Annotated in this window: 45 protein-coding genes (1 of these 45 running past the window's edge); 34 read left to right on the forward strand and 11 right to left on the reverse strand. The window is 74.3% G+C overall.

Annotated elements, in window-relative coordinates; translation table 11 throughout:
• Positions 1-265 precede the first annotated feature (265 nt).
• The 9 genes from ACIOFR_RS31700 to ACIOFR_RS31740 all read left to right on the forward strand — a co-directional run bounded on the left by ACIOFR_RS31700 (position 266) and on the right by ACIOFR_RS31740 (position 11824).
• Positions 266-1654 (forward strand): sensor histidine kinase, encoded by a 1389-nt coding sequence (locus tag ACIOFR_RS31700; RefSeq protein WP_401002681.1) that lies wholly within the window; start codon positions 266-268, stop codon positions 1652-1654.
• A complete protein-coding gene (locus ACIOFR_RS31705) occupies positions 1606-2262 on the forward strand; it encodes a response regulator (protein WP_401002682.1) in 657 nt (218 codons plus the stop codon). The genes ACIOFR_RS31700 and ACIOFR_RS31705 overlap by 49 nt, the downstream gene beginning before the upstream one ends.
• 189 nt (positions 2263-2451) lie before the next feature.
• Positions 2452-4164 (forward strand): DUF2637 domain-containing protein, encoded by a 1713-nt coding sequence (locus ACIOFR_RS31710; RefSeq protein ID WP_401002683.1) that lies wholly within the window; start codon positions 2452-2454, stop codon positions 4162-4164.
• A 129-nt stretch (positions 4165-4293) separates the two neighbouring features.
• A complete protein-coding gene (locus tag ACIOFR_RS31715) occupies positions 4294-5583 on the forward strand; it encodes a DUF6986 family protein (protein WP_401002684.1) in 1290 nt (429 codons plus the stop codon).
• A gap of 112 nt (positions 5584-5695) precedes the next feature.
• Positions 5696-6343: a YigZ family protein gene (locus ACIOFR_RS31720; RefSeq protein ID WP_401002685.1), complete on the forward strand. Its 648-nt coding sequence runs from the start codon at positions 5696-5698 to the stop codon at positions 6341-6343.
• A gap of 265 nt (positions 6344-6608) precedes the next feature.
• Positions 6609-8360 carry a hypothetical protein gene (locus ACIOFR_RS31725; RefSeq protein ID WP_401002686.1) on the forward strand — a complete coding sequence of 584 codons (1752 nt, stop codon included), beginning with the start codon at positions 6609-6611 and terminating at the stop codon, positions 8358-8360.
• 166 nt (positions 8361-8526) lie between these two features.
• Positions 8527-10182, forward strand: coding sequence for a restriction endonuclease (locus tag ACIOFR_RS31730; protein WP_401002687.1), 1656 nt, complete (start codon positions 8527-8529; stop codon positions 10180-10182).
• A gap of 55 nt (positions 10183-10237) precedes the next feature.
• Complete coding sequence (locus ACIOFR_RS31735; RefSeq protein ID WP_401002688.1) at positions 10238-10768, forward strand: DUF6278 family protein; 531 nt, start codon at positions 10238-10240, stop codon at positions 10766-10768.
• Between the two features lie 294 nt (positions 10769-11062).
• A complete protein-coding gene (locus ACIOFR_RS31740; RefSeq protein WP_401002689.1) occupies positions 11063-11824 on the forward strand; it encodes a ZIP family metal transporter in 762 nt (253 codons plus the stop codon).
• 43 nt (positions 11825-11867) lie between these two features.
• Here the strand turns inward: ACIOFR_RS31740 and ACIOFR_RS31745 are convergent, their stop codons facing one another.
• Entirely contained in the window at positions 11868-12773 is a 906-nt protein-coding gene (locus ACIOFR_RS31745) for a LysR substrate-binding domain-containing protein (RefSeq protein WP_401002690.1), read from the reverse strand.
• A 142-nt stretch (positions 12774-12915) separates the two neighbouring features.
• Here ACIOFR_RS31745 and ACIOFR_RS31750 point away from each other — a divergent pair, with 142 nt between their 5' ends.
• Positions 12916-13857, forward strand: coding sequence for an EamA family transporter (locus ACIOFR_RS31750; RefSeq protein ID WP_401002730.1), 942 nt, complete (start codon positions 12916-12918; stop codon positions 13855-13857).
• Here ACIOFR_RS31750 and ACIOFR_RS31755 read toward each other — a convergent pair.
• Positions 13748-14248, reverse strand: a complete 501-nt coding sequence (locus tag ACIOFR_RS31755; RefSeq protein WP_401002691.1) for a MarR family winged helix-turn-helix transcriptional regulator — start codon at positions 14246-14248, stop codon at positions 13748-13750. The two genes, ACIOFR_RS31750 and ACIOFR_RS31755, sit on opposite strands and share 110 nt — an antisense overlap.
• Positions 14249-14439: 191 nt before the next feature.
• On the opposite strand from ACIOFR_RS31755, the gene ACIOFR_RS31760 reads away from it, so the two are divergent.
• A complete protein-coding gene (locus ACIOFR_RS31760; RefSeq protein ID WP_401002692.1) occupies positions 14440-14781 on the forward strand; it encodes a DUF2218 domain-containing protein in 342 nt (113 codons plus the stop codon).
• On the opposite strand, the gene ACIOFR_RS31765 is transcribed toward ACIOFR_RS31760, so the two are convergent.
• Positions 14775-15485 (reverse strand): phosphatase PAP2 family protein, encoded by a 711-nt coding sequence (locus ACIOFR_RS31765; protein WP_401002693.1) that lies wholly within the window; start codon positions 15483-15485, stop codon positions 14775-14777. The two genes, ACIOFR_RS31760 and ACIOFR_RS31765, sit on opposite strands and share 7 nt — an antisense overlap.
• A 366-nt stretch (positions 15486-15851) precedes the next feature.
• Positions 15852-17192 carry a 4-aminobutyrate--2-oxoglutarate transaminase gene (gene gabT, locus ACIOFR_RS31770; RefSeq protein WP_401002694.1) on the reverse strand — a complete coding sequence of 447 codons (1341 nt, stop codon included), beginning with the start codon at positions 17190-17192 and terminating at the stop codon, positions 15852-15854.
• A gap of 243 nt (positions 17193-17435) precedes the next feature.
• Between gabT and ACIOFR_RS31775 the strand changes: the two genes are divergently transcribed.
• The 9 genes from ACIOFR_RS31775 to ACIOFR_RS31815 all read left to right on the forward strand — a co-directional run bounded on the left by ACIOFR_RS31775 (position 17436) and on the right by ACIOFR_RS31815 (position 28985).
• Positions 17436-19502 carry an ATP-binding protein gene (locus ACIOFR_RS31775; RefSeq protein WP_401002695.1) on the forward strand — a complete coding sequence of 689 codons (2067 nt, stop codon included), beginning with the start codon at positions 17436-17438 and terminating at the stop codon, positions 19500-19502.
• Positions 19503-19658: 156 nt separating this feature from the next.
• Positions 19659-21224: a PucR family transcriptional regulator gene (locus tag ACIOFR_RS31780; RefSeq protein ID WP_401002696.1), complete on the forward strand. Its 1566-nt coding sequence runs from the start codon at positions 19659-19661 to the stop codon at positions 21222-21224.
• 148 nt (positions 21225-21372) lie between these two features.
• The gene (locus tag ACIOFR_RS31785) at positions 21373-22815 is read left to right on the forward strand and encodes an aldehyde dehydrogenase family protein (RefSeq protein ID WP_401002697.1); all 1443 of its coding nucleotides are present in this window, start codon (positions 21373-21375) and stop codon (positions 22813-22815) included.
• 124 nt (positions 22816-22939) lie between these two features.
• A complete protein-coding gene (locus tag ACIOFR_RS31790) occupies positions 22940-23347 on the forward strand; it encodes a hypothetical protein (protein ID WP_401002698.1) in 408 nt (135 codons plus the stop codon).
• 67 nt (positions 23348-23414) lie between these two features.
• Positions 23415-24641 (forward strand): 1-deoxy-D-xylulose-5-phosphate reductoisomerase, encoded by a 1227-nt coding sequence (dxr, locus tag ACIOFR_RS31795; protein ID WP_401002699.1) that lies wholly within the window; start codon positions 23415-23417, stop codon positions 24639-24641.
• A gap of 58 nt (positions 24642-24699) precedes the next feature.
• Complete coding sequence (locus ACIOFR_RS31800) at positions 24700-26004, forward strand: M50 family metallopeptidase (RefSeq protein ID WP_401002700.1); 1305 nt, start codon at positions 24700-24702, stop codon at positions 26002-26004.
• 143 nt (positions 26005-26147) lie between these two features.
• Positions 26148-27308: a flavodoxin-dependent (E)-4-hydroxy-3-methylbut-2-enyl-diphosphate synthase gene (gene ispG, locus ACIOFR_RS31805; protein ID WP_401002701.1), complete on the forward strand. Its 1161-nt coding sequence runs from the start codon at positions 26148-26150 to the stop codon at positions 27306-27308.
• Between the two features lie 127 nt (positions 27309-27435).
• Positions 27436-28311 carry a GNAT family N-acetyltransferase gene (locus ACIOFR_RS31810; protein WP_401002731.1) on the forward strand — a complete coding sequence of 292 codons (876 nt, stop codon included), beginning with the start codon at positions 27436-27438 and terminating at the stop codon, positions 28309-28311.
• Between the two features lie 107 nt (positions 28312-28418).
• Complete coding sequence (locus tag ACIOFR_RS31815) at positions 28419-28985, forward strand: GNAT family N-acetyltransferase (protein ID WP_401002702.1); 567 nt, start codon at positions 28419-28421, stop codon at positions 28983-28985.
• On the opposite strand, the gene ACIOFR_RS31820 is transcribed toward ACIOFR_RS31815, so the two are convergent.
• Together ACIOFR_RS31820 and ACIOFR_RS31825 are read right to left on the reverse strand one after the other, a co-directional pair.
• A complete protein-coding gene (locus tag ACIOFR_RS31820) occupies positions 28958-29884 on the reverse strand; it encodes an aminoglycoside phosphotransferase family protein (protein ID WP_401002703.1) in 927 nt (308 codons plus the stop codon). The two genes, ACIOFR_RS31815 and ACIOFR_RS31820, sit on opposite strands and share 28 nt — an antisense overlap.
• Positions 29885-29981: 97 nt before the next feature.
• A complete protein-coding gene (locus ACIOFR_RS31825; RefSeq protein ID WP_401002704.1) occupies positions 29982-31106 on the reverse strand; it encodes a ferritin-like domain-containing protein in 1125 nt (374 codons plus the stop codon).
• A 240-nt stretch (positions 31107-31346) separates the two neighbouring features.
• On the opposite strand from ACIOFR_RS31825, the gene rimP reads away from it, so the two are divergent.
• The 10 genes from rimP to ACIOFR_RS31875 all read left to right on the forward strand — a co-directional run bounded on the left by rimP (position 31347) and on the right by ACIOFR_RS31875 (position 44698).
• On the forward strand, positions 31347-31934 hold the full coding sequence (gene rimP, locus ACIOFR_RS31830) for a ribosome maturation factor RimP (RefSeq protein WP_401002705.1): 588 nt from the start codon (positions 31347-31349) through the stop codon (positions 31932-31934).
• 51 nt (positions 31935-31985) lie between these two features.
• Entirely contained in the window at positions 31986-32984 is a 999-nt protein-coding gene (nusA, locus tag ACIOFR_RS31835; protein WP_401002706.1) for a transcription termination factor NusA, read from the forward strand.
• An 87-nt stretch (positions 32985-33071) separates the two neighbouring features.
• Entirely contained in the window at positions 33072-33365 is a 294-nt protein-coding gene (locus ACIOFR_RS31840; RefSeq protein ID WP_401002732.1) for a YlxR family protein, read from the forward strand.
• A 186-nt stretch (positions 33366-33551) separates the two neighbouring features.
• Positions 33552-36692, forward strand: coding sequence for a translation initiation factor IF-2 (gene infB / locus ACIOFR_RS31845; protein WP_401002707.1), 3141 nt, complete (start codon positions 33552-33554; stop codon positions 36690-36692).
• A gap of 135 nt (positions 36693-36827) precedes the next feature.
• Positions 36828-37124, forward strand: a complete 297-nt coding sequence (locus tag ACIOFR_RS31850; RefSeq protein WP_401002708.1) for a DUF503 domain-containing protein — start codon at positions 36828-36830, stop codon at positions 37122-37124.
• Between the two features lie 149 nt (positions 37125-37273).
• Positions 37274-37723 carry a 30S ribosome-binding factor RbfA gene (gene rbfA, locus ACIOFR_RS31855; protein ID WP_371497111.1) on the forward strand — a complete coding sequence of 150 codons (450 nt, stop codon included), beginning with the start codon at positions 37274-37276 and terminating at the stop codon, positions 37721-37723.
• A 2-nt stretch (positions 37724-37725) separates the two neighbouring features.
• The gene (locus tag ACIOFR_RS31860; RefSeq protein WP_401002709.1) at positions 37726-38817 is read left to right on the forward strand and encodes a bifunctional oligoribonuclease/PAP phosphatase NrnA; all 1092 of its coding nucleotides are present in this window, start codon (positions 37726-37728) and stop codon (positions 38815-38817) included.
• Between the two features lie 139 nt (positions 38818-38956).
• Entirely contained in the window at positions 38957-39862 is a 906-nt protein-coding gene (gene truB, locus ACIOFR_RS31865) for a tRNA pseudouridine(55) synthase TruB (RefSeq protein ID WP_401002710.1), read from the forward strand.
• Between the two features lie 351 nt (positions 39863-40213).
• Positions 40214-43675: a serine protease gene (locus ACIOFR_RS31870; RefSeq protein ID WP_401002711.1), complete on the forward strand. Its 3462-nt coding sequence runs from the start codon at positions 40214-40216 to the stop codon at positions 43673-43675.
• Positions 43676-43753: 78 nt separating this feature from the next.
• On the forward strand, positions 43754-44698 hold the full coding sequence (locus ACIOFR_RS31875; protein WP_401002712.1) for a bifunctional riboflavin kinase/FAD synthetase: 945 nt from the start codon (positions 43754-43756) through the stop codon (positions 44696-44698).
• A 73-nt stretch (positions 44699-44771) separates the two neighbouring features.
• On the opposite strand, the gene ACIOFR_RS31880 is transcribed toward ACIOFR_RS31875, so the two are convergent.
• The 3 genes from ACIOFR_RS31880 to eccE all read right to left on the reverse strand — a co-directional run bounded on the left by ACIOFR_RS31880 (position 44772) and on the right by eccE (position 49162).
• A complete protein-coding gene (locus ACIOFR_RS31880) occupies positions 44772-46907 on the reverse strand; it encodes an AAA family ATPase (protein WP_401002713.1) in 2136 nt (711 codons plus the stop codon).
• Positions 46908-47159: 252 nt separating this feature from the next.
• Positions 47160-47924: a hypothetical protein gene (locus tag ACIOFR_RS31885; RefSeq protein ID WP_401002714.1), complete on the reverse strand. Its 765-nt coding sequence runs from the start codon at positions 47922-47924 to the stop codon at positions 47160-47162.
• The gene (gene eccE / locus ACIOFR_RS31890) at positions 47924-49162 is read right to left on the reverse strand and encodes a type VII secretion protein EccE (protein WP_401002715.1); all 1239 of its coding nucleotides are present in this window, start codon (positions 49160-49162) and stop codon (positions 47924-47926) included. Before eccE ends, ACIOFR_RS31885 begins: the two co-directional genes overlap by 1 nt.
• A 377-nt stretch (positions 49163-49539) precedes the next feature.
• Between eccE and eccB the strand changes: the two genes are divergently transcribed.
• The 4 genes from eccB (at position 49540) to mycP (ending at position 53389) form a co-directional block, all read left to right on the forward strand.
• The gene (gene eccB / locus ACIOFR_RS31895; RefSeq protein WP_401002716.1) at positions 49540-51132 is read left to right on the forward strand and encodes a type VII secretion protein EccB; all 1593 of its coding nucleotides are present in this window, start codon (positions 49540-49542) and stop codon (positions 51130-51132) included.
• Positions 51133-51309: 177 nt separating this feature from the next.
• Positions 51310-51612 carry a WXG100 family type VII secretion target gene (locus ACIOFR_RS31900; protein WP_401002717.1) on the forward strand — a complete coding sequence of 101 codons (303 nt, stop codon included), beginning with the start codon at positions 51310-51312 and terminating at the stop codon, positions 51610-51612.
• Between the two features lie 81 nt (positions 51613-51693).
• The gene (locus tag ACIOFR_RS31905) at positions 51694-51987 is read left to right on the forward strand and encodes a WXG100 family type VII secretion target (protein ID WP_401002718.1); all 294 of its coding nucleotides are present in this window, start codon (positions 51694-51696) and stop codon (positions 51985-51987) included.
• 127 nt (positions 51988-52114) lie between these two features.
• Positions 52115-53389, forward strand: coding sequence for a type VII secretion-associated serine protease mycosin (mycP, locus tag ACIOFR_RS31910; RefSeq protein WP_401002719.1), 1275 nt, complete (start codon positions 52115-52117; stop codon positions 53387-53389).
• A gap of 74 nt (positions 53390-53463) precedes the next feature.
• Here the strand turns inward: mycP and ACIOFR_RS31915 are convergent, their stop codons facing one another.
• Positions 53464-54873 (reverse strand): APC family permease, encoded by a 1410-nt coding sequence (locus ACIOFR_RS31915; protein WP_401002720.1) that lies wholly within the window; start codon positions 54871-54873, stop codon positions 53464-53466.
• Between the two features lie 487 nt (positions 54874-55360).
• Positions 55361-57671, reverse strand: partial view of a type VII secretion protein EccCa gene (gene eccCa, locus ACIOFR_RS31920; protein ID WP_401002721.1) — the 3' portion only. Its footprint extends 1643 nt past the window's final position; 2311 of the gene's 3954 nt are visible here — the last part of the coding sequence; the start codon falls outside the window, past its right edge — the gene reads right to left on this strand; it ends in the stop codon at positions 55361-55363.

Below are 57671 nucleotides of genomic sequence, written 5' to 3' on the forward strand. Positions count from 1 at the left end.
CCTCCCGGGTCACCCGGGAGGGGCTTTTCGCGTTCCCGGACCTGATCCGGCCGCATCCGGCCGCATCCGGCGGGATCGGCGGGACCAGCAGGAGCAGCAGGAGCGGCCGGAGCAGCCACGAGGCCCGGGGGTGGTGCTAGGTCCACCCCGATCGTGGTGCGACCGCCAGTGCCGTCGGGGTCCGGTTGGCGCGAGACTGGCGGGGCCGGCGGTGCGGGGGTGCACCGCACGACGGCGTGGATCGCCTCAGTTCAGGAGTCATCAGGTGGCAGCAGTGGACAACCCGGCTGGTAGCGGCGCCGTGGCGCGCTCAGTGATCGAATCGCGGCTGCGTATCGGCGGGGACGCGTTGGGCCGGCTGGCCGTGCTGGTGCTCTCCGCGATGCCCGGCTTCCTGGTCCCGCTGCTCGGGTCGGTCCTGGTGGGGGTGGCCGCGGTGGGTGCCGTGGGCTCCACGGACCTCGGGGTGCTGGTGGGTTTCGTGCTGGCGGTCGCCGCCCTGCTCGCGCTGGCCGCCCAGTTCGTCCGGCGGCACGCGGACTGGACGCGGTCGCAGGTGGAGCGGTGGTACGGGGTGAGGATCTCCGCCGCCCGTCTCGCCAGGCCCGCGTTGGAGCTCGACGACCGGGGCCACTGGTGGACGGGGTACTCCTACCACCGCGCTCAGGGCATGGCGTCCCTGGTCCAGACCGTGCAGTGCGCCCTGCGGGATCCGGCGGTCCGCCGCGAGATGGGCTGGCTGCTGTTGAACCCGGCGGCGGTGCTGTGCCTCGCCGGCCCGGTGTTCGGGCTGCTGGTGGCCGGGCCGACCCTGGCCCTGGCTCCCCTCGGCGAGACCAGGGCGGCCAGGGTGGTGCTGCTCTCGACGGTCCTCGGGATCGCGATGGTGGCGCTGGCGGTCGTGCTGGCGCCGTACGCGGTCCGGGCCCACGCGGAGCTCGCCCGCCGGGTCCTGGAAGGGCGTGCCTCCAATGCCCAGCTCAGCCGCAGGGTCGCGGAGTTGACGGTCACCCGGGCCGACGCCGTGGACAACCAGGCGGCCGAGCTCCGCCGGATCGAGCGCGACCTGCACGACGGCGCCCAGGCGAGGCTGGTGGCGATCGGGCTGACCCTGGGCACCATCGAGCACCTGATGCAGACGGACGCCGATGCGGCCCGCGCCCTGCTCGCCGAGGCCCGGCAGTCCTCCGCGAAGGCGCTCCAGGAGCTGCGGGACCTGGTCCGCGGCATCCACCCGCCGGTCTTGGCGGAGCGCGGACTGGCGGATGCCGTACGGGAGCTGGCGCTGGACGCGGTGCTGCCGATCGAGGTGACGGTCGACCTGCCCGGCCGGGCGGACGCGCCGGTGGAGACGGCGCTGTACTTCTGCGTGAGCGAGTTGCTGGCGAACGCTGCCAAGCACTCGGGCGCCGGGCAGGTGTGGGTGGACATCCTGTACCGCGCAGGCCGGCTGCGGGTGACCGTCACCGACGACGGCCGGGGTGGCGCCGCCGCGGAGCGGGGGTCCGGGCTGCGCGGGGTCCAGCGCAGGTTGGGTACCTTCGACGGAGTTCTCCTGCTCGACAGCCCGTCGGGTGGCCCGACGACCATCACCATGGAGCTGCCGTGCGAGTTGTCCTCGCCGAGGATCTCTACCTTCTCCGCGAAGGCCTGACACGGCTGTTGGAGGCGCACGGGTTCACCATCGCGGCCGCGGTGGAGACCGGCCCGGACCTGTTGGCCGCGCTGCTGGAGCACCGGCCGGACGTCGCGGTGGTGGACGTCCGGCTCCCGCCCACGCTGACCGACGAGGGACTGCAGGCCGCGCTGGCGGCGCGCCGTCGGATCCCCGGGCTTCCGGTGCTGGTGCTCTCGCAGCACGTCCAGCAGCTGTACGCGCGGGAGTTGCTCGCGGACGGCTCCGGCGGGGTGGGCTACCTGCTGAAGGACCGGGTGTTCAACGCCGACCAGTTCATCGACGCAGTCCGTCGGGTGGCCGCCGGCGGCATGGCGATGGACCCGGACGTGATCGCCAAACTGCTGCGCAGCAGCGCCCGTTCGCAGCCGGTGCAGCGGCTCTCCCCGCGCGAGCGGGAGGTGCTGTCGCTGATGGCCGAGGGCTGCTCCAACTCGGCGGTGGCGGCCCGACTGCTCATCAGTGACGGAGCCGTGGCGAAGCACATTGCCAATATCTTCACCAAGTTGGAACTGGCCCCCGCGGAGGACGCCAATCGCCGTGTCCTGGCGGTTCTTGCGCACCTCAACGGGGTCGCCGAGGGCTAGCGGCGCCCCTGGGCTGGGGCCCGGGTGAAACGCGTGTACGAGTAGTATCCGGTGGGCCGAAACGGTCCGACGCGCAGTGATCCTGCGCCCGGCGGTGATCCTGCGTCTGACGAAGGTGTCCGACGGGAGCGGATCCGGCGGCAGACGGTCGCGTACGGCAGCAGCCGAGTCCCAGGGGTTGATCACCGAATGTCACGTCCATCCCTCACCCGTGCCCACCGGATCCTGCTCGGCCTGGTGGCCGTCGGCGCCTGCCTGATCTCGGGCATCGGCTTCGCGGGTTCCTACGCCGCGGTGCGTGAGCTGGCGCTGGAGAAGGGGTTCGGGACCTTCTCGTACGCCTTCCCGATCGGTGTGGACGCGGGCATCGTGGTGCTGCTCGCCCTGGACCTGGTGCTGACCTGGCTGCGGATCCCGTTCCCGCTGCTGCGGCAGACGGCTTGGCTGCTGACCGCCGCCACGATCGCCTTCAACGCCGCCGCCTCCTGGGGCGACTCGCTGGGCATGGCGATGCACGCCGTGATCCCGGTGCTGTTCGTGGTCGTGGTCGAGGCCTCCCGGCACGCCGTCGGCCGGATCGCGGCGATCACGGCGGACCGGCACATGGAGTCGGTCCGGCTGATGCGCTGGGTGCTGTCGCCGGTGCCGACGTTCCGGCTGTGGCGCCGGATGAAGCTCTGGGAGCTGCGGTCCTACGACGAGACCGTGCGGCTGGAGCAGAACCGGCTGGTCTACCGGGCGCAGCTGCGCTTCCGGTACGGGCGCGGTTGGCGGCGTTCGGCGCCGTTCCAGGCGCTGCTGCCGCTGAAGCTCGCCAAGTACGGCGTGCCGCTGGACCCGAGCATCCTGGACCGGATCGACGGTCCGCTGCACGCCGTCCAGGGCTCCCAGGCGGGCCGGTCGACGCTGACCACGGCGACCGTGCAGGAGGTGGCCGCGCTCCGGGGGGAGTCCCTCGTGCCGGGTGACGCCCGGCAGGCCGAGGTCCACGGCGACCAGGCCGAGCAGGACCAGGCCGCGGTGTCGGCGGTGTCCGCGGCGGTGGCCGTGCCGACGCTGGCGAAGCTCGCGGCCGTCCGGCTGCGGGACGCGCAGGACCCGCACGCGGACGAGCAGGCCGGCCGCCCGGCGGCGGAGGAGACCGAGCTCAACGTGTGGACCGCCCGGGCGGTGCGCGCGCACACCGAGCAGATGGAGGAGGCCGCCCGGACGGCGCGGGTGCCCGGTCACATGTCGCCGTGGTTCAAGCCGCCGCGGCCGACCCGTCCGTCCGAGGCGGAGGAGGCGGTGCCCGCCCGTCCGGTCCAGCAGCAGGCGGCCGCCCAGCCCCGGGTCGCCGACCAGCTCGGTCCGGAGGCCTGGCCGCAGGACCAGCGGGGGCTCGGCCGGCAGCCGGAGGCCCCGGGACGGCGGGCGCCTGTCGGCGTCGGCGTCGGCGCTCCGCGGGCGGCCGGCCCGGCGCAGGGGTCGGAGTCGGAGCCGATCCGGATCGGCCACCGCCCGGTGCGCCTCGACGGCGAGCTGCACACCGAGGCCGTCCCGGCGGCCGGGCCGGACGCGCTGCCGTTCGACGCCGCGGAGGCGCCGGGCGGCCGGGGCCGGGGTGAGGACCACCGCGAGGAGCGGTCCCAGGGCCGGGGTGCCGAGCGCGCGGAGCAGGACGAGCCGTGGGCCGGTCGCCGGCCAGCGGCCGAGCCGCTGGACCCGGACCTCTGCTTCGACGCGCTGCTCAGCTACATGGACGCCTACGGCAACCAGCCGGACCCGCAGCGCTTCGCCGAGTACCTGACCCGGGAGTGGAACGTGGTCGGGGCCCGGCCGGACGGTTCGGTGAGCCCCACCGAGGTCGGCCGGATCTGGCAGCACCTCCAGGACCGTTACGTCGCCACCGGCCGGGAGTGAGCCGGCTGGTCGGTCGCGGGGTGCGCCGGGCGGTCCGCCCATCGGGCGGCCATTGACGCCCGTGTCCACCGCCACTACCTTCACATCAACAAACTGTTGAATGCGCTGGCGCGCGGTGGAGGAGTCCGGATGTCGCAGGTCGTGGTGGACGGTAGCAACCCCGGGGGCCGGACGTCGTTCTCCGCCGCCGCCCTGGCCGCCGTGGACGCGCTGCTCGCGCCGGTCGACGCCGACCTGGCCCGGCGCTACCCCGGCGACTCCGGCACCCGCCAGCCCGTGCACACGGTCTACGTCCCGGCCGACGCGTTCGACGCCGGCACGGTGGCCGACTGGGGCCGTCGGGCACTGGAGGCCTTCGACACCCACGCGGCGACCCCCGCGCAGCTCGCCGGGGCCCTCGGCATTCCGGCCGACGACCTGATGGCGGACGTCCACGCCCGGGTCCGCGCCAAGCTGGAGCGCGAGCCGATCGAGGACCTGCGGATCGACTTCGAGGACGGCTACGGCCCGCGCCCCGACGGCGAGGAGGACGCCGCGGCCGTCCGGGCGGCCGAGCTGGTCGCCGCCGCCGTGGCCGGGGGCACCGCCCCGCCGTACATCGGCATCCGGATCAAGTGCATGGAGGCGGCAGTCCGCGGCCGCGGGATCCGGACGCTGGAGCTCTTCCTCTCCACCCTGCTGGCCTCGGGCGGGCTGCCCGAGGGCCTGGTGCTCACCCTCCCGAAGGTCACCTACGCGGAGCAGGTGACGGCGCTGGTGCGACTGCTGGAGGACTTCGAGCAGCGGGCCGGTCTGCCGGCGGGGCGGATCGGCTTCGAGATCCAGATCGAGACCACCCAGGCGATCCTGGGCCCCGACGGCCGGGCCACCGTGGCCCGGATGATCGAGGCCGCCGAGGGCCGGGCCACCGGCCTCCACTACGGCACCTTCGACTACAGCGCCTCCTGCGGGGTCAGCGCCGCCTACCAGAGCATGGACCACCCGGTCGCCGACCACGCGAAGGCCGTGATGCAGGTGGCCGCCGCCGGCACCGGCGTCCGGCTGTCGGACGGCTCGACCAACGTCGTGCCGACCGGCCCGACCGAGCAGGTGCACGCCGCCTGGAAACTCCACCACGACCTGGTCCGCCGTTCCCTGGCCCGGGCGTACTACCAGGGCTGGGACATGCACCCGGCCCACCTGCCGACCCGCTACGCGGCGGTCTACGCCTTCTACCGCGAGGGCCTCGCCGCCGCCGCGGCCCGGCTCGCCGCCTACGTGGCGAAGGCGGGCGGCGACGTGATGGACGAGCCGGCCACCGCCCGGGCGCTCAGCGGGTACGTGCTGCGCGGCCTGGACTGCGGCGCGGTCGACCTGGCCGAGGTCACCGCACTGACCGGCCTGGACCGCGCGCAGCTCGACGCGCTCGCCGGCCGCTGAGCGGACGCGCGAGGTCCGAGCGGGGCGCGGGCCCGCGTTAGGCTGGCCGGGTCCGGTCGACCCGTGTACCCGGCCGGCGCAGCCGCCACCCCGCTCTGGAGATCCCCGCACCATGTCGGAGCCCAGCCCGAAGCCGTACCTGACGATCCGGCGCTCCGTCAGCCACGAGACCGAGATCAAGAAGTCCCGCTTCATCTGCCATCTCGCCAGGGTCGCCGACGAGGACGAGGCGCAGGCCTTCGTCGCGGCCGTCCGCAAGCAGTACTGGGACGCCCGCCACAACTGCACCGCGTTCGTGGTCGGGGACGGCTCGCCCCGGGAGCGGTCCAACGACGACGGCGAGCCCGGCGGTACGGCGGGCGTGCCGATGCTGGAGGTGCTGCGGCGGCGCGGGGTGACCGACACCGTCGCGGTGGTGACGCGCTACTTCGGTGGGATCAAGCTCGGTGCGGGCGGACTGGTCCGGGCGTACGGGAACGCGGTGTCCGAGGCACTGGACGAGGCGGGGCTGCTGGAACGGCGGCCGGTGGCGCTGCTCGCCGTCACCGCCGGGCACACCCGCGCCGGTCGGTTGGAGAACGAGCTGCGCGCGGCCGGCTACGCGGTGCGCGATCTGACCTATCTGGCGGACGGGGTGCGGATTGAAGTCGGCGTCCCGGAGGACGCGGTGACGGGTTTTCACGCCTGGCTGGCGGAGGCCACCGGTGGAACGGCCCGGGCCGAGCCGGCCGGCCGCACCTTCGTGGAGGTCCCGGTCTGACCCGACCACGCCCGCCGCGCAGCAGGCAAGAGCTGCGACGCGGTAACACCCGAACGAATTAACCATGCCCGGCTGCGGAACTTCCGCTCCGGGCCTCTTCGTCTTCTACCACAAGGAGTGCGTACCGGCCCGGCCGGGGCGGCCCCACCGGGTCGCCGGGCGGGCGGGCGCGCACGGAACACGCGGAGCAGGACGGGCCGACCGGCCCGGCCGACCCAGATGGAGGAATTCAGGCCCCACCGCCGCACCATGGGAGGTACCTCGCATGACACCCGAGCACGCCCCGCCGCCCTACCGGATGACCGTCACCACACCCCGTACGCACCGGGACACGGTGGCCCTGGCCGACCAGATGCTGGCCTCCTGGCTCAAACAGGAGGGCCACGAGGAGCCACCACCGCCCGCCGACCGGGCCGTCCCCGCCGACCGGTCCGGGCCCGCCGGGGCGGCCGAGCGGCTGCGACTCGGCGACCGGGTCCTCCTCGACCGGGACACCGGCGGCCTCCGCGGGCGCCTCCCGGGTGCGCGGTACAGCCGCCGCCGGCTGCGCACCCCGGCCGCCCACGGGATCGACCAGCTGACCCTGACCGTGGCCTCCGCCGCCGACCGGCCCAGCTGGGTCCGGCTGGAGGCCGAGCACCTGCCGACCGGCTCCGGGGTCCGTACGTCGAGCCGGGTGCCCGTGCCGGAGCTGGCCCGGGGTCTGCTCCCGCTGCTGGACGCCACCGACGGCCCGGTCGCGATGTCCGTGCAGCCCAGGGTGATAGCCAGGGGCGAGGTCGACGGGCTGATCGACGAGCTGTGCGATCCGGAACGCCGGCTCCCCGTGGTGGTCGCGAGCGTCCCGCCGTCGGTGGCGGTGGACGTCTGGCTCGCGGAGGTGGTCCACCCCCTGCTGCGCCAGCTGACCGGCCTGGCCTCGCTCCACGTGCTCGGGCACGCCGCACTCCCGCTGTTCAACGTGGCCCTGGAGTACCACAAGGTCTACGGCGGGGCCGTCCGCACGTACCTGCCGGAGGTCGACCCGGCCAGCCGCTACGACGGGGCGCGGCACCCGGTGATGCCCCGGCACCGGATCGACGAGGACGTCCGGCGGGCCGCCGCCCTGCTGGCCAGGGAGCCCCGCAGGTACGCCGCCGAGCTGCCGCTGCCCGACCTTCTCGCTGCCGTCCCGGTGCTGCAGCCTCCGGTGGAGCCGAGGCCGGCGCACACCCGGCCGGTTCGCTCCGATCAGCCCGCGGCCCGTGCCGCCGCCCGGCCCGCCGTCCCCGGGCAGGGCTCCGCGCCGGGCGCGGCCGACCGCTGCGAGCGGCAGTCCCGCGCCGACGAGCTGGAACGGGTCCGGCGCACCCTGGACCAGTCGCGTCGCCGCGAGGCCCGGCTGCTGGCCGAGACGGACGAGCAGGACGCGGTGCTGCGGCACGTCAGCGCCCAGGTCCGGGCACTCGCCACCCGGCTGTGCACGCTGGCCGGCCCGGGCGCGGTCGACCGGGCCGGCCTGGCCGCGGAGGTCGGCGCGGAGGAGGAGGCGGCCCCGGGCACCTTCGGGGAGCTGGTGGGCCGGTTCCCGGAGTTCCCGCTGCTGGAGTTCACCGGGGACGAGAAGGAGACCCTGGCGCTGGACGGGCAGTGCGACGGCTCCGGCTGGGCCCGGCTCACCTGGGAGGGGCTGACCGCGCTGCAGGAGTACGCGGCGGCGGCCGTCCGGGGCGAGGCGGGCGGCGACTTCAAGCAGTGGTGCGAGCACACCCCGGCCGGCTGCCACCACTTCCCGCCGCGGAAGGCGGTGCGCGGGGAGTCCCGCACGGTCACCAGCCACGGCAAGTGGAAGCGGCAGCGGATGCTGCCGGTGCCGGCCTGCGTCGACTCCTCCCGGCGCGCCTTCATGGGGGCGCACCTGCGGATCGGCGGGGGCGGCACGGCGCCGCGGGTGCACTACCTCGACGACTGCTCGCGCAGCGGCCGGATCTACGTCGGCTACATCGGCCTGCACCTCACCAACACCCGGACGAACTGAGGAGGTTGTCGCGCCGTCGGGCCGGTGCGCCGTCGGCTCCCGGCAGTCGGTGCCATCTGTCCGGCTCGGCTGACCGCGGCCGGGCGACGGTGGACAATGCTGCATGGGGCCCACTGCCGGTGCGCCCCGTCGACCGGTGCCGGACGAGCAGGGGGAACGACCGCCGATGCAGCACTCACCCGAAGGCCGCCCGGACACCACCGCCACCCTCCTCCAGCCGGGCTTCCTGGCCTCGGTGTTCCGGGACCTCGGCGCGGAGGTCCCGGAACAGGCCGCGGAGCCGGCCGTGGACCAGGCCGGGGAGCAGGCCGCGCACCAGGTCCCGGAACAGGGCACCCGCTCGGACGAGGAGGTCGCCGCGCACGGCCGGGCCGCCGCGCTGACCCACCACCGGACGGTCACCGTCCGGGCCGAGCACGAGCGACTGGCGGACCTGCTCCGCAGGTCCGCCCTGCCGGTGTCCGCGATGGACTTCGAGAGCCAGCTGCGTCACTACGAGCCGCGCCCGTTCGCCGCCGGGGAGGACGACCCGGCGGTCGGGACCGAGCCGCGCTGGGCGGACTTCGCCCCGGCCGAGCCGGCCGCCGCCGGTCCGGACGAGCCGGCCTCCCGCCGCCTGCTGGACTCCGGCTACCAGCGGGGCCTGGCCCAGGCCCGGCTGGCCCACCAGCGGGCGCTGCGCGAGTGGCGCAGCCGGCAGGCCGAGGCGGCCGACGGCGGTCTCCGGGCGGCCCGGCTGGCGCACGATCAGGCCGAGCAGGCCCGCGCCAGGGCGGTCCGGGAGTACAACGAGACGCTGGAGGAGTGCCGCCGCGCCTACCGGCAGTCCGAGCCCGCCGCCGTCGAGTCCCTGCTGGAGCGGGCCCTGGCTGCCGCGGAGGGCGCCACCCAGGACCTCCCGGCGCCCTGCCGGGCCGTCTTCCGCCGCCTGACCAGCACCGCGGTGCTGGACCTGGACCTGCCGCCGCTCGACGTGGTGCCCTCGCTGGACGGCTACCGCCTGGGGCCGGAGGGCGAGGTCCAGCCGGTCCCGCGTGCGGTGTCCGAGCGGGCCTCGGACTACCTCCGGCTGGCGGCCCGACTGGCGCTGCGCGCCCTCCAGGCGGCGGACGCGGTCGACACCGACGAGATGCTCGCCGGCGTGGTGCTCAACGGCTGGCTGCGCCGGCCCGGGGCCGAGCCGCTCTGCCTGCTCAGCGTGGACGCGGACCGGGACGCGCTGGCCCGCACCCGGCTGCTGCCGGCCGGTGACACCGGGCCGATGGCGGGCCACCCCGGCGAGGCACCGGACGGTCAGGGCGTCTACACGGACGCGGAGCAGGACGAGGCGCTCGTCAGGTTGCGGGAGCTGTCCGCGGTGGTCACCCCCGATCCGTACGCACCGGTGGAGGTCGAGCCGAGCGGTACGGTCGGCGCGGCCGTGCCCGCGGTGGACGAGCTCTCGCCGAACGAGTTCGCCCAGCTGGTCCGGGAGTTGCTCACCAAGGGCGGTCTGGCCGGGTGGAGCGTACGGCTGCGCGGCCCGGCCGGCCTGGTGGCGACCGGTGAGGGCGGGCCCGGCAGCGCGCTGCCGGGCCGCTGGGTGGTCTGGGCCTCGCGCGAGCCGGAGCCCGTCGGCGAGGAGCAGCTGCGCACCCTCGCGGAGGCCGTCAGGGAGGAGGGCGCGGAGCGTGGCCTGCGCCTCACCACCGGGCGGTTCACCGACCCGGCGCTCGACCTGGCGGCTGCCGGGCGGCACGACCACATCCACCTGATCGACGGCCGGGGCGTGCAGGAGCTGGCCCGGACGCACCTCGGCCTGCCGCTCACCGCCGCGGGCTGAGCCCGTCCCGCCGCGCCGCCCACCGACCGGTCGGCCCGGCTGTCACTCTGGTCCGATGGGAATCCGATTCTTCGACCGGTGGCGGACCCCGCGTCGCCGGCGGGCGGCGCCGGCCGGGGACACACCGACGGCCGGCGGCCCGCACGGCACCGGGAACGGCACCGGGAACGGCGCCGAGCACGGATCCGAGGACGGCACGGGCGGTGGCACGGAGAACGGCGAGGACCGGCAGGAGGCGATGGCCGCGCTGTTCGCCGAGTGCGGGCTGCTGCGCGAGCTGGCCGAGTCGGAGGGGCTCCGGCTCGACGACCGGGCCGACTCGCTGACCGCCCTCGACCAGGTGCTGCCCCGCTGGCGGGACGACCCCGAGGTCTCGGACTGGCTGGGCAACGACGCGGGCCTCTACCTCGGCACGGTGATCCGCCGCAGCGTGCCGGGCGCGCGGTGGCGGCTCGCCGCGCACGGCCGGCCGCTGCTGGTGCTGCCCACGGGCCTCGAACTCGACGTGACGACGCTCGGACACAGCTGGGCGGACCAGGGTGCGCCCCAGCTCTCCGCGGTCTACCTCGCCGCCACCGACGACTGAGCCGCCGCAGCGAACCCGAGAGCGCCCGAGCGCCCGAGCGCCCGAGAACGCCCGACCCGCCGTCACCCCGTCACCGCGTCACCCCGACGCGCCGTCCGGCGCGCGGCGCCGTGCCGCCGCGCACAGGCTGGGCGCAGGTCCCGGCAGTGCCGGACCCGGGCCGGACGGCTGCGCCCGTGGGCAGCGGTCCCCGCAGCCGTCCGGCCCCAGGCGTGCCGGCGTCGTGGCCCCGGCCGGGCGCCGTCGGGCCCGGCCGCCGGAGCCCGGGTGCCGAGGCCGGAGGGGAGCGCCACGATGACCGCCGTGCTCGTCGCCGCGGGCGCCTTCCTGATGACCCTGATCGGCGGTTTCGTCGCCCAGCGGACGGGGGACCGCCGCCATCTGGTGCTCGGGTTCGCGGCCGGCCTGATGCTCGGGGTGGTCGCCTTCGACCTCCTCCCGGAGGCACTGGCCGCGGCCCCGGACGAGGTGCACGGGGTGCCGCAGGCGCTGCTGATGTTCGCGGCGGGCTTCCTGCTGATCCACATCGTGGAGCGCGCGGTCGCCATCCACCGGGGCCACGAGGGCGAGTACGCCGAGCACACCCACGGTCACCGGCACCAGCACCAGCACGTGGGGACCCAGCGGGTCGGCCTGGCGGCGGCGGTCGCCCTGGTCGCGCACAGTGTGATGGACGGTTTCGCGATCGGCGCCGCCTTCCAGGCCGGCAGCACGGTCGGCACCGTGGTGGCGATCGCGGTGGTGGCGCACGACTTCGCGGACGGCTTCAACACGTACACGATCACCCGGCTGTACGGGAACGACCGGCGGCGGGCGCTGACCCTGCTCACGGCCGACGCGCTGGCGCCGGTGACGGGGGCGGGCATCACACTGCTGTTCACCATCCCGGAGCAGCTGCTCGGCCTCTACCTGGGCTTCTTCGCGGGCTTCCTGCTGTACCTGGCGACCTCGGACATCCTGCCGGAGGCGCACAGCCCGCACCCGTCGCGCTCCACACTGCTGTGCACGCTGGTGGGCGTGGGGTTCATGTGGCTGGTGATCGGTTTCGCGAGCTGACCGCCCGACCCCCGCCCGGCGCACGTGAGCACACGAGCACCGCCTACCGCTCCCGCATCTCCCACCGCTCGCGCATCGCGGTCAGCGCCGCGGTGATGGCGGGCCGCCGGGAGGCCTGGCTGCGCCAGAGCGCGAAGACCCGCCGGGACGGCTCGGGCTCCACCGGCCTGGCCGCCACCCCGGCGGGCAGCGGTCCACGGCCCAGCCGGGGGACCAGCCCGAGGCCGAGGCCGGCGTCGATCAGCGCGATCTGGGTCTCGAACTCGCCGACCTGGTAGACCACGTCCGGCTCCTCGCCGGCCTCGCGCAGGGTGCGGACCAGCCAGTCGTGGCAGATGTTGCCGGGCGGCACGCTGATCCAGCGCTGCCCGAGCAGCCGGGCGACGGGTACCACGGCGAGTTCGGTGAGCGGGTCCCCGGCGGGCAGCAGCAGGTCGACCGGGTCGGGGCCGAGGTCGAGCCGGGAGACCCCGGCGGGGACGGACAGCGGCACCGTCGGCCAGTCCTGGACCAGCGCGAGGTCGACCTCGCCGCGGGCCACCAGTTCGGCCGCGAGGTAGGGGTCGCTCTCCAGCAGCCGGACGTCCAGCTCGGGGCAGCGCTGCCGCAGGTCGGCCAGGACCGGGGGGAGCAGGCCGCGCGCCCCGGTGGCGAAGGCGGCGATCAGCAGCCGGCCGACGGCCTGGCCGCGCTGCTCCTCCAGGGTGACCTCGGCCTCCTCGACCAGGGCGAGCAGCTGCTGCGCGGTGTCCGCCAGCCGCCGGGCGGCGTCGGTGAGCACCACGCCCCGGCCCTGGCGTTCCAGCAGGACCGTCCGGGTCTCGCGCTCCAGCTTGGCGATCTGCTGGGAGACCGCCGACGGGGTGAAGCCGAGGGCGGCGGCCGCCCGGCCCACGGATCCGTGCACCGCCACCGCGTGCAGGGCCCGCAGGCGTCCGAGATCCATCATCCGCGCCGTCCGGTGGTCCGGCCGTGCCGCCGGATCGGCACGGTTGGTGCAGCAATGCTAAACGGTCTGCTTCAGAAATCATCGCTGGTGCTACACGTTCCCCTCCGGCCATGCTCGACCCATGCCAGCGACCACCGCCACCATGAGCCCCCGTCACATCGCCCTCGCGGTGCTGATCGCCGCCGTCTGGGGCCTCAACTTCGTCCTGATCCACGTCGGACTGGAGAGCTTTCCGCCGCTGCTCTTCTGCGCCCTGCGGTTCGCGGTGGTGGCGGTGCCGGCGGTGTTCCTGGTGGGGCCGCCGCGGGTCGCCCGGCGGTGGATCGTCGCGGTCGGCTGCACGCTCGGGGTGGTGAAGTTCGGGCTGCTCTTCCTCGGGATGCACGCGGGCATGCCGGCCGGGCTGTCCTCGTTGGTGCTGCAGAGTCAGGCGGTGTTCACGGCGCTGTTCGCCGCGGCGGTGCTGCGCGAGCGGCCCACCCGGCTGCGGGCGGCGGGCCTGGCGGTCGCCCTCGGCGGGATCCTGCTGGCCGCGGTGGACCGCGGGCTCGACGGCCCGGTGGGCGCGTTCGTCCTGGTGATCGCCTCGGCCGCGTTCTGGGGGCTGTCCAACGTGCTGACCCGCAAGGCCGCGCCGCCGGACGCGCTGCGCTGGATGGTCTGGGTGAGTGCCGTCCCGCCGCTGCCGCTGCTGGCGCTGTCCCTGCTGGTCGAGGGCCCGGCGGCGGACCTGCGGGCGCTGGCCGGGATCGACCTGGCGGGGCTGGGTGCGATCGCGTACGTCGGGCTGGTCTCCACCCTGTTCGGGTTCGTCGCCTGGAGCTTTCTGCTGCGCAGCTACGACGCCTCGGCGGTCGCGCCGTACTCGCTGCTGGTGCCGGTGTTCGGGATGTCCTCGTCCTGGCTGCTGCTGGGGGAGCGGTTCAGTGCGACGGCGGGCGTCGCGGCCGTGCTGGTGGTCGCCGGGATCGGTCTCACCGCGCTGCGTCCTCGTCGGTCGGGCGCCGCGGTGCCGGCCGGGCCTCGTAGGCCGACTCCGCCCCGCGCAGTGCCTGCAGCAGGGCGCCCTGCTCGGCGGGGCTGACGGGGGCGAAGTACTCCTGGGCGACCTCGTGCCGGACCTGTCCGATCCGTTCCAGCGCCGCCCGGCCGGCGTCGGTGAGGACCAGCCGCACGGCCCGCCGGTCGGTCGGGTCGGGTGTGCGGGTGACCAGCCCGGCCTCCTCCAGGGCGTCCACCACGGTGGTGGCCGAGCGGGGGGCGATGTGCAGCTTGTCGGCCAGCTCGCTCAGCCGCATGGTCTCCCGGCCCTCGCAGCCGGGGGCGTGCGCGAGCGTGCGCAGGGCGCGGGCCTGGCCGGGGGTGATCCCGTACGGCTCCAGGCGTTGCATGGTCTGCCGACGGATCCGCTTCATCGCCCGGGTGAGCGCGTCGGCGAGTTCGGCGGCGGTGTCGGCCGTCGGCGGGGTGGTCATGGCGGGCTCCGGGCTCGGCGTGCCCCTGGCCGGAGGCCCGGAAGGGGTGGGGTCAGGGTATCCGGCGGGCGGAGACGGGTCCCGCCCCTCGCGGCGCCGCCGGGTGCGGTCCCGCCCCGCACGTTATTGAGCCAAACTCAGCATCTGGGGTACGGTGGGTGAACTTAGGCAACCCTAACTTTGGAGTTCCGATGGCACGTTCCGAGGCCCGCGTCCGCACCGACCGCCCGGCCCGCTACGGCAAGCAGCTGGCCGCCCACATGGGACGCAAGATCCGGGCCGACTGGTCGGAGGAGGCCGGCCGCGGCGAGCTCGCCTTCCGGGGCGGCACCGCGACCCTGGTCGCCGAGCCGGGCGCCCTGCTGCTCGCCGTCGAGGGTGCGGCCGAGGAGCTGCCCGGCCTGGAGGACGTGGTCGGTCGCCACCTGGTCCGCTTCGGTACCCGGGACGAGCTGGTGGTCGAGTGGCACCGCGACAACGGCGAGCCCGGCCTGGTCCACCGCAACGAGGAGGAGCCCGCCGACGGTCAGTGACCGTCGGGGCCGTCCAGGCCGTCGTGACCACAGTGGCCACCGTGACCGCCGGCAGCCGCCCCAGGGTGCTCCCCGGGCGGCGGCGCGAGCCGGCGGGACAGCGCCCACAGCACCAGGCCGCCCAGGCACCAGCTGGCCAGCACGTCCAGCAGCCAGTGGTAGTCGCTCCACACCAGCCCCCAGCCGACGCCCGCGCACAGCAGTGCGGTCGCCGCGTACAGCAGCCGGCGGGCCCGGTGGCCGAGCTCCCGGCCGACCAGCAGCGCGACCGTCCCGTACGCGATGGTCGAGGTCGCGGTGTGGCCGGACGGGTACCAGCCGAGCTGCTCGGGGGTGAGCGGCACGCCGAACGGGCCGGGCCGGGCGAAGAAGGCCTTGGCGGGGATGACGAGGGCCGGGACGGCGGCTCCGGCCAGCGCGGCGACCGGCAGCGGCAGCCACCAGCGCGGGGAGCCGGCGCGGCGCCGCAGTGCGGCCGCCAGCGCGCCGCCCAGCAGGAGCAGCGGGAAGGCCGGGACGTTGCCGCCGAGGTCGGAGAGGGCGGCGCCCAGGTGGTTGACCGGCGTGCTGTGTAGCGCGTGGCGGAAGTCCCAGGTGGCGTGGCGGGCGCTGCGGTCCAGGCCCAGCAGCGGGCCGTCGGCCCGGACCTGCCAGGAGATCACCGCCAGCACCAGGGCGAGCGCCACCGGTACCGCGGAACGCATGAGCCGCCCCGAGGCGGGGGGGAGAGCCCCGGGGCGGCTGAGGTGATCGCCGCTCCGTGCGCCCCGGGGGGTTTGGGGCGGACGGCCGGTCGATCGGTCATGGGTGTCCACGACCCCGGCGGGGGCCTCGGACGGTGTGGTCGCTAAGTCGTCGGGCTCGCTGTCCATCTGTCATGACAGTACGTCATGACCCTGCCGCTGCGGGATGGTTCGAGGGATCGCCACAGCATCTTCACCGGCACGGATACAACCTCCATGGTCACTCGGTGGTCTGTGAACATTCTCCGAACGGGGGCACGGAAACCGTACGAAAACGGAGCGGCCCGGTCCGTGGTGGACCGGGCCGCTCCGAGCGTTCGGCTGCCGTCAGACGGCGGCGAAGGCGCTCTCGATGATGTCGAGACCCTCGACCAGCAGGTGCTCCGGCATCACCAGCGGCGGCAGGAAGCGCAGCACGTTGCCGTAGGTGCCGGCGGTCAGGACGACCAGGCCCTCGGCGTGGCAGGCCTTCGCCACGGCGGCGGTGAACTCGGGGTTCGGGTCCTTGGTGCCCGGCTTGACCAGCTCGACGGCGATCATCGCGCCGCGGCCGCGGACCTCGCCGATCACGTCGAACTTCTCCTGCATGGTGCGCAGGCGGCCGAGCATGACCTCGCCGATCCGGCGGGCCTTGCCGTTGAGGTCCTCGGACTTCATGGTCTCGATCGAGCCCAGCGCCGCGGCGCAGGCCACCGGGTTGCCACCGTAGGTGCCGCCCAGGCCGCCGGCGTGCGCGGCGTCCATGATCTCGGCGCGGCCGGTCACGGCGGCCAGCGGCAGACCGCCGGCGATGCCCTTGGCGGTGGTGATGAGGTCCGGGACGACGCCCTCGTCGTCGCAGGCGAACCAGTCGCCGGTGCGGCAGAAGCCGGTCTGGATCTCGTCCGCGACGAAGACGATGCCGTTGGCCTTCGCGTACTCGGCGATCGCCGGGAGGAAGCCCTTGGCCGGCTCGATGAAGCCGCCCTCGCCCTGGATCGGCTCGATGATGATCGCCGCGACGTTGTCGGCGCCGATCTGCTTGTTGATGATGTCGATCGCCTGCGCGGCGGCCTCGGCGGCGCAGTTCTCGGCACCGGTCAGCCAGCGGTAGGGGTAGGCGACCGGGACGCGGTAGATCTCCGGCGCGAACGGGCCGAAGCCCTGCTTGTACGGCATGTTCTTCGCCGTCAGACCCATGGTCAGGTTGGTGCGGCCGTGGTAGCCGTGGTCGAACACCACGACGGCGGTGCGCTTGGTGTACACCCGCGCGATCTTGACCGCGTTCTCGACCGCCTCGGCACCCGAGTTGAACAGCGCGGTGCGCTTCTCGTGGTCGCCCGGGGTCAGCTCGTTGAGCTGCTCGGCCACGGCCACGTAGCCCTCGTACGGGGTCACCATGAAACACGTGTGGGTGAAGGCGGCCAGCTGCTCGGTCGCCTTGGCGACCACGGCGGCGGCGCTGTTGCCCACGTTGGTCACGGCGATGCCGGAACCGAAGTCGATGAGGGAGTTGCCGTCCACGTCCTCCAGCACGCCGCCACCGGCGCGCGAGATGTAGACCGGCAGGGTGGTGCCGACACCGGCGGCCACCGCGCCGAGCTTGCGAGCCTGCAGCTCCTGCGACTTCGGGCCGGGGATCGCGGTGACCAGACGGCGCTCCTGCGGGAGCGGCGTTGCAGCGCTCATGGTGTTCTCCAGATTCTCAAGACGCGGTCCTCGCAGGCTACGGCGGGCCCGGCCGCGCAGGCATGCGCCACTCGGTAGCAGTGGGCCGTACGACTTGTCCGGCGCGGCCAGTGATCGGAGATCGGTTACCGCTCGGTCCTCCTCCACTACATTGAGCGCGGGCGTGTCGCCGGGTGGGCGGCATGGGTAGAGGCGGCACGGATGGACCGATCGTGCCGGGGTGGCGTAGGGAGCGGGGCCGCGATGGGACTGGACGGCGGACACGGGCAGCAGGCCGCGCGAACGGGCGGACGGTCCGCGGTACCCCCGCAACCCGGTCCCCGGGAGGGTGGCCGGCCGCCCTTCGACCTCGCCGGCTGGTCCGCCGAGCCGAGACCGGAGACCGCCCCCGGCATCTTCCGCCTCCACTACCGCCCGCTCGACGAGAACCGCAGCCTCGACGCCGCCGTGCCGGCCGGCCCGCTGCTGCTGCGTGCGGCGCTGAACCTGGTGGTCGGCTGGCTGGCCTTCGTCTACGGCCGGCAGGCGCTGTTCTCCCTGCTCGGCCTGCTCGGCCTCGGCGGGCTGCCGCTCGTGCCGACGATCCTGATCGCCCTGCTGCTGAACCTCGCCCTCGCCTACGCCGTGATCAGGATCTTCGGCCGGATGGGCCGCTGGCCCGAGATCTGGCGCCGCTACCTGCTCCCGATGCTGTCGCGCACCGTCACCCACGAGGAACCGGCCGCACCGCCGCCCGGCACCACGACCGCGGCCCCGGCCGACCCCTGGCAGGACCTGAGGTCCGGCGGGGCCGGGCAGGCCGCCGCCCGGCTGGACGCCGAGGCCGTCGGCGACGTCGACTACGTCCGGATCCGGCAGGCCTGGCAGGCGGTGCTGGACGCGCCCGTCCTGCTGCCCGACTTCACCGAACAGGTGCTGGTCCGCGGCGCCGCCGCCTGCGCCCACCCCTCCGAGGCGCGCGACCTGCCCGGCCGCGGGGCCCGGCACGACCTGCTGGTCCGCCAGGTCCGGCTGGGCACCGCCCAGAACGTCGTGAAGAACCCGCCCGCCCACCGTTCGGCGGGCTTCGCCCTCGATCCGGCCACACTCGGAACCTCACTGCTCGCGGTCGGCCCGGCCGGCACCGGCAAGACCACCGGCCTGGCCCGCCCGCTCGCCGAGGCGCTCTGCCTCCAGGCGCTGGCCGGCACCGCCTGCGCGGTGGTGGTCGGCGCCGCCGACAGCGACCTCGGCCCGGACTCCTGGTACGACGTGGTGATCGCCCCCGGCGACCCGGCCGCGCCGTACGGGCTCGATCTGTACGGCGCCGCCCGCACCGCCGACGAGGCCGCCGCCCGGCTGGCCGACGCCCTGCTGCCGGACGAGCTGGTGCTGCGCGCGGAGAGCGCCCGGACGGCCCTGCAGCAGGTGGTCGGCCCGTTCCACGCCGCCCACGGCCGCTACCCCGGCGTGCGCGAACTGCGCGGTCTGCTGGGCGGCGACGAGGAGGGCTGGGCCGAGCTGGCCGAGGCGCTGCGCACGGCCGGCCGGGACGCGGTGTTCGAGGCCGACCTCCAGCAGCGGGCCCGCCGGCGCGGCCGGGCCGACGACCCGGGGGTGCTGCTCGCCGACCGGCTGGCCCTGCTGGACCGCCCGGTCTTCGCGGACTGCTTCGCCGGCACGCCCGACGCCAAGCCCGCCTTCGCGATGCGCGCCCTGGACCACCCGCTGCGGGTCCGGGTGAAGCTGCCAGAGCGCAGTCACCCGGAGGCCGCCCGGATGCTGGCCCGCCTGGTGGTCGGCCAGTTCCTCCAGGCCGCCGCGGTGCGGGAGGAGCGCCAGCTGTTCGCCGGCCTGGTGGTGGACGACGCCTCGGCCGCGGTCGACCAGCACGCGGTGCGCGGCCTGCAACGGATGCGCGGCCTCAACGCGGGCGCCGTGCTGCTGCTGCGCACCCTGGTCGACCTGCCGGAGGCGCTGCGGGCTCCGCTGTTCGGTGCGGTCGGCTGCCGGATGGCGTTCCCGGGCATCGCGCCCTGGGACGGCAAGCTGTTCTCCGAGGCCTGGGGCACCCACCTGGTCACCGAGACGGCGGTCACCCACACCCCGGACACCTCCGGCGGGCTGGTCCGCAAGTCGGGGCGGGCGCTGCGCAAGGCCCTGTCCGGCACGGCCGCGCAGACCCAGAGCGTCACCACCCGGGACGTCGAGCGGCACCGTTGGTCGCCCTCGGACCTGGCGCACGCGCTGCCGACCGGCCACGCGGTCATCTCGTTGTCGACCGTGACCGGCGAACAGGTGCCGCCGCTGCTGGTCGACCTGCGCAGCTGAGCCCGGCGGCAGGCCGTTTCGGCAGGGCCGGTGCGGAGCCGGTGACTCCGGTCCGGTGGATTCGGCGTTCCGGCTTGTCCGGGCCGTACATAATGGGGGTGACCCCTCTCTCGCCCGGCCGCAACGGCGCGGCCTGGTCGAACCACCGAAGGTGCCATGCCCCCCACACTCGCCTCCGTCGTCCGCAACACCGCGCTCCACCTCACGGTCCTCGCCGGCGCGGACCACCTGGAGCGGCCGGTCCGCTGGGTGCACACCAGTGAGCTGGACGATCCGACGCCCTTCCTGGAGGGCGGCGAACTCCTCCTCACCACCGGCATCAAGCTGGGCAAGAGCGCGGCCCGCCTGCAGGCGTACGTCCACCGGCTGGCCGATGCCGGGGTGGTCGGGCTGGGACTGGGCGTCGGCCTGTCGCACACCGAGGTGCCGCAGGCGCTGGTCGACGCGGCCGCGCAGCGCGGTCTCCCGCTGCTGCGGGTGCCCGAGGCCACACCGTTCATCGCGATCTCCAAGGCGGTCTCCGCAGCCCTCGCCGCCGAGCAGTACGAGGCGGTCACCACCAGTTTCGAGGCGCAGGAGGAGCTGACCCGGGCGGCCCTCGGCAAGGACGGCACCACCGCGGTGGTCCGCCGGCTCGCCGCCCGGCTCGGCGGCTGGGCCGCGCTCTACGACGGCTCCGGCGCGCTCTCCGCGGTGGCCCCGGACTGGGCGGCCCGCCGGGCCGGCCGGCTGGCCGCCGAGGTGGACCGGCTGCGCCGTAGACCGGCGCCGTCCAGCGCCGCGCTGCAGGGTAGGTCCCCGGGGATCGACACCGCCGACGAGGACTACGTGGTGGTCCAGTCGCTGGGCGCCGACCGCCGGGCCCGCGGCTTCCTCGCGGTCGGCACCGAGGACCGGATCACCCCGACCGAGCGCTACGTCCTGAACGCGGCCGTCGCCCTGCTCACCCTGACCCTGGAGCGGTCGCGCGAACTGCGGCAGGCCGAGGAGCGGATGGGCGCCGCGCTGCTGCGGATGGTGCTCGCGGGCGAGGTCGCCACCGCCCGGCAGGTCGCCTCCGGCCTGTTCGGCGGGCTGCCGGAGGGGACGATAAGGGTGCTGGTGGCCGGCGCCGCCGCGGGCCCGGAGGCGGCCGAGGCGCTCGGCGAGCTCGGTGACCGCGCCGAGCAGGCCGGCGGAAAGGTCGGCGAACGGCTGCTGGTCTCCCGCGAGGACGGCCCGCACGGCCCCCGGCTGATGGTGCTCGCCCTGGACAACGGCGCCGCGCACCGGGCCTGCCTCGGCGCGGTGGAGGAGCAGGAGGGGCTGTCGCTCGGTGTCTCCGCCCCGGCCGCCCTGGAGGACGCGGGCACGGCGTACGCCCAGGCCGAGCGGGCGCTCGCGGTGGCGCAGCGCGGCGGGCGGCGCTCGGTCGACCATGAGGAGGTCGGTGCGGGGTCGCTGCTGCCGCTGCTCGGCGAGGAGGCCGTCACCGCCTTCGCCGAGGGTCTGCTGCGGCCGCTGCGCGACCACGACCGGACGGCCCGCGGCGACCTGGTGGCCAGCCTGCGGGCCTGGCTGTCGCGGCACGGTCAGTGGGACGCGGCCGCGGCCGACCTCGGGGTGCACCGGCACACGCTGCGGTACCGGATGCGCCGGGTGGAGGAGCTGCTCGGCCGTTCCCTCGACGACACCGACGTCCGGATGGAGCTCTGGCTCGCGCTGCGCTCCGGCGAGGACTGAGCCCGGCCGCGGGCCTGCCATCGTGGAGTGGACCGGAGGGGTTCCGCTCCGCTGCGTCCAATCCGGTTTGACCCGTCCGGGTCCTACCGTGGGTGTCAGGCTCCCCGTCCGTGGAGCCGCAGACGACGAGGAGAGGGCCGGTACGACCGTGACCACCACCCATGAGTTCTGGCTGGCCGGCCGCAGGGCGAGCGGCGACGGGGACTTCGAGGTCCGCCACCCGTACGACGGCAGCCTGGTGGGCAAGGTCAGCGTGCCCACCGACGCGCAGGTGGAGGAGGCCGTGGCCGCCGCCGCGGCCGTCGCGCCGGCCTTCGCCGCCACCCCCGCGCACGTCCGCGCCGCCGCGCTGGACCACGTGTCCAAGCGTCTGGCCGAGCGCACCGAGGAGATCGCCCGCCTGATCACCGCTGAGAACGGCAAGCCGATCAAGTGGGCCCGCGGCGAGGTCGGCCGGGCCGTCTCGGTGTTCCGCTGGGCGGCCGAGGAGGCCCGCCGGACGAACGGCGAGACCATGCGGCTGGACACCGACCCGGGCGGCACGGGCCGCTTCGCGGTGGTGCGCCGCTTCCCCAAGGGTGTGGTGCTGGGCATCGCCCCGTTCAACTTCCCGCTGAACCTGGTCGCGCACAAGGTCGCCCCCGCGATCGCCGTCGGCGCCCCGATCATCCTCAAGCCGGCCCCGGCCACCCCGCTGTCCGCGCTGGTGCTGGGCGAGATCCTGGCCGAGACCGAGCTGCCGGCCGGCGCCTGGAGCGTGCTCCCGGTGCCGAACGAGAAGATGCCGGCGCTGGTCCAGGACGAGCGGCTGCCGATCATCTCGTTCACCGGTTCCGACAAGGTCGGCTACCAGATCATGGACTCGGTGCCGCGCAAGCACGTCACCCTGGAGCTCGGCGGCAACGCCGCGGCGCTGGTGCTGGCGGACTGGTCCTCGGAGGCCGACCTGGAGTGGGCGGCTACCCGGATCGCCACCTTCGCCAACTACCAGGGCGGCCAGTCCTGCATCTCGGTGCAGCGGGTGATCGCCGACGCCTCGGTGTACGACGCGCTGGCGGAGAAGGTCGTCGCCAAGGTCCAGGCGCAGGTCACCGGTGACCCGGGCGACGACTCGGTGGACGTCGGCCCGCTGGTGGACGAGAACGCCGCCAAGCGCGTCGAGGCCTGGGTCGAGGACGCGGTCGCCAAGGGCGCCAAGGTCCTCACCGGCGGCACCCGCGACGGTGCGGCCTACGCGCCGACCGTGCTCGCCGAGCTGCCCGCCGACGCGATCCTGGCCACCTCCGAGGCCTTCGGCCCGGTCCTGTCGCTGCACCGGGTGGACTCCACCGAGGAAGCCTTCGCCGAGGCCAACAACTCCGCCTTCGGGCTGCAGGCGGGCGTGTTCACGCACGACGTGCAGGTCGCCTTCCGCGCGCACCGCGAGCTGGAGGTCGGCGGCGTGGTCATCGGCGACGCCCCGTCCTACCGGGCCGACCAGATGCCGTACGGCGGCGTGAAGGACTCCGGCGTCGGCCGCGAGGGCGTCCGCTACGCGATGGAGGACTTCACCTACGAGCGGGTCCTGGTGCTGACCGGCATCGACCTCTGAGCACCGCTCCCCGAGGCACCCGGAGCCCCGTCACCGCAGGCCGGTGGCGGGGCTCCGGCCCGTCTTGACACCCCCGGGCACCCGGCGTAGTCCGGAAAGAGGGGGCGGCGAGAGGAGAGCGGCCATGCTTGGTGACCAGCTGGGCTCGGAAGAGGGCCGGACGACGGTGCGGCGGGTGGTGGCGGCCGACCACGGGCTGCCCCCGACGGTCGAGACCTCGTTCGAGGCGGACGGGCAGCTCCTGGGCGTCCCGGTGCACGACATCGGCACCTACTCGGGGCGGCTGCGGGCCGACGGCACGCTGGCGGGTGTCGGGCAGGGTGTCCTGATGAGCCCGAGCGGCGCGCACGCCACCTGGTCGGGCCAGGGCGTGGGACGGTTCACCGACAGCGGCGGCACCAGCTGGAGGGGCTCGCTGGTGTACGACTCGTCGTCGCCGGAGTTCGCCGGGCTGAGGGGTGTCGCCGGTCTGTTCGAGTGGGAGGTCGAGGCGGACGGCTCCGCCCACGGGAAGCTCTGGGCCTGGAGGTAGCGCGTCCGGGCGGGCGAGCCCGGGGGAGCGGGCACGGCGGCCCGGCGGGCAGGACACAATGGTGCCCATGAACTCGCTCGCCCACCCGCAGCTGCGCTTCACTCCGGTCGTCAAGGACCCGTCCGCCCCCAGGGAGCTGGTGATCCTGGGCTCCACCGGCTCGATCGGCACCCAGGCCATCGACGTGGTGCTGCGCAACCCGGACCGGTTCAAGGTGGTCGCCCTGTCGGCGGCGGGCGGCCGGGTGGCGCTGCTGGCGGAGCAGGCGCTGCGGCTGGGCGTGCACACCGTCGCGGTGGCCGACGAGGCGGCCGTCCCGGCACTGCGCGAGGCCCTGGCGGCCGGCGCCGCCGGCCGTCCGCTGCCGGAGGTCCTGGCGGGCCCCGAGGCGGCCACCGAGGTGGCCGGGATCGAGTGCCACTCGGTGCTCAACGGCATCACCGGCTCGATCGGCCTGGCCCCGACGCTGGCCGCGCTGCGGGCCGGCCGGGTGCTGGTCCTCGCCAACAAGGAGTCGCTGATCGTCGGCGGCCCGCTGGTGAGGGAACTGGCGGCGCCGGGCCAGATCGTCCCGGTCGACTCCGAGCACACCGCGATCTTCCAGGCGCTGGCCGGCGGCACCCGCGCCGAGGTCCGCAAGCTGGTGGTCACCGCCAGCGGCGGCCCGTTCCGCGGCCGCACCAGGGACCAGCTGGCCACCGTCACCCCCGAGGACGCGCTGGCGCACCCGACCTGGGCGATGGGCCCGGTGATCACGATCAACTCGGCCACCCTGGTGAACAAGGGCCTGGAGGTGATCGAGGCGCACCTGCTCTACGACGTGCCGTTCGACCGGATCGAGGTCGTGGTCCATCCGCAGTCCGTCGTCCACTCGATGGTGGAGTTCTCGGACGGTTCCACGCTGGCCCAGGCGAGCCCGCCGGACATGCGGATGCCGATCGCGCTGGGCCTCGGCTGGCCCGACCGCGTCCCGGACGCGGCCCCCGGCTGCGACTGGACCAAGGCCGCCACCTGGGAGTTCTTCCCGCTGGACGACGACGCCTTCCCGGCGGTGGAGCTGGCCCGCGAGGTCGGCACGCTCGGCGGTACGGCCCCCGCGGTCTTCAATGCGGCCAACGAGGAGTGCGTGGATGCTTTCCTGAAGGGCCGGCTGCCCTTCACCGGCATCGTGGACACCGTCGCGAAGGTGGTGGCCGAGCACGGCGCCCCGGCGGGAACTTCTCTCACCGTCGCGGACGTCCTCCACGCGGAGGACTGGGCCCGCGCCCGGGCCCGGCAGCTGGCGGCGGGTTGAGCGCGGACGGCGGGTCGGGCACGGACGGCGGGCGGAGCGGCATGACGGAGGAGCGGCAGTGAACAACCTGATGTGGGCGCTGGGCATCCTGATCTTCGTGTTCGGCCTGCTCTTCTCGATCGCCTGGCACGAACTCGGGCACCTCTCCACCGCGAAGCTGTTCAAGATCCGGGTCCCGCAGTACATGGTCGGCTTCGGGCCGACCATCTGGTCCCGCAGGAAGGGCGAGACCGAGTACGGCATCAAGGCGATCCCGCTCGGTGGCTACATCCGCATGATCGGGATGTTCCCGCCCGGGGCCGACGGCCGGATAACCAAGCGCAGCAGCTCGCCCTGGCGGACGATGATCGAGGACGCCCGGGAGGCCTCCTACGAGGAGCTCCAGGAGGGCGACGAGACGCGGCTGTTCTACACCCGCAAGCCGTGGAAGCGCGTCATCGTGATGTTCGCGGGCCCGTTCATGAACCTGATCCTGTCGGTCGCCCTGTTCCTGGCCCTGTTCATGGGCATCGGCCAGCAGATCTCGGTGCCGGTGGTGGCCTCGGTGAGCCAGTGCGTGGTGAAGACCGGCGAGCGGACGGACGTCTGCCCCGCCGACGCGCCGCTGTCCCCGGCCAACAAGGCCGGGCTGCACAACGGCGACCGGGTGGTCACCTTCGGCGGCGAGCCGATCAGCACCTACCGCCAGCTCCAGGACGACATCCGCGACGCCGCCGGCCGTACCGTGCCGATCGTGGTCGAGCGGGACGGGCAGCAGGTGACGCTCTCCGCCGAGATCGCCACCAACACCCTGCCGGTGATGGACAAGGACGGCTACGCGGTCAAGGGGCGGACGGTCGAGGCGGGCTTCCTCGGCATCACCCCGGCCCAGGGCGTGCACCACCTGTCGGTCGGCGAGAGCGCCGACCAGATGACCCAGATGGCCGAGCACGGCGTCAAGTCGCTGGCCGCCCTGCCGAGCAAGATCCCGAGCCTGTGGCACGCGGTGGTGGACGGCACCCCGCGCTCCACCGACGACCCGATCGGGATGGTCGGCGCCGCCCGCCTCGGCGGGGACGTGTTCGCGATGGACCTCCCGGCCACCCAGCAACTCGCCTTCTTCGTCCAGCTGCTGGCCGGCATCAACCTGTCGCTGTTCCTGTTCAACATGCTGCCGCTGCTGCCGCTGGACGGCGGGCACATCGCCGGGGCGCTGTGGGAGTCGCTGCGCCGGCGGTTCGCCGCGCTGGTCAAGCGCCCGGACCCGGGCCCGTTCGACGTGGCCAGGCTGATGCCGGTGGCCTACGTGGTGGCGGGGATCTTCATCTGCTTCACCGCGCTGGTGATGGTCGCCGACATCGTCAACCCGGTCAGGATCAACTGACTCTTGTCCGAAGTGGCCGAGTGTGCTCCCTCGCCCGGCCGTGGCGTACCTTTGTAAGCCGGGCGCGCCCTTCCGCGGCCGCCCGGCGGGGCCACCCTCTCATCGGCCCGCTCACCGACCTCGACCTGGGGAACCCTGCGCACATGACCGCGATCTCGCTCGGTATTCCGTCCTTGCCGCTCAAGCCGCTGGCCACCCGCCGCGTCTCGCGGCAGATCATGGTCGGCAACGTCCCGGTCGGCGGTGACGCCCCGATCTCGGTCCAGTCGATGACCACCACGCTGACCTCCGACATCAACGCGACGCTCCAGCAGATCGCCGAGCTGACGGCCTCCGGCTGCCAGATCGTCCGGGTCGCGGTGCCGTCGCAGGACGACGCCGACGCCCTGCCGATCATCGCCAAGAAGTCCAAGATCCCGGTCATCGCGGACATCCACTTCCAGCCCAAGTACGTGTTCGCCGCGATCGACGCCGGCTGCGCCGCCGTCCGGGTGAACCCGGGCAACATCAAGGCCTTCGACGACAAGGTCGGCGAGATCGCCAAGGCGGCCAAGAGCGCCGGCGTCCCGATCCGGATCGGCGTCAACGCCGGCTCGCTCGACAAGCGCCTGCTGGAGAAGTACGGCCGGGCCACCCCGGAGGCGCTGGTCGAGTCCGCGCTGTGGGAGTGCTCGCTGTTCGAGGAGCACGACTTCCGCGACATCAAGATCTCGGTCAAGCACAACGACCCGGTCGTGATGATCAACGCCTACCGCCAGCTGGCCGCCGCCTGCGACTACCCGCTGCACCTCGGCGTCACCGAGGCCGGCCCGTCCTTCCAGGGCACCATCAAGTCCGCGGTGGCGTTCGGCGCGCTGTTGTCCGAGGGCATCGGCGACACCATCCGGGTCTCGCTCTCCGCCCCGCCGGCCGAGGAGATCAAGGTCGGCAACCAGATCCTGGAGTCGCTGAACCTGCGCCAGCGCGGCCTGGAGATCGTCTCCTGCCCGTCCTGCGGCCGCGCCCAGGTGGACGTCTACAAGCTCGCCGAGGAGGTCACCGCCGGCCTGGAGGGCATGGAGGTCCCGCTGCGCGTCGCGGTCATGGGCTGCGTCGTCAACGGCCCCGGCGAGGCCCGCGAGGCCGACCTGGGCGTCGCCTCCGGCAACGGCAAGGGCCAGATCTTCGTCAAGGGCGAGGTCATCAAGACCGTGCCCGAGTCCAAGATCGTCGAGACCCTGATCGAGGAGGCGCTGAAGCTCGCCGAGCAGATGCAGGCCGACGGCGTCGAGTCCGGCCTGCCGGTCGTGACGGCCGCCGAGTAGACGTCCGGCGCAGCCGCTGACTGGGGCCGTCCGCCCACGGACGGCCCCACGGCCTTGGTGCGGCCCTCAGGGGAGTAGGGTGCCGCAGAGTTGGACGAGAGAGGTGCCCGTGCTCGATCGAGGTGTGATGCTCCCCGGCCCGTTCCAGGTCGCCCGGGCCCTGTCGGCCACTCGCGTGCTGGAGGCCCGGGACCTGGAGGACGCCCTGGCGGTCCTCCACCGCGATCCGGTGGCCAACGCCTTCGTCGCCACCCGGGTGGAGGCCGTCGGACTCGATCCGTGGCGGCTCGGCGGCGAGATGTGGGGCTGGTCCGGCGAGGACGGCCGGCTGGAGGCGCTCTGCTACGCCGGTGCCAACCTGGTCCCCGTCAACGCCGGGCCCGAGGCCGTCCGCGCCTTCGCCGAGCGGGCCCGCCGCCAGGGCCGCCGCTGCTCCTCGATCGTCGGGCCCGCCGAGGCCACCGCCGCGCTGTGGGCGCTGCTGGAGCGCAGCTGGGGCCCGGCCCGCGAGGTCCGCGGCCACCAGCCGCTGATGGCCACCGACGTCCCCGCCACCGGGGTGGCCCCGGACCCGCTGGTCCGGCGGGTGCGCCGGAACGAGGTCGAGAACCTGATGCCGGCCTGCGTGGCGATGTTCACCGAGGAGGTCGGCATCTCCCCGCTGGCCGGGGACGGCGGCCTGCTGTACCAGGCCCGGGTCGCCGAACTGGTCGCGGCCGGACGCTCGTTCGCCCGCTTCGACGACGAGGGCCGGGTGGTCTTCAAGGCCGAGGTCGGCGCGGTCACCGCCGGCGCGTGCCAGATCCAGGGGGTCTGGGTGGCCCCCGAGTACCGCGGCCGGGGCCTGTCCGAGACCGGGATGGCCGCCGTCCTGGACATCGCCCTGCGCGAGGTCGCCCCCACCGTCTCGCTGTACGTCAACGACTACAACGTCCGGGCCCGCGCCGCGTACCGCCGGGTGGGTTTCCGCGAGGTCGGCGCCTTCATGAGCGTGCTGTTCTGACCGGCCCGGCCGCCGTTGCGGGCCCGGATGCGGGACCGGCGCCGGCGGCCGCGGAATTCCGTGCGGATGATCGCCCGGGGAATCGGCGAAGTAGTAACGTCCGGGGCATGAAGCAGCTGACCGAGGTGACGATCGAGGCCATCGACCTGGCCGCGTGGGCGCCGACGGCACTGGAGGTGCAGGCGGTCGCCTTCGGGCTGGAGCCGCCCGAGGTGGCGGTCCGGCTGCCGCTGGTCGAGCGGCACGCGCTCCAGCCGGGGGTGATCGCGCTCGGCGCGATGTCCGGTGGCCGGCTGGTGGGCTTCGGCTACGGGATGCCCAACCTCCGCGAGCACTGGTGGAGCACGGTGATCCAGCCGTACCTGGAGGCCGGCGGTCACGGGGACTGGCTGGACGGTGTCTTCGCCATCACCGAGCTGCACGTGCTGCCCGAGTTCCAGGGCCGCGGGGTCGGCAGCGCCCTGATCCGTACGCTCTGCGAACGCTCCGGCAAGGACCGCTCGATCCTGTCGGCGATCGACGCGGAGACCCCGGCCCGGCGGCTCTACCGCGCGCTCGGCTACCGGGACCTGGCCCGGGCGGTGCGCTTTCCCAACACGCTCCGCCCGTACGCGGTGATGGGCGCCCCGCTGCCGCTGCGGGCGCCTCACAGCCAGGAGGCGAACTCCAGGTAGAGCTCGGCCTGTCCGCTCGCGCCGGTGGACAGGTGCCAGAGCCCGGCCTCGACCGTGCGGAACAGCGTCCAGCCGCGCAGCCGGTCCCGGTCCACCTCGACGGCGTCGGCGAGCTGGTGCAGCCGGCGGCGCAGTGCCGCGCGCTGGCCGGGCGAGCCGGCCAGGGTGTCCAGCCGGTCCCGGGCCAGCCGGGCGAGGTCGTAGGCGCGCTCGCCGACCAGCGGGCGGGGGTCGATCGCCAGCCACGGCGCCCGGTCGGCGGCGAGGACGTTGCCGTGGTGGAAGTCCCCGTGCAGCAGCAGGCTCTCGGGCTCGTCGGCGAGCAGGGCGTCGGCGGTCTCCAACGCCTCGTCGATCAGCGGCCGGGCCTCGGCCGCGCCGGGCAGCCCGCGCTGGTCGCGGATCAGCTCGGTCAACTGGCCGACGCGTTCCCGGACGGGGGTGAACGGGTGGTCGTCGCCGGGCGCCACCCACAGCCGCTGGAGCAGCCCGGCGGCCTCCAGCATGGCCTTGGCCTCGGCGAGCGAGCGCAGCGGGATGTCGCCGTGCAGCCGTTCCAGCAACAGCACTCCGTGCTCCGGCTCGGCGGCCAGCAGCAGGACGGCGCCGCGGCCGGCCCAACGGGTCAGCGCGGCGTGCTCCTGGGCGGTCTCCCGGTTGACCACGCCGAGCTTGAGCACGGCGGGGGCCAGGTCGTCGGCCCGGTGCACGTAGCCGACCAGGCTGATCCGTCCGCCCGGCTCGCAGATGCGCTCCAGGACGAGGTCCCGGCGGGCGAGCTGCTCCTCGAAGCGGGCGGGCAGGTCGGCCAGCCAGTCGAGGCCCGCGGCGCCCTCCCAGAGTCGGACGGTCTCGGTCAGCCGTTCGGGGACGGTGATCTGCCCTGGTTGCGCCGGCATGCTGGCCTCTCGGTCGGTCCGTCCCTTCGGGTGCTGCCCGGCCCATTCTCGGGCATCGGACGAAGTCTGCTGGTCAGGCGCTCGCGGCGGCACCCGTTCAGCGGCTCGGCGAGGCGCTCGGTGAGCCGCTGAGGGAGGGGCTCGCCGAGGTGTCGGCGGGGGCCGGCAGACCGGGCAGCGCGGACGGCGCCGCGCCCCAGCGCGCGGCGCGCAGCACGCTCTCCCGCAGCGCGCCGGCCGCCTGCAGCCGGACCGGGCCGGTGCCGGCGCCGACCACGTCGGCGTAGACGGTGGTCAGCCGGGTCTCGATGTGGGCGGCCAGCTGGCCGGCGGTGGCCTGGTCCTTGACCGCGAAGGGCAGCCGGTAGCCGGCGGCCGCGGCGGTCGGGCCGGTCCCGCCGGAGCGCAGCAGCCGTTCCCAGGCGTCCCGCCGGGCCTGGTGCGCGAGGTAGTCGGTGCGGCCGTCGTCGCGCGGCCGGCCGACCGGCAGGAAGGCGCAGGCGACGCCGTAGCCGTAGACCGCCGCGTGCTCGGCGGCCAGCGCGGACTGGGCGCCGGCCGCGGCGGCGGACGGCAGCGGCGCGGGGGTGCCGGAGGCCGCACCGGACGCGGCGGGGGCGGTGCCGGGGGTGGGGGCGGCCGCGGGGGCCGAGGGCACGGGCGAGGCGGCGGGTGCGCCGACCGGTCCGGTGTCACCCAGCCGGGTGGCGTGCAGGGCACCGGCGGCGGACACCGAGGCCAGCAGTCTGGCCAGCGCGGGCGAGGCGGCGTCCAGGTCGGCGAGCCGGTCGGTGGCGGTCTGCCGTTCGGCGGCGGCCAGGGCGGCGACCGTGCCGATCGCGGCACCGGACGCGGGGGCGGGCGCGGGGGCGGGCGCGGATCCGGTGGGGGACGCGGCCGCGGTGGCGGTGGCTCCGGTGGTGGTGGCCCCGGTGGCTGCGGGCAGGCCCTGGGCGAGTGCGCTCCGGTGCTGGGCGACCTCCTCGCGCTGGCGCCGCAGCAGGTCCCCCTGGGCCGCGCCGGGGCCGGCCAGCACGGTGTCGTACCCGGCGAGCAGCGCGTCGGTGGCGGCCACCGCCCTGGTGCGCAGTGGCAGGTCCTGGTCCGGGTGGTGCTCGGCGGTGGGGGCGTCGGGCCCGTGCTCGTCGGTGCAGCCGCAGAGCAGCTGGACGCCGGTGAGCGCGCCGAGGAACAGGACCGTCCGCCGGGTGGGGGACAGCATCGTGGGGGCTCCCGTCCGCTCATGGGAGGTCCGGTGCCCCCCCGCTGCGTGAATCATTACCGGACCCTCACGAGTTCGAGCCCGGATGGACGCTATCCGTACACTGTGACCTTGCTCGCAGCGGGGTCCGCCAGGCGGCTCACGGTCAGGTCGGAATCGGCGTTTCGGGGGTCGGCCCGATAGGCTCTGCTCTCAGTTAGCACCTTCGACAACAGCAGACGCGCCCGAGGAGTCACCCGGATGAGCACCACCCAGACCGATCGGTTGCGCGCGCTGCTGGAGCCCCTGGCCGCCGAGGCCGGGCTGGACCTCGAAACCGTCGCCGTCACCCAGGCCGGCAGCCGCCGCCAGGTGCAGATCGACGTGGACGCCGACGGCGGCGTGGACCTCGACGCGATCGCCGAGTTCAGCCGTGCGGTGGGTCAGGTGCTGGACGACTCCGACCTGATGGGCGCCGCGCCCTACCTGCTGGAGGTCGGCTCCCCGGGCGCCGAGCGCCCGCTGAACGAGCCCCGCCACTGGCGCCGGGCCGAGGGCCGGCTCGCCAAGGTGCACCTGGCGGACGGCAAGGAGATCGTCGCGCGGGTGCTGGAGAGCGACGAGGACGGCGTCCTGGTCGAGGTGCAGCCGGTGAAGGGCCGCGGCCGTCCGAAGGAGCGCCGCCTGGCCTGGGCCGAGATCGACCGGGCGCGGGTCCAGGTCGAGTTCAACCGCAAGGACGACGAGCTGCTCGACGCGGCGGCCGACCTGGCCGACGACGCCGCGGACGAGGACGAGGACTTCGTGGACGACGCCTCCGAGGGGGCGGACGAGGATGCGGACCGGTAGTCACCGGAGGTACCGCACCGTGAATCTGATGAGTGAAGAGGAGGCGTAGCCGTGGACATCGACATGAGCGCCCTGCGTGGGCTGGTTACCGAGAAGGGCGTTCCGTTCGACCTGCTGGTCGAGTCGATCGAGTCGGCGCTTCTCATCGCGTACCACCGCACCGAGGGCTCCCGCCGCCGGGCGCGGGTCGAGCTGAACCGCAAGACCGGGCACGTGACCGTGTGGGCGCTGGAGGACCCGGCGGAGCTGGAGGAGGGTGTCGAGCCGAAGGAGTTCGACGACACCCCCAGCGGCTTCGGCCGGATCGCCGCCTCGACCGCCAAGCAGGTGATCCTGCAGCGTCTGCGCGACGCGGCGGACGACCAGACCTTCGGCGAGTACGCGGGCAAGGAGGGCGACATCGTCACCGGTGTCGTCCAGCAGGGCAACGACCCCAAGAACATCCTGGTCGACATCGGCAAGCTGGAGGCCATCCTGCCCCCGCAGGAGCAGGTGCCCGGTGAGGACTACCGGCACGGCACCCGGCTGAAGTGCTACGTGGTGGGCGTGCGCCGCGGTGTCCGCGGTCCGTCCGTGACGCTCTCGCGCACCCACCCCAGCCTGGTGAAGCGGCTGTTCGCGCTGGAGGTCCCGGAGATCGCCGACGGTTCGGTGGAGATCGCCGCGATCGCCCGCGAGGCCGGCCACCGCACCAAGATCGCCGTGTGGTCGCGCCGCTCGGGCCTGAACGCCAAGGGCGCCTGCATCGGCCCGATGGGCGGCCGGGTGCGCAACGTGATGGCGGAGCTGCACGGTGAGAAGATCGACATCGTGGACTGGTCGGAGGACCCGGCCGAGATGGTCGCCGCCGCGCTGTCCCCCGCGCGGGTGACGAAGGTCGAGATCGTGGACCTCGCGCAGCGCTCCGCACGGGTGATCGTGCCGGACTACCAGCTGTCGCTGGCGATCGGCAAGGAGGGCCAGAACGCCCGCCTGGCCGCCCGCCTCACCGGCTGGCGGATCGACATCCGTCCGGACACCGAGGCACCGGAGGGCGAGGGCCGGGAATAGGCCCGCGCCCCGCGTGGTTCGTCGGTGCGTCGCCCGCCCCTGGTTGGCGGGGCGGCGTCATGTCCCTTCGGAGGGGTAGACTTGATTCTGTCTGGCCGGACGCATGTCCGAGCATGCCCGGAACGCACCTGCGTGGGCTGCCGCAAGCGAGCGGCCAAGCATGAGCTGTTGCGTGTCGTGGTGAACGAGGGCGTGTGCGTCCCCGATCCGCGCGGCACGCTGCCGGGCCGGGGTGCTCACCTGCACCCCGAGCCTGGCTGCCTCGACCTCGCGGTACGCCGCCGGGCGTTTCCCAGGGCCTTCCGGCTCAAGGAGTCGCTCGACACCGACGCACTGCGGGCCTGTGTCGAGGACCGGGCGGGCGGTTCGCCGACGCCCTGAGGAGACAGATCACCCGTAACACGCACACAGCGCATGGCGGCGGCACGCCGTGCGTCACGTCAGGTACCTCGCGAGATGGAAGTAGGTCGAGATTGCGATGAGCACTCGATGAGTACGCGATGAGTACGCCCATGAAGTAGCGACAGTCCGGCGGACGACCACCCCGGACTCATAGACAGGAGTGAAGTGGCTAAGGTCCGGGTATATGAACTCGCCAAGGAGCTTGGCTTGGAGAGCAAGGCCGTCATGGCCAAGCTCACCGAGCTCGGCGAGTTCGTTCGTTCGGCGTCCTCGACGATCGAGGCGCCGGTCGTGCGCAAGTTGACTGATGCTCTGGGAGCGACGCCGCCGTCCGGTGGCGCGTCCGCCAAGCCTGGCCCGCGGAAGCCCGCGGCGCCCCAGCCCACCGGCGGTTCCGCCGGTGCGGCCGCACCCCGCCCGGGTGCTCCCACCCCCGGCCCGCGTCCGACCGCGACGCCGGGCCCCCGTCCGACCCCCGCGGCCGCCGCCCCGGCACCGGCCGCCCCGGCCAAGCCGGCCGGCGCTCCGGCGCCCGGCCCGCGTCCGGCCGCCCGTCCGGCGGCTCCGGCCCCGGCCGCCGCGGCTCCGGCCGCTCCGGCTGCTCCGGCCGCCGAGTTCTCCTCCCCGGCTCCGGCCGGTGGCGAGGCCGCGGCTCCGGCCGCCCGTCCGGCCGCCGCGCGTCCGGCCAACCCCGCGGCCCGTCCGGGCCCGCGTCCGGCCGGCCCGCGTCCGGGCAACAACCCGTTCACGTCCAGCAACACCGGCATGGCCCGTCCCGGCGCCCCGCGTCCGGCCGGCCAGGGCGGCGGCGACCGTCCGCGTCCCGGTGGCGACCGTCCGGCCCGTCCGGGCCAGGGTGGCCCCGGCGGTGCTCCCGCCGGTGACCGTCCGCGTCCCGGTGGCGACCGTCCGGCCCGTCCGGGCCAGGGTGGCCCCGGTGGCGCCCCGCGTCCGGCCGGCGACCGTCCGGCCCGTCCGGGTCAGGGTGGCCCCGGTGGCGCCCCGCGTCCCGCCGGCGACCGTCCGCGTCCGGACGGCATGCCCCGTCCGGCCGGCCCGCGTCCGGGTGCTCCCAGCCCGTCCGGCATGCCGCGCCCGAACCCGGGCATGATGCCGCAGCGTCCGGCCGGTCCCGGCCCGCGTCCGGGCCCGCGCCCGGGTGGCGGCCCCGGCGCCCGTCCCGGTGCGCCCGGTGGCGGCGGCGCCCGTCCCGGCTTCGCCGGTCGTCCGGCCGGCCCGGGCTCGCGTCCGGCCGGTGGCGGCGGCGGCTTCGGCGGCCCCCGTCCGGGTGGCGGCGGTGGCGGTGGCTTCGGTGGCGGCGGTGGCCGTCCCGGTGGCTTCGGCGGCCGTCCCGGCGGCCCGGGTGCCCGTGGTGGCACGCAGGGTGCCTTCGGCCGTGGCCCCGGTGGCCGTCCGGCCCGTGGTCGCAAGTCGAAGCGGGCGAAGCGCCAGGAGTACGAGGCCATGCAGGCCCCGTCCGTGGGCGGCGTGATGCTGCCGCGCGGCAACGGTTCCACCGTTCGCCTCTCCCGCGGTGCCTCGCTGACGGACTTCGCGGAGAAGATCAACGCCAACCCGGCGGCGCTCGTCTCGGTGATGTTCAACCTCGGCGAGATGGTGACCGCGACCCAGTCGGTCTCGGACGCCACGCTGGAGCTGCTGGCCGGCGAGATGGGCTTCGTCCTGGAGATCGTCAGCCGGGACGACGAGGACCGTGAGCTGCTGGAGTCGTTCGACATCGACTTCGGCGCCGACGAGGGCGACGAGGACATGCTGGCGGCCCGCCCGCCGGTCGTCACCGTCATGGGCCACGTCGACCACGGTAAGACCCGCCTGCTGGACGCCATCCGCAAGACCAACGTGGTGGCCGGCGAGGCCGGTGGCATCACCCAGCACATCGGTGCCTACCAGGTCACGGCGACGGTGAACGGCGAGGACCGTCCGATCACCTTCCTCGACACCCCGGGTCACGAGGCGTTCTCCGCCATGCGTGCCCGTGGTGCCAAGTCCACCGACATCGCGATCCTGGTGGTCGCGGCCAACGACGGCGTCATGCCGCAGACGGTCGAGGCGCTCAACCACGCCAAGGCCGCCGGTGTCCCGATCGTGGTCGCGGTCAACAAGATCGACGTCGAGGGCGCCGACCCGACCAAGGTCCGCGGTCAGCTGACCGAGTTCGGCCTGGTGGCCGAGGAGTACGGCGGCGACACCATGTTCGTCGACATCTCCGCGCGCCAGGGTCTGAACATCGACCAGCTGCTGGAGGCGGTCGTCCTGACCGCCGACGCCTCGCTCGACCTGCGGGCCAACCCCGAGCAGGACGCGCAGGGCATCGCGATCGAGGCCCACCTCGACAAGGGCCGCGGCGCCATGGCGACGCTGCTCATCCAGCGCGGTACCCTCCGCGTCGGTGACTCGATCGTGGTCGGCGACGCCTACGGCCGTGTCCGCGCCATGCTCGACGAGAACGGCAACAGCCTCGCCGAGGCGGGCCCGTCCCGTCCGGTCCTGCTGCTCGGTCTCACCTCGGTGCCCCGCGCCGGCGACAGCTTCATCGTCGTCGACGAGGACCGCACGGCCCGCCAGATCGCCGAGAAGCGTGCCGCCCGCGACCGCAACGCGTCCTTCGCGCAGCGTCGTGTCCGGGTCTCGCTCGAAGGCTTCGAGGCGGCCCTGGCGGCCGGCAGCATCGAGAAGCTCAACCTCATCATCAAGGGTGACGTCTCCGGTTCGGTCGAAGCCCTTGAGGACGCCCTCGTCAAGCTGGACGTGGGCGAGGAGGTCGAGCTCCGGATCCTGCACCGCGGTGTGGGTGCCATCACCGAGTCCGACGTGGACCTGGCGATGGGCTCGGACGCCATCATCATCGGCTTCAACGTGCGCGCCGAGGGGCGTGCCCGTACCGCGGCCGAGCGCGAGGGCGTCGACATCCGGTACTACTCGGTCATCTACCAGGCGATCGAGGAGATCGAGGCGGCCCTCAAGGGCATGCTCAAGCCGGAGTACGAGGAGGTGCGCCTCGGTTCCGCGGAGATCCGCGAGGTGTTCCGTTCCTCCAAGTTCGGCAACATCGCCGGTGTGCTCGTCCGCGAGGGCATCATCCGACGCAACACCAAGGCCCGCCTGCTGCGCGACGGCAAGGTCGTGGCGGAGAACCTCAACATCGAGGGTCTGCGCCGCTTCAAGGACGACGCGACCGAGGTCCGCGAGGGCTTCGAGGCCGGTGTGACCCTCGGGTCGTTCAACGACATCAAGGTCGAGGACGTCATCGAGACCTACGAGATGCGCGAGAAGCCGCGCTCGTAAGCGATGCGATCCGGGGCCGGTCGACGGGGGTGAATTCCCGTCGACCGGCCCCGGTCTCGCTGTGTAGGGTCCACGTACGTCCGCCCTCCCCGGGCGGTCCCTACGAGGCCTCCAGGTCGGCGAGACCTGTCTTACATGTTCGTGGGAACACTCACCTTCGACCTGCTCCTCGGCGACGTCCACTCGCTCAAGGAGAAGCGTTCGATCGTGCGGCCCATCGTGGCCGAACTGCAGCGCAAGTACAGCGTGTGCGCTGCGGAGACCGGGAACCAGGAGCTGCACCGCAGGGCCGAGGTCGGCCTGGCGGTGGTGTCCGGCGAAGCCGGGTACGTGACCGAGATCCTGGACAGCTGTGAGCGGCTCGTCGCCGGCCGCCCCGAAGTGCAACTGCTCTCCGCCCGGAGGCGGTTGCACAACGACGACGATGACTGAGAGCGGCGACGGTGGTGCCCAGGCGCCACCGTCACAGAGCCGAGGACCGAGAGCGCCCACAAGGCTGGGCGCGGGCGGGTACTTTGGGGCATGGGCCCCGCCGGGCGAGTGTTGTCCCGGGTACCGAGCCCACCGCACGAGGAGGCAACGTGACCGACACCGCAAGGGCGCGCAAGCTCGCAGACCGCATCCAGGTGGTCGTGGCCGAGACCCTGCAGCGCCGGATCAAGGACCCGCGGCTGGGCTACGTGACCATCACGGACGCCCGGGTCACCGGGGACCTGCGCGAGGCCACAGTCTTCTACACCGTCTACGGTGACGAGACCGAGCGGCTGGCCAGCGCCGCGGCGCTGGAGAGCGCCAAGGGCGTGCTGCGTTCCGAGGTCGGCAGGCAGACCGGGGTGCGGTTCACCCCGACGCTGACCTTCGTGGCCGACGCACTGCCCGACAACGCCAAGAACATCGACGACCTGCTCGACCGCGCCCGGCAGTCCGACGCGGCGGTCCGCACCGTCGCCGCCGGCGCCACGTACGCCGGGGAGGCCGACCCCTACCGGGTGCCGGGCTCCGAGCGCGACGACGCGGACGAGGACGAGTAGTCATGGCGGGCGAGCCGGCACCGGCCGGCACCACCCCGGGGGCGGCCTCCACCAGCACGGTGGAGGGCGCCCTCGCGGTGCTTCCGGGCCCGCGGGCCGAGGCACCGGGTCTGGAGCACGCGTGGCAGCACGCCGTCGCGGCGATCGGCCGCGCCTCGGTGATCGACCTGATCTGCCACATCAACCCGGACGGCGACGCGCTCGGCTCGGCCCTCGCGGCCGGCCTCGCCCTGCGCTCGCTCGGCCACCGGGTGCGCGTCTCGTTCGGCGACGACCCCCAGGTCGTCCCCGAGTCGCTGTCCTTCCTGCCCGGCCAGGAACTCCTGGTGCCCGCGGCCGAGGTGCCCGACGAGCCGGAGCTGGTGATCTGCTTCGACGTGGCCGCCGAGAGCCGGTTGGGGCTGCTGCACGACAAGGCCTTCGCCGCGCCCGTCCTGGTGGTCATCGACCACCACGCCTCCAACCCGGGCTTCGGCACCCACCGGCTGATCGACCCGACCGCCCCCGCCACCGCCGTCCTGGTCGACGAACTGCTGCGCCGCCTCGGCGTACCGCTCGACCAACAGCTGGCCACCTGCCTCTACACCGGCGTCGCCACCGACACCGGCTCCTTCCGGTACGCCGCCACCACCCCCGCCACGCACGAGCTGGCCGGGCGGCTGCTGGCCACCGGCATCCGGCACGACGAGATCTCCCGCCAGCTCTGGGACACCTCCTCCTTCGGCTACCTCAAGGTGCTCGCCGCCGCCCTGGACCGGGCCCGCTACGAGCCCGAGCAGGCCGGTGGCCGCGGGCTGGTGTGGACCTGGGTCCCGTACCAGGACCTGGTGCTCTACGGCGTCACCGTCGAGGAGCTGGAGGGCCTGATCGACGTGCTGCGGCGCCCGGCCGAGGCCGAGGTCGCCCTCGTCCTCAAGCAGGACCCGGACGGCACCCTGCGCGGCTCCAGCCGCTCCCGGGGCACCGTCGACGTCGCCGCGGTCTGCGCCGAGCTGGGCGGCGGCGGGCACGTGTACGCCGCCGGGTTCGCCGCCCGCGAGGACGTACCGGCCACCATGGCCCGCTTCCGGGCGGCGCTGGACCGCCGGTCGTAGCCCCGCCGCACGGCCGGGCCCGTACCCGCGGGCCCGCACACCCGGGCCGGACCCACCGGCCCGACGCCCCGGCCGGGACGGCCCGGTCACCCGCCGGCCGGACCGGCCGTCCACCCGTCACCCGCACAGAGAAGAACCGATGAAGCGCAAGGGAACCGGCCCGGACGGCCTGGTCATCGTCGACAAGCCGGAGGGCATCACCTCGCACGGGGTGGTCGCCAAGCTCAGGTGGCTGGCCGGGACCAGGAAGGTCGGGCACGCGGGCACGCTGGACCCGATGGCCACCGGCGTGCTGGTGATCGGGGTGGAGCGGGCCACCCGGCTGCTCGGACACCTGATGCTCACCGCCAAGACCTACGAGGCCACCGTCCGGCTCGGCCAGACGACCGTCACCGACGACCGGGAGGGCGAGGTCACCGCCTCCTCCTCGGCCGAGGGCGTGAGCGCCCAGGCGATCGACGCGGGCGTCGCGAAGCTCACCGGCGAGATCATGCAGGTCCCGTCCAAGGTCAGCGCGATCAAGATCGACGGCAAGCGCTCCTACACCCGGGTCCGCGAGGGCGAGGAGTTCGACATCCCGGCCCGCCCGACCACCGTGCACTCCTTCACCGTGCACGACCGCCGCGCGACGGTGGCCGAGGACGGCACCCCGGTGATCGACCTGGACGTCACCGTCGAGTGCTCCTCCGGCACCTACATCCGGGCGCTCGCCCGCGACCTGGGCGAGGACCTCGGGGTCGGCGGACACCTCACCGCGCTGCGCCGCACCAGGGTCGGACCGTACGGGGTGGAGTCGGCCCGCACCCTGGAGCAGCTGGAGGAGAAGCTGGAGGTGCTGCCGATCGCCGAGGCGGCCGCCGCGGCCTTCCCGCGCTGGGACATCGACGCCGACCAGGCGAAGCTGCTGTCCAACGGCATGAAGCTCAGCGCGCCCGGGCTGGGCGTGGACGGACCGATCGCGGTCTTCGACCCGGACGGGCGCTTCCTGGCCCTGGTGGAGGAGAAGGGCGGCGCCGCCCGCCCGGTCGCCGTCTTCGTCGGCTGAGCCTCCTCGCGCCCCAACGGCCGCCGCCCGGCACCGGGCGGCGGCCGTTCGCGTGTGCGGGGTCCGTCCGGGAGTGCGGAGTCCGGCCGGCCGTGCGGGGGCGTTCCGGGGGACCGCCGGGCGGTGGTGCGTGGGCGAGTGGCCGTTCGGGGGAGTGCTCCGTTCGGGTGCGGTGCGGCCGGTGCCGCCGGGATTCACCCCCACGGGGGAGCGCGCGAGGCGAACCACCGTGGTGAACGGAGCGGGCACGGTGACGCGGCCGCCGGGCCGGGCAGGCTCCCCGCGGCGAGTACGGCAGCCGTACCGGGCCCAGTCCGGCGCCCGGCCGGCCCGGCGCGGGAGGCGGGACGGATGGCCGGCAGGTATTCCGGTGGGGCGACGGACCCGGCGCAGGCACTGCTGCTGGTCCGCGACCTGGACGGCGGCCTGCGCGGCCTCGGCTTCGTCGCGGACCGGCTGGGCACCGTGGTCACCGCGCACGAGGCGGTGGCCGGCCTGGAGCGGGTGGTCCTGCACACCCCCGGCGGCCAGAGCCGGGTGATCGGCACCGACGGCATCGAACCGCTGCCCGGCCACGGCCTGGCCCTGCTGCGGACCGAGGCCGTGGGCGGACTGCCCTGCCCCGCGCTGCCGATCGGGCGGTGGACGGGAGAGCCGCCCGTCCTGCTGGTGCGCGACGGCGAGCCGGAGGTCGTCCCCGGCGACGTGCTCGGCCGGGCCGCCGCGGTCTACCCGTGGCAGGACCTCTTCCTCCCGGTCGACGGCGTCCTGCTGCTCCAACCCGCCCGTCCGGGTGCCGCGTTGCCGGCCGGGACACCGGTGGTGGACGCCGCGACCGGTGCGGTGCTGGCCGTCGTCGCCCCCGCCCTGCGGACCAGCCGGACGGGTGTCCTGCCGGCCGCCCCGCTCAGCCAGGACACCGCCGCCGACGGCTCGCTGGCCCGACTGCTGGAACGCAACGCCGCCGAGGTGCCGGCCTTCGGCCCGGCGCTCAACCCGGCCGGGGTACTGCAGCTGGTCTCCGTCCAGCTGGGCACCGCGACCGCCGGGCCGGGCCGGATCGCCGACCTGGCCGCGGACCGGGTCGACCGGGCGGACGGCGTCTGCGGACAGGACCCGCAGCCGCCCGTCACCGCGCTGCTCGGCGCGCCCGGCAGCGGCCGGACCACCGAGTGCGCCGCGCTGACCGTCCGCCGGGCCGGCGGAGCCCGCCCGCTGCCCACCCTGTGGCTGCGCGGAGCCGACCTGGACCCGGCGGACGGCTCGCTGGCCGACCCGGTCGCCCGTGCCCTCGCCCGGGCCGCCGGACTGCTCGGCGTCCCCGCGCCGGACCCGGCTGCCGCCGCCCGGCTCGTCCTCGCGGCGGGCCGCCCCCTGCTGGTGGTGCTGGACGCCCCGGAGGAGGCACCGGCGGTGCCCGGGCCGGCCTGGCTCAGGGCGAGCACCCACTGGCTGGACACCACCGGGACCAGGCTCCTCGTCGCGGCCCGACCGGACGGCTGGGACCGGCTGACGGCCTGGCACCCCGGCGCCCGGGTGCACCACCTCGGCCCGCTGCCGCCCGACGCCGCCACCCGGGCCGCCCGCCGCTACGGGCTGCCGCCCGACTGGCTGGACCCGGCCGACGCCGCCCACCCGCTGGCCGTCCGCCTGGCGGGCGAGCTCCACACGGCCGGCGTGGCCGGACCAGTGCCCGGCCGTACCGCGCTGTTCGCCGCCCACCTCGACCTGGTCTGCCTGCGGGTGGCCGGGCGGCTCGCCGCGGCGGCCGGCCCGCGCCGCCCCGGCGCCCACCGGCGGGGCGCCCCGCCGCCCGCGGGGGAGGACCCGGGGCGGATCAGGAGACTGGCCGCGACGGTGGCCGGGCGGGTGCACGAGGCGGCCCGGCTGATGCTCGGCACCGGCAGCGGTGCCCTGTCCGCGCAGGAGTTCCGCCGGCTCTTCCCGGAGGCCGGCGGCTGGGCCTCCGCGGTCCTCGACGAGGCGCTGTTCGTCCCGGCCGGACCGGGCTTCCGGGCCGGCTCCGAGGAGTGCGCCGACTGGGTGCAGAGCCTGCACCTGGACCTCGACGGGGCGCTGCGGCTGCTGCTCGGGCAGGGCCCGCCCGCCGCGGACCCGGCCGGTGCGGCGGACACCGGGCCGCACCGGGTGCCCCGGCACCGGGTGGGCCCGGTGCTCGCCGCGCTCCGCCGGGCGGTCCGTGCTCCCGCCGCTCCCGCCGCTCCCGCCGCTCCCGCCGCTCCCGCCGCTCCCGCCGCTCCCGACGCTCCCGACGCGACTGCCGTGCCCGCCGGGCCCGCCGGGCCCGCCGCGCCCGCCGTGCCGGACGCTCGACTGCACCTGCTGCGGCTGGCCCTGGACGCCGCCGAGCCGGGCGGCGAGAGCGACTGGTGGGCCGGGCGCCTGCTGGCGGCCGTCCTGCCGTGCTGCCCCGAACCGGCCGGCCACCGGGAGCTGCTGGACCACCTCGCCGAACGGGCCGGGCGGGACGACCGGTTCGGCCCGGCGTTCTGGGCCTCGCTGCCGCTCGCACCGCCCGACCGGCTGGCCCTGCTGCGCCGGCTGGTCCGCGCCGACGGGCCCGGCCGGCCGTACCGCACGGTCGCCGCCGGGCTGCTGACGGCCGCGCCGGGCACCGTCGTCCCGCTGCTGTGCGCCTGGTTCGAGGACACCGAGCCGTCCGTCGCCCGGGCCGCCGAGGAGCTGCTGTTCGACCACCGCAGGCTGGCCCTCGACGACCTGACGGAGGCCCTGGTGACGGCCGCCCACCCGCGGGCGGACGCGCTGCTCGGCCGGCTGGCCGCCGAGGAGCCCTCCGCGCTCTCCCGGGCCGTCGACCGGTGGAGCCACGACCCGCGGCCGGAACGCCACGTCGCCGCGGCGGTGCACGCCCTGCGCACCGCCCCGTACGCCACCGGGCCGGGGGAGCGGCTGCTGCGGCACACCGCGCTGGCCCTGCTGGCCCGGGAGGAGGAACCGGCGCTGCACGGTGCCGCGCTGGCGCTGCTGGTCCGCGATCCCGCGGTCGGTGCCGGGCGGCTGGCCGAGGCGCTCGCCGCGTACCGGGCCGACGACCCCTTCGTCACCGCGGAGGTGCTGGCGCCGGCGCTGGAGCACCGGCCGGAGCCGGTGCTGACGGCCCTTCGGGAGCGGCTGACCGGCCCCGGAGGGCGACCGGCGGCAGCCCTGCGGGTGCTGGCGTCCGCCGGGGACGCGGCCGTGGTGCGCCAGGGCATGCTGCTGGTGGCCGGGCTGCTGCGCGAGCAGCCCGAACGGGCCGGGCTGCTCGCCGACTACCTGGACCGGCTGCTGGAGCTGGACCACGACGTCCGGCCGCTGCTCGCCGAGGTGATCACCGCCCCGCCCGCGGCCCGCCGGGCACTGGCCGCCCTGCTCGCGGTGCCCGGCGATCCGCGCCGCGGGCGGCTGCTGGACACCCTGCTGGCGGCGGAGCGCGACCCCGGGGTGCTCACGGCGGTGCTGGAGGGCGTGGCGGTGCGGGCGGCGGAGTTCCGGCCGGAACGGCTGCGCGAGCTGGTCCGCCGGGCGGCGGCGCGGTGGCCGGGCGCGGACGCGCTGCTGGTGCGCTGTGCGGGCCGCTGCGCCGGGTTCGCGCCGGTCCTGGCCCAATGGCCGCCGGACGAGCCGCCGCCCCCGGCCGGGCCGCTGCTGACCCGGATGCGGGCGCTGGCGGCCGACGGACGGGACCCGCAGTACGCCGCCGCCGAGGCGGAGCGCGGCCCGGAGGCACCGTCGCCGCGCGCAGCGGCCGTTCCGGTGCCGGAGCAGGGCCGGGCGCATGGCACGCTATAGGGGATCAGGTTCGGGTGTTCGAGTGCGCCGGGTGTGCACGGCACGGTAACCACGGCATAGGAACAAGGAGCGGTCAGGGTGCAGCGCTGGCGTGGCCTGGAGGAGATCCCCGGGGACTGGGGGCGCAGCGTCGTCACCATCGGGTCGTTCGACGGTGTGCACCGCGGCCATCAGCTGATCATCAACCGGGTGGTGGAGCGCGCCCGTGCGCTGGGCGCCAAGTCGGTCGTGGTGACGTTCGACCCGCACCCCAGCGAGGTGGTCCGGCCGGGCAGTCACCCGCCGCTGCTGGCGCCGCAGCCCCGCCGGGCGGAGCTGATCGAGGCGCTCGGGGTGGACGCGGTGCTGGTGCTGCCGTTCACCGTCGAGTTCTCCAAGGAGTCGCCGGAGTTCTTCGTCCAGCAGGTGCTGGTGGACGCGCTGCACGCGCGGCTGGTGGTCGAGGGACCGAACTTCCGCTTCGGGCACCGCGCCGCGGGCAACGTGGAGCTGCTGGCCGAGCTGGGCCGGGCCGACGACTTCGAGGTCGAGGTGCTCGACCTCCAGGTGCGCGGCGCGGCCGGCGGCGGTGAGCCGTTCTCGTCGACGCTGGTCCGCCGGCTGGTGGCCGGCGGCGACCTGGTCGGGGTGGCCGAGGTGCTCGGCCGGCCGCACCGGGTGGAGGGGGTGGTGGTCCGCGGTGCGCAGCGCGGTCGCGAGCTGGGCTACCCGACCGCCAACGTGGACACCGTGCCGCACAGCGCCGTCCCGGCCGACGGGGTGTACGCGGGCTGGCTGACCGCGGACGGCGAGCGGATGCCGGCCGCGATCTCGGTCGGCACCAACCCGACCTTCGACGGCACCGCGCGCACCGTGGAGGCGTACGCCATCGACCGGGTCGGCCTGGACCTGTACGGGCTGCACGTCGCGGTGGACTTCCTCGCGTACCTGCGCGGGATGGAGAAGTTCGACTCCGTCGAGGCGCTGCTCGACCGGATGGCCGACGACGTGAAGCGCGCCCGGGAGCTGACCGAGGCCGGCTGACCGGTCGTCACCCCGCAGTGAAAGGTTCGGCCCGCCGGGAGGTCCCGGCGGGCCGAACCGCGTCAGGTGCCGCTCACTGCTGCGGCGGTGGCGGGTAGCCGTACCCCGGCGGGGGCGGCTGGTGGCCCTGCTCCTGCGGCGGCGGGTAGCCGTAGCCCGGTCGGCCGCCCGGCTGCTGCTGCCCCTGCTGGAGCCACTCCTGCGGCGGCTGCTGGGTGCCCTGCGGCGGGTACGGCTGCTGCTCCTGCCCGTAGCCGGGCGGCGGGGCCTGGCCCGGCTGCGGGGCCCACGGCGCGCCGGGGGCGGGGGCACCGGGGTAGCCGCCCGGCTGGCCCTGCTGCGGGTACTGCTGCTGCGGGTAGCCGTGCGGGGGCTGCTGCTGGGGGTAGCCCTGCTGGGGGTGGCCCTGCTGCGGGTACCCCTGGGCCTGCCAGCCGCCGCCCTGCTGGGCCCGGGCGATGTCCTCGCCGACCAGGGCGGCCAGCTCGAAGTAGGCGTCCCGCACCTTGGGCCGCATCATCTGCAGGTTGACCTCGGCGCCGGCGGCCAGGCTCTCGTCGAAGGGCACCACCACGACGCCGCGGCAGCGGGTCTGGAAGTGCGCGACGATGTCCTCGACCTTGATCATCTTGCTGGTCTCGCGGACCCCGGAGACCACTGTGATGCTGCGCTGCACCAGGTCCGCGTAGCCGTGCGCGGAGAGCCAGTCCAGCGTGGTGGAGGCGCTGCTGGCACCGTCCACGCTGGGCGTGGCGACCACGATCAGCTGGTCGGCCAGGTCGAGCACCCCGCGCATCGCGCTGTACAGCAGGCCGGTGCCCGAGTCCGTCAGGATGATCGGGTAGTGCTGGCCGAGGACCTCGATGACCTGCCGGTAGTCGGAGTCGTCGAAGGTGGTCGAGACGGCCGGGTCCACGTCGTTGGCGACGATCTCCAGGCCCGAGTTGAGGTCCTGCGAGGTGAACTGACGCACGTCCATGTAGCTGCGCAGGTGCGGGATGGCCGTCACCAGGTCGCGGATGGTGGCACCGGTCTGACGCTTGATCCGGCGGCCGAGGGTGCCGGCGTCCGGGTTGGCGTCGATCGCGACCACCTTGTCCTGCCGCTCGCTGGCCAGCGTGGCGCCGAGCGAGGTGGTGGTCGTGGTCTTGCCGACACCGCCCTTGAGGCTGATCACCGCGATCCGGTAGCAGGTCATCACCGGCGTGCGGATCACCTCCAGCTTGCGCGCCCGGTCGGCCTGCGCCGACTTGCCGCCGAACTGGAACCGCGGCTGCTGCCGCTGCGCCTTCGGCTGACCGCGCAGCAGCCGGTCCGAGGACAGCTCGACGGCCGCGGTGTAGCCGAGCGCCGCGCCGTGCGCGGTCGGCTGCTGGCCGCCGCCCTGGAACGCGGCCGGGGCCTGCGGCATCCCCTGCTGCTGCGGGTACGCCTGCGGAGGCTGCTGCTGGGGGTACGGGCCGGGCTGCGGCCAGCCGCCCTGGCGGGGGTCGGCGACGGGCGGCGGACCCGGGGGCATCCCCTGCTGCGGTGCCTGCGGCGGCCACTGCTGCGGGGGCTGCTGCTGCTGGGGCTGCGGCGCGTACTGCTGGACCGGGGGCGCCTGCTGGACGTGCGGCGGCTGCGGCGCCACCTGGACCGGCGGCTGCTGGACGGTCTGCGGCGGCATCGGCTGCTGGGACTGCGGCTGCTGGGGCTGCGGCTGCGGCGGTCCGGGAGCGACCGGCGGCTCGGCCGCGGCCTGCACCTGCACCGGGGCGGCCTCGGCGGGACCCTGCGCGACGGGCGGCTGCGCGACGGGGGCCGGGGCGACCGGGGCCTGGGCGAGGGGCGGCTGGACGGCGGGCGACTGCGTGACGGGCGGCTGGGCGACGGGCGGCTGGGGAACCTGCGGCTCCACCACGGCGGCCGGCGGCTCGGCGACGGGCACGGCGGAAACCGGGGCCGGCGCGGGAGCGGGCGCCACGGGAGCGGGGGAGACGGGGGCCGGGGCGACGGGGGCCGGCACGGGCGCGGCCTGCTGCGGCGGGACCGCGACCGGCGGCACCGGGGCGGCCGGGGCCTGGGCGGCCGGGGTCTGCGCAGGTGGCGCACCGTCCGGGGTCTGCGTGTACCAGGACGGCGGCGTGTAGTCAGGGGCGTCGGACCAGTCGTCGTCGTCCTCCGCCGCGTTGTCGCCGACGTAGACGCCGTCCCGATCGCTGCTCACTTGGGCTCCCTCGTTTTCGCCGCCGCTGTGCGCGGTACCGTCGGCAACAAGACTAGGACGTGATTCGCGGTCACCTGAAGGCGGTGTCCCATCTCACGCCGTGGTGGACGGCCCCGCGGCGGGGTGCGGCGACCGCCCAAGGAGTGAACGCCGCCGGTGTCCGGGCCGCCCCCCGTCCGGGGCAAGCGGTCGTGCCGGCCCGCCCCTCGGGGCGGACCGGCACGGACCGGGCGTGGTGCCGAGAGGCCCGGATCAGTCCATCCGGCGGGCGCCGCCGAGCACCTGGGCCTCGGCCTCGCCCGGGTTGGTCATGACGTACTGACGGCGCATCCGGGTCGCCCAGAGCGTGATGTTGTCACCGAGCGTGGGCAGTGCGGCGACCTCGGCCTCGCCGAGCGACAGCAGCCGCCCGACCAGGTCGGACTCCTGCGGGGAGATCCGCTGCAGACCCACCAGGTCCGCCGCGTTGATCACCCGGGAGGCGTTCGGCCCGAGGTAGGGCAGCAGCGTCAGGGTGGTCTGCCACGGGGTGGCGGACAGCCGGCTGCGGGAGGGCCGGGCGCCGAGGTCGCGGACCACCAGGACGGGCGAGGTCACCGAGGCGCCCTGGGCGCCGAGCCGGCCGACCTGGTGCACCGTCACGCAGGGCTGTCCGCCGCCGGCCGCCTGGGCCATCGGCGCCCAGGCCTGCGGGCGTCCGGTCTCGACGGCGACCCGGGCGCCGGTGGCGGCCGCCCGCAGCGCGATGACCTGGGCGGTCCACATGCCGCCGACCAGCACGACCTCGTAGGAGCTCGGGCGGAACAGGCCGATGACGGCGGGCTGCTGCTGCGGGTCGACGCCGATCAGGACGCCGTCGTCACCGACCGGGAAGGACAGCGCGGCCAGGTCCTCGGTGGTGAGCACGTGCTTCTCCCGGCTGGGACCGCGCAGGCCGAAGCCGGGGCGGATCCGCGGCGGGCGGGGCTGGTCGGCGCCCGGCTGCGATGCCTGGGCGGGGTGGTTCTGATAGGCCATCAGGAAGTCCCTCCCAGGGGCAGCGTGGCGAGCAGGCCCGGTGCCTGCTCCAGGTCGAGCCGGGTCAGGCCGACCCCGGCGCTGTTCGCGCGGGACTCGACCAGGCGGCCGACCTGGGCCACCTCGCTCTCGCTGCGCCCGGTCACCCGGACGTGTCCGCTGATCGCCACCGAGCCGCCCAGGCCGTGGCCGGCGGTCAGGCTGAAGGTGCTGGCCAGCGCGGGCGTCCCGGTGACCAGGTTGACCAGGTCGGGGGCTGAGATCCGGCCCGGCGCGCCGCCCGGGCGGCTGAGCTGGGGCCACTTGGAGATCCAGTACGTGCTGTGCCAGCGGTCGTCGATCCGCCAGAACTTGCCGCTCTCCTGGGTGCGGCGGGCGCCGAGACCGCCACCGCCGGTGCCCTGGCGGCCGGCCACGGCCACCGGGTTGGCGCAGATCGAGATCGCCAGGGCGGCGATCAGCTCGCGCTCGTCCAGCACGGTGGCGGTGAAGCCGGCGCTGTTGAGCCGCCCGGCCAGCTGGTCGGTGACGCGCTGGAGGGCCTTGCGGGCGCCCTCCTCGCCGCCGCCGCGGGCCAGCACGGCCGAGGCCGCCTTCTCCGGGTCGAGCTTGAGGGCGACCCAGGTGAGCCGCAGGCCGGGCGTGGTGAGCCCGTCCGGCAGCTGGTGGTAGGCGCGGAAGGCCAGCGACTGGTCCGGCAGGTGCGGGGCCGGGGCGGGCTGGGTGTGCTGGACGAGCTGCACGGACTCCAGGTTGATGTCGTCCACCTGGAGGGCCGAGCAGACCACGTCGAGCGGCAGCGGCAGGGCCGTCCGGTGCGGGCGCAGCGGCTGGTCCTTGGCCTGCACCAGCAGGACGGAGGTCAGGAAGGTGCCGTCGCCGACCATGCCGGTCTCCCGGCGCATCGGGCGGCCGTCGCCGAGGTCGGTCTCGGTGGCGTGGGTGTACGTGCGCAGGGCCGGTTCGAGTTCGAGGGCCGGGGCCAGGGCGGGGTCGGTACCGGGCGGCGGCACGTTGTACTGCGCCTCCCTGCGGCGGGACTTGAGGGCGAGGCGGACCCGCATGCCCTCGGGTGCGGTCCGGCCGGACAGCGGCAGCAGGGCCACCACCGCGAGCACGACGGCGGGCACCGCGAAGGCGCCGGCCATCGCCGGGCTGATCGTCCAGCCCACCGCGACCAGGGCCACGGCGACCTCCAGCAGGACGAGCTGCGACAGGCGCAGCCGGCTGCTGAGCACCCCGGGCCGGGGGTGGATCTTCGGCGTGACCGCGGCGGTCGGCGCCGCCTGCGCCGGGCCGGAGCGCCGGCCTCCCCGGCCGGTGCCCCGACCGCCCGGCGTCCGGCCGTTCGATGTGCTGCGTCGCGCTGGTGCGGACTGGCTTGGCATCCCCCGAGAGGCCCTCTCTGATCAGATATCACGGCCCGGTTGGCCGGTCGGCGAAACGTACCCGTACCGTACTCACCGTCTGCTGCCGCATCGTAGAGGGTTTGGCCGGGGCCGGCGCCCGCGGGGGGTGCCCCGGGCCGGGAGCGGCGGCGGGGTGGCAGACTCACGCACTGCACAAGCGCGCTGACGTACGCACAGATGTCGGTCAGACAGGGGAGACGACAAGCATGGCATCACGCCGGGACGAGCTGAACGCCTACACCTTCGCCCGCAAGCGGATGGTGGGCGCCTTCTTGCAGCCCAGTGGCGGCGGCAACGACGAGGACGCGCCCCGCCCGATTCGGGCGGTGCTGCCGAGCTTCGTCGTGGCGGCGGTGGTGGTGGCCGGCTTCGGCATGTGGGGTGTGATCAAGCCCAGCGCGCCGCTGAACTGGGACAGCGGGAAGTACATCGTCCAGGCCAAGCAGTCGACCACCCGGTACGTGGTGCTGAAGGACGCCAGCGGCAAGGGCGTGCTCCACCAGGTGCTCAACATGTCCTCGGCCCGTCTGGTGCTGCCGGCCAACGCCACCGTGATGTCGGTCGCCGACGACGTGCTGGACAAGTACCCGCGGCACGGCGCGACCATCGGCATCCCCTACGCGCCGGACCGGCTGCCGAAGTCGGACGACGCCGGCAAGGCCAAGCTGTGGTCGGTGTGCGACCGGCTGGGGAACGCGAACAACACCCAGGGGTCGATCAGCCAGGCGGTGTTCGTCGCGGCCGACAAGGACGCCGCGGCGCTCAAGGACCAGCGGATGCTGACCGAGGGTCAGGCGCTGTACGTCCAGGGGCCGACGGTCTCCGGGCAGCCGGGCGGGAAGTACCTGGTGGACTCCAACGGCGCGAAGCACGCGGTGGGCCCCAACGCCCAGGCCGTCGACCAGCTGGCGATGGAGTCGGCCCTGTTCGGCCGGGACGCCAAGCCGCAGCAGGTCACCGCCGACTGGCTGCAGACCCTGGCGAACGGCAAGGCGATCCTCTTCCCCGAGATCCCGGACTACACCTCCGCCAAGGTCGTCCAGTCCGCGGTGTCGGACCCGCTTCCCGCGGCCGAGCGGCGGGTCGGCCGGGTGCTGCAGTTCCAGGACAGCTACTTCGTGGTCGGCCTGAACCGGCTGTACTCGGTGACGCCCTTCCAGGCCGAGCTGATCCTCAACTTCCCGTCGCTGGACACGGCGTACGACAAGAAGAAGCCGGTGCCGTACCAGCTCACCCCGGCGGAGAACGCCGGGCTGGCCCCCAAGGTGGACCCCGATGCGATGCGGCCGAAGTCCGACATTCCGACGGTGAAGATCGAGAAGGCGCTCAACGTCGGGAACGGCAACGAGGACCGCGCGATCGTCTGCAGCACCTTCGAGGGCATCGAGAACAACGTCGTCAAGCAGAGCGTGTGGGCGGGCGTCAAGTACCCGGCGGACATCGACTCGGGCTCGCTCAGCGCGCACGTGACGGCCGGCCACGGCCTCTTCTACCGCGCCGTCGACAGCGTGGGCGAGGGCGGCTCCGGCAGCGACTTCCTGATCACCGAGACCGGTTTGCGCTACTCGCTGCCCAACAACAACGACGCGGTGGGGACGAAGGCCGGCGGCGCCTCGGCCTCCCCCTCGGCCGCCCCGGCGCCGGCCCCGGCGGGGGAGTCCAAGGACGGCAACGAGTCGCAGGCGCGCCTCGGGTACAAGGACGTCACGCCCACCCTGGTGCCGCTGGCGTGGTCCAGGCTGGTGCCGGCCGGGCCGGTGCTGAGCCGGGCCGCGGCCGAGCAGGCGCAGAACGCGTGACAGTACGTCATTCCGCTTTCGGGCACCGTGTCATGGTCTGGTAACTAACCGCTGCCCGGTGTTGGGTGCCTTGCGCCGGGCGGCTAAAGTGCTCTGGTGACATCACACCGTGGTGTCGACGGGTAGACCGTGCCAGGACTACCCGGACGAAGTCAGTCTCATGGGGGACGGTGGATCATGGCTGGTCAGTTCAAGACGACTGCTGAGGAGATGAACGCGTTCGCCAACCGCATCGGTGAGGTGAACGCTCAGGTCCAGGGCGAGATCGGGCGGCTGAACTCGCTCGTCGACTCGATCGCCTCGGGCTGGCAGGGCGCGGCCGCGACCGCGTACCAGCAGATGCAGTCGCGGTTCAACGAGGACGCGAACGCGCTGAACAAGGTGCTCGACGAGATCAAGCAGGCGATCGAGGCCACCACGAAGGCCTACGCCGCGACCGAGCAGGACCAGCAGTCCTCGCTGACCGGGATCGGCGGCTGAGCCCTCGCGGGTTCGCGCAGTCCGAAGCCTGACCGTCAGCCCCCCGGTGTGGGCTGACGGTCCCATCGACAAGGAGACACCATGTCCGGGAACATTCTCGTCAATTTTTCCACCATTCAGAACGCCAGCTCCGAGGTGCGCCAGACCGCTGCGCGCATCCAGTCGCAGCTGGACGACCTGAAGTCCGGCGTGCAGCGCATCGCCTCCAGCTGGGAGGGTTCGGCGCAGGAGGGCTACCAGGCCCGCCAGGCGCAGTGGGATGCCAAGGCCGCCGACCTGCAGCAGGTGCTCGGCCAGATCGCGACCGCGCTGGACAACGCGGCCCAGAGCTACCAGGCCACCGAGTCGAAGAACGCCAACATCTGGGCGGGCTGACACCGCTGCGCGCCGCCCCGGTCGGGGCGGCGCGCAACGTGGTGGTGGGGCGGGCGCCCGGCTGGGCGCCCGCCCTTCGCGCGTCGCACGGGCGCGCGGGCATCGTGGGGAACAGAGGGGTGGACAGGTGTCGTTGGGTACGTACCGCAGGCTGGCCGCGGCGTCCGTGGTGCTGGGGATGGTCGGCGCGGTGGCCGCGACCCCGGCCTACGCCGAGCCGCCTGCCGAGGGCGCGGGCGGGGACCTGCGCCGGTCGCCGATCTCGATAGCCGCCGCCGGTGAGTGCACGTTCCCGTCCCAGGACGTGGCGAGCACCCCGTGGGCGCTCCAGCGGGTGCTGCTGGGCGAGTTGTGGCAGGCCGGCCGGGGTGCGGGCGTCGCCGTCGGCGTCATCGACACCGGGGTGGACAACCAGAACCAGCAGCTCGCGGGCAAGGTCACCGACGCGGGTTCGTCGCTGAAGGACCGGCAGACCGGGGCCCCGGTCGAGGGCACCGGGGTGACGGACAAGGTCGGCCACGGCACCAAGGTGGCCGGCATCATCGCCGCCCGTGCGCTGCCCGGCCGGACCGGCTTCGTGGGGATCGCCCCGGACGCGTCGATCGTCACGATCCGGCAGAACGACGCCGAGGGCAACGGTGACGTCGGGTCGTTGATCGACGCCGTCAACACCATGATCGGCCGGGGCGTCCAGGTCATCAACATCTCGCAGGACGTCCGGGCGACCGGTGAGAACGGCGACTTCGACCGCAAGGCCGACCTGGAGGCCGTCCTGAAGAAGGCCGACGACCAGGGCATCGTGGTGGTGGCCTCCTCGGGCAACGACGGCCACGAGGGCAACACCTACCCCGCGGCCTTCGACACCGTGCTCGCGGTGGGTGCCTCGGACCGCAACAACGAGCGGGCGCCGTTCTCCCAGTACGGCGACTTCGTCGACGTGGTCGCGCCCGGGGTGGACATGCTGTCCACCGTCCCCGGCGGCGGTCAGTGCGTCGACAACGGCACCAGCTTCTCCACCCCGTACGTGGCGGGCGTGGCCGCGGTGCTGATGGGCATGCACAAGGACTGGAAGCCCGCCCAGGTCCGGGCCCGGATCGAGGAGACCGCGCAGCGCAACGACCGGGGCCGCAACAAGTTCGTCGGCTGGGGCGTGGTGGACCCGGTGAAGGCCGTCCAGGGCGGCAACGAGCAGGACGTCAAGCCGCACGAGAGCGCCAAGGTGCAGCTGGACACCGTCCCGATCGTGGCCGAGCCGCTCGGCCTGGCGGAGACCCAGGCCGACCGTGACCAGCGGACCGGTACCTTCGTGCTGAGCGCGGGCGCGCTGGTGGTGGCGGCCCTGATCGGCGGTTCGGTGGTGCTGCGGGACTACCGCCGCCGCCGGCCCGGCGCGGAGCTCTGAACCCGGCAGCCGGAAACGGCCGGTGGCCCCGACCCGGGAAGGGTCGGGGCCACCGGCCGTTGCGGGGGCGGAGGTCAGACCTGCTGGTCCTCCGGCAGGGTGATCACCCAGCGGCTCTCCGGGCGGGGGCGGAGGTAGAACAGCCAGTAGAGGCTGGCCGCGGCCACGATGCCGCCGGTCCACTTGAGGAACGACGCGTCCTGCAGGTACAGCACGTAGCACAGCACCAGGATCAGCAGGGCCGGGACGACCGGCCACAGCGGCATCCGCCAGGCGCTGGTGTGCTTGTGGTGCGCGCGGCGGCCGAGCAGCGCGGCGACGGCGACCAGCAGGTACATCGCGGTCACCGAGACGCCGGTGATGCCGTACAGGGTGTCCAGGTTGACGTAGCAGAGCACCGCGCCGGGCACGCCGACCACCAGGGTGGCGACCCAGGGCGAGCCGAACCGGCCGATCGTCGACAGCGCGCGGTTGACCGGCGCAGGCCAGGCCCGGTCGCGGGCCGAGGCGAACAGCACCCGGGAGTTCTGGATGACCATCACGATGCCGGCGTTGATGATCGCCAGGGCCACGCAGAGGCTGATGAAGGTGCCGACCGCGGAGTTGCTCCACAGCGTGATCAGAGCGCTGATGTCGCCCCCGCTCAGTGCCTCCATGCTGGGCGCGCCCATGGTGATCGCGGCGACCGGCACCAGGATGACGGCGGAGGACAGGCCCAGCGTCCACAGCACGGTGCGGGCGACGTTGCGGCGGGGGTTCTCCAGCTCCTCGGAGAGGTACACGGCGGTGCTGAAGCCCTGGGTGATGAAGAGCGCGATGGCGAGACCGGTGACGATCATGCTGATGGTGACGGCCTGGCTCGCGCCGCCCTCCGGGATCACCGTGCCGTGCAGCATCGAGGAGACGCCGCGCCGGCTGTGGCTGAAGCCGAGGACGGCCACCATGCCGGCCGCGATCACTTCGAGGACCAGGAAGATGCCGGTGATCCAGGCGTTGGCCCGCAGGTCGAGCAGGCCGGCCAGGGTGGCCAGCAGCATCACCGCGGCGCCGGCCAGCGGCTTGTCGACGTGCAGGACGGGCGCCAGGTAGTCGGCCGTCCCGAGGGCGATCACCGGTGGCACGATCATCGCCACCAGCAGCGACAGGATGAAGACCAGCCACCCGGTGAAGCGGCCGGCGAGGCTGCCCACCATGGCGTACTCGCCGCCGGCGCTGGGGATCAGCGTGCCGAGCTCCGAGTAGCAGAAGGCCACCGCGACGCAGAGCAGCGAGCCGATCCCGATGGTCAGCGCCGTGGCGCTGCCCACGCTGCCGAACAGGTCCGGCACGACCACGAAGAGGGTCGAGGCCGGTGTGACGCAGGAGAGCGTCAGCAGGGTTCCACCCACGACGCCGATCGAACGGGTGAGCTTCTTCGGCGGACCCGCGACGGCCGGGCCGACCTCGGGGGCGGCGACGACCTGTGGGGGAAGCGTGTCGGTCATGGGAGGTCCGATCGACTGGGCGGGGGCTGGGGGCTGGGGGCGGGAGCGGTATCGCCTCCGAACGGCGTGGCCGGTGTCATTTCCTGGTCGCTCCCGGTGCGCCATGGAACCGCGACGGGATCGGGTGCGTCAACGCCGATCGGCTGCGGAATCCGTTGCATCCTGCACCGTTCGGTACAGATTTCATGGTCGCGCGGGGCAATCTTCTGCTATGTCCGACTTGTTGACTCCGATGAACTGGGCATGAATCGAAGGTGAAGCTGGCAGGATTGCCGATCAATCGAAGGAAATCTCAGGGTGTGTGGCTAGGTGATCCGGTCGGAGCCCCGGCCCGGCCCCGGGGCCCGGGAGGGTACGGGAACCGCAGCTCGGCGGTGAAAAAAGCTCGGTAACGTTCTGGCACATTCCACGGTGTGGAATGCCACGAGGGCCGGACCCCTTCCGGGATCCGGCCCTCGTCGTCCTGCGCACCGCGCTCGGCGTACCGCTACGGCGCCGGCAGCCAGCCCGTCTGCACGGTCTGACCGGCGGTGATCCGGCGCGAGACGAACACGCCCCGGCCCGGCGGTAGCGGCTGCGGCTTGGCGGTGCCCAGCAGCGCCCCCTCGCCCTTGTCGCCGGAGAGCAGTACGCCCTGGCCGCCCAGCTCGCGCATCCGCTGCATGACCGGCTCGAACAGGGCCCGGCCGGCACCACCGGCGCTGCGCGCGATGATCACGCGCAGACCGATGTCACGGGCGAACGGCAGGAACTCCGCCAGCGGGGCCAGCGGGTTGCCCGACGCCGTGGCGACCAGCTCGTAGTCGTCCACGATCACGAACATGTCCTTGCCGCTGTACCAGCTGCGGTTGCGCAGCTGCTCGGGCGTGACGTCCGGACCGGGCAGGCGGCGGGAGCAGGCCCCGCGCAGCATCTCCACGATGGAGGTCATGGCGGGCGCCGCCGCCGCGTACTCCACCAGGTACTCCGGCGGCACCACGCCGAGCAGCGAGCGGCGGAAGTCGCCGATCACGATGCCGGCCTGGTCCGGGGTGTACCGCTCGGTGATCTGCTTGATCAGCATCCGCAGGACCGCCGACTTACCCGACTCGCTCTCACCGAAGACGATGAACAGCGGGTCGGACTCGAAGTTGACGAAGACCGGCGCCAGCTCGACCTCGTCCACACCGAAGGCGACACCCAGCTCGGGGTGCTCGAAGCCCTTCGGCAGGCTGTTGCCGTCCAGCACCTGCGGCAGCATCCGGACCTGCGGGGCCCGCGGGCCCGCCCAGGCGGCGTTGACCTGGGCGACCAGGTCGGCGACGCCGTCCGCCATGTCCTCGACCGAGGAGGAGCCGTCCAGCCGGGGCAGGCCGCCCAGGAAGTGCAGCTTCGCGGCGGTCAGACCGCGGCCCGGCGCGCCGGCCGGGACGTTCTGCGCCACCTTGCGGTCGATCTCCGACTCCATGGAGTCGCCGAGCCGCAGCTCGGTGCGGTTCTGCAGCAGGTCCTTGAGGGCCGGGCGGACCTCGGCGTACCGGGCCGCGGTGAGGATGACGTGGACGCCGTAGCCGAGACCGCGCTGGGCGATGTCGGCGATGACCGGCTCCAGGACCTCGAACTCCTGCTTGAAGGTCAGCCAGCCGTCGATCATCAGGAAGACGTCGCCGAACTGCTCGTCCGGCAGCTGGCCGGCCGCCCGCCTGGTCCGGTAGGTGCCGATGGTGTCGATGCCGCTGGCCCGGAAGAGCTCCTCCCGGCGGTTCAGCACCCCGTGCACCTCGCTGACCATGCGGCGAACCTTCTCGACGTCCAGTCGCCCGGCCACGCCGCCGACGTGCGGCAGGTCGGCCAGCGCGCCGAAGCCGCCGCCACCGAAGTCGAGCAGATAGAACTGCGTCTCGACGGGGGTGTGGGTGACCGAGAAGCCCGCCACCATGGTGCGGATCATGGTCGACTTGCCGGACCGCGGACCACCGACGATCAGACCGTGACCGGCCGCCCCCGAGTAGTCCTGGTACAGCACGTCGCGGCGCTGGTCGCGCGGCTTGTCGACGATGCCGACCGGCACCACCAGGCGGCCGAGCGCGCCGTACTCCGGCGAGGTCAGGCCGCGGTCGGCGGTGGCCTGGAGCGGCGGGACCAACTGGTCCACGCTGGGCGGCTCCTCCAGCGGGGGCAGCCACACCTGGTGGGCCGGCGGGCCCTGGCTGAGCATCCGCGCCACGAACACGTCGAGCATGGTGTCGAGCAGCGAGTCGTCGATCTCCTCGACCTCCTCGACCACCTCCTCGACGACCGGCTCGACGATCGGCACCTCGGAGGCGGTGAACAGCACCGGCTGCGCGGTGACCGTCGCGCCGCCGCTGGTGCGCTGCTGGCCCGGCGGCCGGTACGGGCCGGACACGTACGCGGCCCGGAACCGCTCCATCACGTCGGAGCCGAACTTCAGGTAGCCGACGCCGGGGACCGGCGGCAGGTGGTACGCGTCCGGCACGCCGATCGCGGCCCGGGACTCGGCCGCGGAGAAGGTCCGCAGACCCAGCCGGTAGGACAGGAAGGTGTCCAGACCGCGCAGCTTGCCCTCTTCCAGCCGCTGCGAGGCGAGCAGCATGTGCATGCCCAGCGAACGGCCGATCCGGCCGATCTGGATGAAGAGGTCGATGAAGTCGGGCTTGGCGGTGAGGAGTTCGGAGAACTCGTCGATGATCATCACCAGCGAGGGCAGCGGGTCGAGCGCCGCACCGGCGGCGCGGGCCCGCTCGTACTCGTTGATGTTGGCGTAGTTGCCCGCCGCCCGCAGCAGCTCCTGGCGGCGG

Origin of the sequence: Kitasatospora sp. NPDC088346, from assembly GCF_044740765.1 — a bacterium.
Classification (GTDB): domain Bacteria; phylum Actinomycetota; class Actinomycetes; order Streptomycetales; family Streptomycetaceae; genus Kitasatospora.

Coding starts and splice junctions, on each gene's coding strand:
- ACIOFR_RS31710 (WP_401002683.1), top strand. CDS start 2,452: ATGTCACGTCCATCCCTCACCCGTGCCCACCGGATCCTGCTCGGCCTG.
- ACIOFR_RS31715 (WP_401002684.1), top strand. CDS start 4,294: ATGTCGCAGGTCGTGGTGGACGGTAGCAACCCCGGGGGCCGGACGTCG.
- ACIOFR_RS31720 (WP_401002685.1), top strand. CDS start 5,696: ATGTCGGAGCCCAGCCCGAAGCCGTACCTGACGATCCGGCGCTCCGTC.
- ACIOFR_RS31725 (WP_401002686.1), top strand. CDS start 6,609: ATGACACCCGAGCACGCCCCGCCGCCCTACCGGATGACCGTCACCACA.
- ACIOFR_RS31730 (WP_401002687.1), top strand. CDS start 8,527: ATGCAGCACTCACCCGAAGGCCGCCCGGACACCACCGCCACCCTCCTC.
- ACIOFR_RS31735 (WP_401002688.1), top strand. CDS start 10,238: ATGGGAATCCGATTCTTCGACCGGTGGCGGACCCCGCGTCGCCGGCGG.
- ACIOFR_RS31740 (WP_401002689.1), top strand. CDS start 11,063: ATGACCGCCGTGCTCGTCGCCGCGGGCGCCTTCCTGATGACCCTGATC.
- ACIOFR_RS31745 (WP_401002690.1), bottom strand. CDS start 12,773: ATGATGGATCTCGGACGCCTGCGGGCCCTGCACGCGGTGGCGGTGCAC.
- ACIOFR_RS31750 (WP_401002730.1), top strand. CDS start 12,916: ATGAGCCCCCGTCACATCGCCCTCGCGGTGCTGATCGCCGCCGTCTGG.
- ACIOFR_RS31755 (WP_401002691.1), bottom strand. CDS start 14,248: ATGACCACCCCGCCGACGGCCGACACCGCCGCCGAACTCGCCGACGCG.
- ACIOFR_RS31760 (WP_401002692.1), top strand. CDS start 14,440: ATGGCACGTTCCGAGGCCCGCGTCCGCACCGACCGCCCGGCCCGCTAC.
- ACIOFR_RS31765 (WP_401002693.1), bottom strand. CDS start 15,485: ATGCGTTCCGCGGTACCGGTGGCGCTCGCCCTGGTGCTGGCGGTGATC.
- gabT (WP_401002694.1), bottom strand. CDS start 17,192: ATGAGCGCTGCAACGCCGCTCCCGCAGGAGCGCCGTCTGGTCACCGCG.
- ACIOFR_RS31775 (WP_401002695.1), top strand. CDS start 17,436: ATGGGACTGGACGGCGGACACGGGCAGCAGGCCGCGCGAACGGGCGGA.
- ACIOFR_RS31780 (WP_401002696.1), top strand. CDS start 19,659: ATGCCCCCCACACTCGCCTCCGTCGTCCGCAACACCGCGCTCCACCTC.
- ACIOFR_RS31790 (WP_401002698.1), top strand. CDS start 22,940: ATGCTTGGTGACCAGCTGGGCTCGGAAGAGGGCCGGACGACGGTGCGG.
- dxr (WP_401002699.1), top strand. CDS start 23,415: ATGAACTCGCTCGCCCACCCGCAGCTGCGCTTCACTCCGGTCGTCAAG.
- ispG (WP_401002701.1), top strand. CDS start 26,148: ATGACCGCGATCTCGCTCGGTATTCCGTCCTTGCCGCTCAAGCCGCTG.
- ACIOFR_RS31810 (WP_401002731.1), top strand. CDS start 27,436: ATGCTCCCCGGCCCGTTCCAGGTCGCCCGGGCCCTGTCGGCCACTCGC.
- ACIOFR_RS31815 (WP_401002702.1), top strand. CDS start 28,419: ATGAAGCAGCTGACCGAGGTGACGATCGAGGCCATCGACCTGGCCGCG.
- ACIOFR_RS31820 (WP_401002703.1), bottom strand. CDS start 29,884: ATGCCGGCGCAACCAGGGCAGATCACCGTCCCCGAACGGCTGACCGAG.
- ACIOFR_RS31825 (WP_401002704.1), bottom strand. CDS start 31,106: ATGCTGTCCCCCACCCGGCGGACGGTCCTGTTCCTCGGCGCGCTCACC.
- rimP (WP_401002705.1), top strand. CDS start 31,347: ATGAGCACCACCCAGACCGATCGGTTGCGCGCGCTGCTGGAGCCCCTG.
- ACIOFR_RS31850 (WP_401002708.1), top strand. CDS start 36,828: ATGTTCGTGGGAACACTCACCTTCGACCTGCTCCTCGGCGACGTCCAC.
- ACIOFR_RS31860 (WP_401002709.1), top strand. CDS start 37,726: ATGGCGGGCGAGCCGGCACCGGCCGGCACCACCCCGGGGGCGGCCTCC.
- truB (WP_401002710.1), top strand. CDS start 38,957: ATGAAGCGCAAGGGAACCGGCCCGGACGGCCTGGTCATCGTCGACAAG.
- ACIOFR_RS31870 (WP_401002711.1), top strand. CDS start 40,214: ATGGCCGGCAGGTATTCCGGTGGGGCGACGGACCCGGCGCAGGCACTG.
- ACIOFR_RS31885 (WP_401002714.1), bottom strand. CDS start 47,924: ATGGCCTATCAGAACCACCCCGCCCAGGCATCGCAGCCGGGCGCCGAC.
- eccB (WP_401002716.1), top strand. CDS start 49,540: ATGGCATCACGCCGGGACGAGCTGAACGCCTACACCTTCGCCCGCAAG.
- ACIOFR_RS31900 (WP_401002717.1), top strand. CDS start 51,310: ATGGCTGGTCAGTTCAAGACGACTGCTGAGGAGATGAACGCGTTCGCC.
- ACIOFR_RS31905 (WP_401002718.1), top strand. CDS start 51,694: ATGTCCGGGAACATTCTCGTCAATTTTTCCACCATTCAGAACGCCAGC.
- ACIOFR_RS31915 (WP_401002720.1), bottom strand. CDS start 54,873: ATGACCGACACGCTTCCCCCACAGGTCGTCGCCGCCCCCGAGGTCGGC.